This window comes from Sphingobacterium chuzhouense (assembly GCF_014692525.1).
Lineage (GTDB): Bacteria > Bacteroidota > Bacteroidia > Sphingobacteriales > Sphingobacteriaceae > Sphingobacterium > Sphingobacterium chuzhouense.
In genome coordinates, this window is the sequence record NZ_JACNYL010000006.1 from 115344 (window position 1) to 173014 (window position 57671).

At 41.8% G+C, this 57671-nt stretch carries 59 protein-coding genes (2 of these 59 cut by a window edge); 15 read left to right on the top strand and 44 right to left on the bottom strand.

Features of this window, described 5'->3' with window-relative positions; translation table 11 throughout:
• The 8 genes from H8B21_RS19440 to H8B21_RS20780 form a co-directional block, all read right to left on the bottom strand.
• A protein-coding gene (locus H8B21_RS19440) for a hypothetical protein (RefSeq protein ID WP_190315518.1) crosses the window boundary here: on the bottom strand, positions 1-53 show its start. 334 nt of this gene lie to the left of the window's left edge; the window shows 53 of its 387 coding nt (coding positions 1-53); it begins with the start codon at positions 51-53; the stop codon falls past the left edge of the window.
• Positions 54-133: 80 nt separating this feature from the next.
• Positions 134-775, bottom strand: a complete 642-nt coding sequence (locus H8B21_RS19445) for a DUF6266 family protein (protein ID WP_190315519.1) — start codon at positions 773-775, stop codon at positions 134-136.
• A 92-nt stretch (positions 776-867) separates the two neighbouring features.
• On the bottom strand, positions 868-1152 hold the full coding sequence (locus H8B21_RS19450; protein ID WP_190315520.1) for a hypothetical protein: 285 nt from the start codon (positions 1150-1152) through the stop codon (positions 868-870).
• 17 nt (positions 1153-1169) lie between these two features.
• A complete protein-coding gene (locus H8B21_RS19455) occupies positions 1170-1493 on the bottom strand; it encodes a helix-turn-helix domain-containing protein (protein WP_190315521.1) in 324 nt (107 codons plus the stop codon).
• Between the two features lie 11 nt (positions 1494-1504).
• Positions 1505-2299, bottom strand: coding sequence for a LytR/AlgR family response regulator transcription factor (locus H8B21_RS19460; protein WP_190315522.1), 795 nt, complete (start codon positions 2297-2299; stop codon positions 1505-1507).
• 4 nt (positions 2300-2303) lie between these two features.
• The gene (locus H8B21_RS19465; protein ID WP_190315523.1) at positions 2304-3383 is read right to left on the bottom strand and encodes a LytS family sensor histidine kinase; all 1080 of its coding nucleotides are present in this window, start codon (positions 3381-3383) and stop codon (positions 2304-2306) included.
• Between the two features lie 85 nt (positions 3384-3468).
• Positions 3469-4407, bottom strand: a complete 939-nt coding sequence (locus H8B21_RS19470; RefSeq protein ID WP_190315524.1) for a hypothetical protein — start codon at positions 4405-4407, stop codon at positions 3469-3471.
• A 111-nt stretch (positions 4408-4518) separates the two neighbouring features.
• Entirely contained in the window at positions 4519-4647 is a 129-nt protein-coding gene (locus H8B21_RS20780; RefSeq protein ID WP_262891567.1) for a hypothetical protein, read from the bottom strand.
• 293 nt (positions 4648-4940) lie between these two features.
• On the opposite strand from H8B21_RS20780, the gene H8B21_RS19475 reads away from it, so the two are divergent.
• The 3 genes from H8B21_RS19475 (at position 4941) to H8B21_RS19485 (ending at position 7852) form a co-directional block, all read left to right on the top strand.
• A complete protein-coding gene (locus H8B21_RS19475) occupies positions 4941-5933 on the top strand; it encodes an AraC family transcriptional regulator (protein ID WP_190315525.1) in 993 nt (330 codons plus the stop codon).
• 63 nt (positions 5934-5996) lie between these two features.
• Positions 5997-7169, top strand: a complete 1173-nt coding sequence (locus H8B21_RS19480; RefSeq protein WP_190315526.1) for a hypothetical protein — start codon at positions 5997-5999, stop codon at positions 7167-7169.
• Between the two features lie 254 nt (positions 7170-7423).
• Complete coding sequence (locus tag H8B21_RS19485) at positions 7424-7852, top strand: hypothetical protein (RefSeq protein WP_190315527.1); 429 nt, start codon at positions 7424-7426, stop codon at positions 7850-7852.
• 47 nt (positions 7853-7899) lie between these two features.
• Here the strand turns inward: H8B21_RS19485 and H8B21_RS19490 are convergent, their stop codons facing one another.
• The 3 genes from H8B21_RS19490 to H8B21_RS19500 are packed head-to-tail and all read right to left on the bottom strand — an operon-like array spanning position 7900 to position 13029.
• Positions 7900-9243, bottom strand: a complete 1344-nt coding sequence (locus tag H8B21_RS19490; protein ID WP_190315528.1) for a RagB/SusD family nutrient uptake outer membrane protein — start codon at positions 9241-9243, stop codon at positions 7900-7902.
• 31 nt (positions 9244-9274) lie between these two features.
• Positions 9275-12475 (bottom strand): SusC/RagA family TonB-linked outer membrane protein, encoded by a 3201-nt coding sequence (locus tag H8B21_RS19495; RefSeq protein ID WP_190315529.1) that lies wholly within the window; start codon positions 12473-12475, stop codon positions 9275-9277.
• Between the two features lie 8 nt (positions 12476-12483).
• Complete coding sequence (locus tag H8B21_RS19500; protein WP_190315530.1) at positions 12484-13029, bottom strand: TlpA family protein disulfide reductase; 546 nt, start codon at positions 13027-13029, stop codon at positions 12484-12486.
• Positions 13030-13975: 946 nt separating this feature from the next.
• Between H8B21_RS19500 and H8B21_RS19505 the strand changes: the two genes are divergently transcribed.
• On the top strand, positions 13976-14449 hold the full coding sequence (locus H8B21_RS19505; RefSeq protein ID WP_190315531.1) for a helix-turn-helix domain-containing protein: 474 nt from the start codon (positions 13976-13978) through the stop codon (positions 14447-14449).
• Between the two features lie 200 nt (positions 14450-14649).
• On the top strand, positions 14650-14796 hold the full coding sequence (locus H8B21_RS19510) for a hypothetical protein (RefSeq protein WP_190315532.1): 147 nt from the start codon (positions 14650-14652) through the stop codon (positions 14794-14796).
• Between the two features lie 85 nt (positions 14797-14881).
• Here the strand turns inward: H8B21_RS19510 and H8B21_RS19515 are convergent, their stop codons facing one another.
• The 3 genes from H8B21_RS19515 to H8B21_RS19525 form a co-directional block, all read right to left on the bottom strand.
• Positions 14882-15478 (bottom strand): hypothetical protein, encoded by a 597-nt coding sequence (locus H8B21_RS19515; RefSeq protein ID WP_190315533.1) that lies wholly within the window; start codon positions 15476-15478, stop codon positions 14882-14884.
• A 149-nt stretch (positions 15479-15627) separates the two neighbouring features.
• Positions 15628-15825 carry a hypothetical protein gene (locus tag H8B21_RS19520; RefSeq protein WP_190315534.1) on the bottom strand — a complete coding sequence of 66 codons (198 nt, stop codon included), beginning with the start codon at positions 15823-15825 and terminating at the stop codon, positions 15628-15630.
• Between the two features lie 61 nt (positions 15826-15886).
• Entirely contained in the window at positions 15887-16279 is a 393-nt protein-coding gene (locus H8B21_RS19525) for a hypothetical protein (protein WP_190315535.1), read from the bottom strand.
• A gap of 434 nt (positions 16280-16713) precedes the next feature.
• Between H8B21_RS19525 and H8B21_RS19530 the strand changes: the two genes are divergently transcribed.
• The gene (locus tag H8B21_RS19530; RefSeq protein WP_190315536.1) at positions 16714-17508 is read left to right on the top strand and encodes a hypothetical protein; all 795 of its coding nucleotides are present in this window, start codon (positions 16714-16716) and stop codon (positions 17506-17508) included.
• An 8-nt stretch (positions 17509-17516) separates the two neighbouring features.
• Here H8B21_RS19530 and H8B21_RS19535 read toward each other — a convergent pair whose 3' ends face one another.
• Positions 17517-17834: a hypothetical protein gene (locus tag H8B21_RS19535; protein ID WP_190315537.1), complete on the bottom strand. Its 318-nt coding sequence runs from the start codon at positions 17832-17834 to the stop codon at positions 17517-17519.
• An 81-nt stretch (positions 17835-17915) separates the two neighbouring features.
• Between H8B21_RS19535 and H8B21_RS19540 the strand changes: the two genes are divergently transcribed.
• The 3 genes from H8B21_RS19540 to H8B21_RS19550 all read left to right on the top strand — a co-directional run bounded on the left by H8B21_RS19540 (position 17916) and on the right by H8B21_RS19550 (position 20543).
• Positions 17916-18995, top strand: coding sequence for an SDR family oxidoreductase (locus H8B21_RS19540; protein ID WP_223815151.1), 1080 nt, complete (start codon positions 17916-17918; stop codon positions 18993-18995).
• A gap of 267 nt (positions 18996-19262) precedes the next feature.
• Positions 19263-19778, top strand: coding sequence for an RNA polymerase sigma factor (locus H8B21_RS19545; RefSeq protein WP_190315538.1), 516 nt, complete (start codon positions 19263-19265; stop codon positions 19776-19778).
• 180 nt (positions 19779-19958) lie between these two features.
• The gene (locus tag H8B21_RS19550) at positions 19959-20543 is read left to right on the top strand and encodes an ATP-binding protein (protein WP_394366360.1); all 585 of its coding nucleotides are present in this window, start codon (positions 19959-19961) and stop codon (positions 20541-20543) included.
• A 36-nt stretch (positions 20544-20579) separates the two neighbouring features.
• Here H8B21_RS19550 and H8B21_RS19555 read toward each other — a convergent pair whose 3' ends face one another.
• From H8B21_RS19555 to H8B21_RS19640, 18 genes are all read right to left on the bottom strand, one after another.
• Positions 20580-22106: a gliding motility protein RemB gene (locus H8B21_RS19555; protein ID WP_190315539.1), complete on the bottom strand. Its 1527-nt coding sequence runs from the start codon at positions 22104-22106 to the stop codon at positions 20580-20582.
• Positions 22103-22537 carry a WxcM-like domain-containing protein gene (locus tag H8B21_RS19560; RefSeq protein ID WP_190315540.1) on the bottom strand — a complete coding sequence of 145 codons (435 nt, stop codon included), beginning with the start codon at positions 22535-22537 and terminating at the stop codon, positions 22103-22105. Before H8B21_RS19560 ends, H8B21_RS19555 begins: the two co-directional genes overlap by 4 nt.
• Before the next feature lie 2 nt (positions 22538-22539).
• Complete coding sequence (locus H8B21_RS19565; protein WP_190315541.1) at positions 22540-23520, bottom strand: MraY family glycosyltransferase; 981 nt, start codon at positions 23518-23520, stop codon at positions 22540-22542.
• An 18-nt stretch (positions 23521-23538) separates the two neighbouring features.
• A complete protein-coding gene (locus H8B21_RS19570) occupies positions 23539-24444 on the bottom strand; it encodes an NAD-dependent epimerase/dehydratase family protein (protein ID WP_190315542.1) in 906 nt (301 codons plus the stop codon).
• Positions 24432-25577, bottom strand: coding sequence for a glycosyltransferase family 4 protein (locus H8B21_RS19575; RefSeq protein WP_190315543.1), 1146 nt, complete (start codon positions 25575-25577; stop codon positions 24432-24434). Before H8B21_RS19575 ends, H8B21_RS19570 begins: the two co-directional genes overlap by 13 nt.
• Positions 25552-26151, bottom strand: a complete 600-nt coding sequence (locus H8B21_RS19580; RefSeq protein ID WP_190315544.1) for an acyltransferase — start codon at positions 26149-26151, stop codon at positions 25552-25554. The genes H8B21_RS19575 and H8B21_RS19580 overlap by 26 nt, the downstream gene beginning before the upstream one ends.
• Positions 26148-27317: a glycosyltransferase family 4 protein gene (locus H8B21_RS19585; RefSeq protein ID WP_190315545.1), complete on the bottom strand. Its 1170-nt coding sequence runs from the start codon at positions 27315-27317 to the stop codon at positions 26148-26150. The genes H8B21_RS19580 and H8B21_RS19585 overlap by 4 nt, the downstream gene beginning before the upstream one ends.
• A 21-nt stretch (positions 27318-27338) precedes the next feature.
• Positions 27339-28841 (bottom strand): hypothetical protein, encoded by a 1503-nt coding sequence (locus H8B21_RS19590; RefSeq protein ID WP_190315546.1) that lies wholly within the window; start codon positions 28839-28841, stop codon positions 27339-27341.
• Positions 28842-28852: 11 nt separating this feature from the next.
• Positions 28853-29950: a glycosyltransferase gene (locus H8B21_RS19595; RefSeq protein ID WP_190315547.1), complete on the bottom strand. Its 1098-nt coding sequence runs from the start codon at positions 29948-29950 to the stop codon at positions 28853-28855.
• Positions 29947-31335, bottom strand: coding sequence for an O-antigen polymerase (locus H8B21_RS19600; protein ID WP_190315548.1), 1389 nt, complete (start codon positions 31333-31335; stop codon positions 29947-29949). The genes H8B21_RS19595 and H8B21_RS19600 overlap by 4 nt, the downstream gene beginning before the upstream one ends.
• 10 nt (positions 31336-31345) lie before the next feature.
• On the bottom strand, positions 31346-31861 hold the full coding sequence (locus tag H8B21_RS19605; RefSeq protein WP_190315549.1) for an acyltransferase: 516 nt from the start codon (positions 31859-31861) through the stop codon (positions 31346-31348).
• 2 nt (positions 31862-31863) lie between these two features.
• Positions 31864-33309, bottom strand: coding sequence for a lipopolysaccharide biosynthesis protein (locus H8B21_RS19610; protein ID WP_190315550.1), 1446 nt, complete (start codon positions 33307-33309; stop codon positions 31864-31866).
• Between the two features lie 88 nt (positions 33310-33397).
• Positions 33398-34693 carry a nucleotide sugar dehydrogenase gene (locus H8B21_RS19615; protein WP_190315551.1) on the bottom strand — a complete coding sequence of 432 codons (1296 nt, stop codon included), beginning with the start codon at positions 34691-34693 and terminating at the stop codon, positions 33398-33400.
• A 33-nt stretch (positions 34694-34726) separates the two neighbouring features.
• Positions 34727-35695: an SDR family oxidoreductase gene (locus tag H8B21_RS19620; RefSeq protein ID WP_190315552.1), complete on the bottom strand. Its 969-nt coding sequence runs from the start codon at positions 35693-35695 to the stop codon at positions 34727-34729.
• Between the two features lie 46 nt (positions 35696-35741).
• A complete protein-coding gene (locus tag H8B21_RS19625) occupies positions 35742-36224 on the bottom strand; it encodes an adenylyltransferase/cytidyltransferase family protein (RefSeq protein WP_190315553.1) in 483 nt (160 codons plus the stop codon).
• 73 nt (positions 36225-36297) lie between these two features.
• Positions 36298-37680, bottom strand: coding sequence for a nucleotide sugar dehydrogenase (locus H8B21_RS19630; RefSeq protein WP_190315554.1), 1383 nt, complete (start codon positions 37678-37680; stop codon positions 36298-36300).
• A 42-nt stretch (positions 37681-37722) separates the two neighbouring features.
• A complete protein-coding gene (locus H8B21_RS19635) occupies positions 37723-38241 on the bottom strand; it encodes a helix-turn-helix domain-containing protein (RefSeq protein ID WP_190315555.1) in 519 nt (172 codons plus the stop codon).
• A 78-nt stretch (positions 38242-38319) separates the two neighbouring features.
• Complete coding sequence (locus H8B21_RS19640) at positions 38320-38820, bottom strand: hypothetical protein (protein WP_190315556.1); 501 nt, start codon at positions 38818-38820, stop codon at positions 38320-38322.
• A gap of 182 nt (positions 38821-39002) precedes the next feature.
• Here H8B21_RS19640 and H8B21_RS19645 point away from each other — a divergent pair, with 182 nt between their 5' ends.
• From H8B21_RS19645 to H8B21_RS19665, 5 genes are all read left to right on the top strand, one after another.
• Positions 39003-39335 (top strand): hypothetical protein, encoded by a 333-nt coding sequence (locus H8B21_RS19645; protein WP_190315557.1) that lies wholly within the window; start codon positions 39003-39005, stop codon positions 39333-39335.
• Positions 39336-39412: 77 nt separating this feature from the next.
• Positions 39413-39628 (top strand): hypothetical protein, encoded by a 216-nt coding sequence (locus tag H8B21_RS19650; RefSeq protein WP_223815153.1) that lies wholly within the window; start codon positions 39413-39415, stop codon positions 39626-39628.
• A gap of 2 nt (positions 39629-39630) precedes the next feature.
• On the top strand, positions 39631-41262 hold the full coding sequence (locus H8B21_RS19655) for a PepSY-associated TM helix domain-containing protein (RefSeq protein WP_190315559.1): 1632 nt from the start codon (positions 39631-39633) through the stop codon (positions 41260-41262).
• A 212-nt stretch (positions 41263-41474) separates the two neighbouring features.
• Positions 41475-43652 (top strand): TonB-dependent receptor domain-containing protein, encoded by a 2178-nt coding sequence (locus H8B21_RS19660; RefSeq protein WP_190315560.1) that lies wholly within the window; start codon positions 41475-41477, stop codon positions 43650-43652.
• Positions 43653-43669: 17 nt separating this feature from the next.
• Positions 43670-44899 carry a DUF4374 domain-containing protein gene (locus tag H8B21_RS19665; protein WP_190315561.1) on the top strand — a complete coding sequence of 410 codons (1230 nt, stop codon included), beginning with the start codon at positions 43670-43672 and terminating at the stop codon, positions 44897-44899.
• Between the two features lie 52 nt (positions 44900-44951).
• Here the strand turns inward: H8B21_RS19665 and H8B21_RS19670 are convergent, their stop codons facing one another.
• Both H8B21_RS19670 and H8B21_RS19675 read right to left on the bottom strand, forming a co-directional pair.
• A complete protein-coding gene (locus H8B21_RS19670) occupies positions 44952-45410 on the bottom strand; it encodes a hypothetical protein (RefSeq protein WP_223815154.1) in 459 nt (152 codons plus the stop codon).
• Positions 45403-46197: a tyrosine-protein phosphatase gene (locus H8B21_RS19675; RefSeq protein WP_190315563.1), complete on the bottom strand. Its 795-nt coding sequence runs from the start codon at positions 46195-46197 to the stop codon at positions 45403-45405. The genes H8B21_RS19670 and H8B21_RS19675 overlap by 8 nt, the downstream gene beginning before the upstream one ends.
• A gap of 148 nt (positions 46198-46345) precedes the next feature.
• On the opposite strand from H8B21_RS19675, the gene H8B21_RS19680 reads away from it, so the two are divergent.
• Positions 46346-46999: a hypothetical protein gene (locus H8B21_RS19680; protein WP_190315564.1), complete on the top strand. Its 654-nt coding sequence runs from the start codon at positions 46346-46348 to the stop codon at positions 46997-46999.
• Between the two features lie 7 nt (positions 47000-47006).
• On the opposite strand, the gene H8B21_RS19685 is transcribed toward H8B21_RS19680, so the two are convergent.
• The 9 genes in view from H8B21_RS19685 to H8B21_RS19725 are tightly spaced (at most 33 nt apart) and all read right to left on the bottom strand, a layout consistent with a single transcriptional unit that may run on beyond the window.
• The gene (locus tag H8B21_RS19685) at positions 47007-47669 is read right to left on the bottom strand and encodes a response regulator transcription factor (protein WP_190315565.1); all 663 of its coding nucleotides are present in this window, start codon (positions 47667-47669) and stop codon (positions 47007-47009) included.
• 10 nt (positions 47670-47679) lie between these two features.
• A complete protein-coding gene (locus H8B21_RS19690) occupies positions 47680-48492 on the bottom strand; it encodes a hypothetical protein (RefSeq protein ID WP_190315566.1) in 813 nt (270 codons plus the stop codon).
• Positions 48489-51425: a sensor histidine kinase gene (locus H8B21_RS20840; RefSeq protein ID WP_190315567.1), complete on the bottom strand. Its 2937-nt coding sequence runs from the start codon at positions 51423-51425 to the stop codon at positions 48489-48491. The genes H8B21_RS19690 and H8B21_RS20840 overlap by 4 nt, the downstream gene beginning before the upstream one ends.
• The gene (locus H8B21_RS19700; RefSeq protein WP_190315568.1) at positions 51422-51904 is read right to left on the bottom strand and encodes an adenylyltransferase/cytidyltransferase family protein; all 483 of its coding nucleotides are present in this window, start codon (positions 51902-51904) and stop codon (positions 51422-51424) included. Before H8B21_RS19700 ends, H8B21_RS20840 begins: the two co-directional genes overlap by 4 nt.
• Positions 51905-51937: 33 nt before the next feature.
• Entirely contained in the window at positions 51938-53452 is a 1515-nt protein-coding gene (locus H8B21_RS19705; RefSeq protein ID WP_190315569.1) for a capsule assembly Wzi family protein, read from the bottom strand.
• 11 nt (positions 53453-53463) lie between these two features.
• Positions 53464-54216 (bottom strand): WecB/TagA/CpsF family glycosyltransferase, encoded by a 753-nt coding sequence (locus H8B21_RS19710; RefSeq protein WP_190315570.1) that lies wholly within the window; start codon positions 54214-54216, stop codon positions 53464-53466.
• A gap of 4 nt (positions 54217-54220) precedes the next feature.
• On the bottom strand, positions 54221-55420 hold the full coding sequence (gene wecC / locus H8B21_RS19715; RefSeq protein WP_190315571.1) for a UDP-N-acetyl-D-mannosamine dehydrogenase: 1200 nt from the start codon (positions 55418-55420) through the stop codon (positions 54221-54223).
• A gap of 4 nt (positions 55421-55424) precedes the next feature.
• Positions 55425-56537, bottom strand: coding sequence for a non-hydrolyzing UDP-N-acetylglucosamine 2-epimerase (wecB, locus tag H8B21_RS19720; RefSeq protein WP_190315572.1), 1113 nt, complete (start codon positions 56535-56537; stop codon positions 55425-55427).
• A gap of 32 nt (positions 56538-56569) precedes the next feature.
• Positions 56570-57671, bottom strand: partial view of a prenyltransferase/squalene oxidase repeat-containing protein gene (locus H8B21_RS19725; RefSeq protein ID WP_190315573.1) — the 3' portion only. The gene runs 83 nt beyond the window's last position; the window shows 1102 of its 1185 coding nt (coding positions 84-1185); the start codon falls outside the window, past its right edge; it ends in the stop codon at positions 56570-56572.

Below are 57671 nucleotides of genomic sequence, written 5' to 3' on the forward strand. Positions count from 1 at the left end.
TCCATGGCGATATCCTCGATAAGCCAAGACTTTTTTGTGTGTAATGCTTTCATTTTTGTGATCATCATGAGAGCTCGCAAGCTCCGTTATTTAAAAGGAGAGGCACCCAAGCGTGCCTCTCTATCCTATTTAGTTACGATATCTGAAGTTCGCCCAGATAAAAACTACTAGAGGTTTTCACACCATCGCGATGTCCAGTGAATACCCAGCCGACTATATGGTCTCCTTCATAAACATCCGGTAACGTAAATGCCAGACTACCATCTCCACGTATTCCATCTTCGAGGATGCTGAAGAACGACCGTTCGATGTTATAGAACAGTAGAATAACCGAATCATCCACAAACGCATTAAATTTGTTCGTCTCCGGAAGCCAGCTTACTTCCACATTTTTAGGATCCGTTTCCTCCCAAGCTACCCCCATCAAATTCGACAATCCACCCCGGGCGATCACCACACCTTCGTAGTTGATCTCATATTCGGGATAGTCGCCCTTGATACCGTGATTAATCAGGTGCTGGAGCGCCCTGTTATACCCCGTTGATTTGCCCTGTTGCTTATCCGAAAAACCTAACTTTAGCAGATCATTGATGGGTGAGAGAAACGAAACCGCCAGCCCAAATCTTGCCCGTTGTGATAACTGATCCTCCGTTGCAGGTTTCTTACTTGGTTTCGGCAATGAGCGGACATAATCTACTTCGCGCCAATTGCTTCCCACTACGTTTCCTACTTTTCCGTGGTAAGCTCCATGAATTCCTTTTAAAAATTTTGCCATTTTCTTATTTTTTAATTCTATTTAACCATTGGCCGGCATGCTCGACCATCATTCCTGTGATATCGAGAACTAAAGTAGCGCGCCTTCCGTCATTAAAAAATTAAAGGGACAATGTGGGACAATACGGGATAGTTTGGGATAGCGAATGCGTCAATTTCCGGTGTCTCCTGTTCGAGCAGTGTTCGGAATCCGGATTGATCGCCTTCGGGATCGACCCGGCACATGGAAGGGATTTCTTCGAGTCGGCTTCGGGTATTGTTCGGGTGTTGTTCGGCAATGACCCGAACAACACCCGAACAAAAAGCGAACGAGGTACGAGGGGGTCCCGAAGCTGCCCCGAAGCTCGTCCGAACAGCTCCCGAAGGTCGCCCGAACAACGTCCGAAGAAAGTGAGTTACTCCAGGCCACCGCGGGATCGATAACGACGTTTTTCCAGCAAGGCCAGAATATCTTCTTTTTGATAATAATGACGTCCATTTATCAGCGTAGGGTTTAGCCATCCGCCCCCAATCCAGCGGTAGTAGGTACTGTGGGCAATATTAAACAGAGCCTGCACCTCTTTGGCCGAAAAAAGCGGTGTATCTTCTTCCTTAGAAGCGCTCTTCCGCAACAGTGCAAGGATTTCTTTATACACCGATTTTTTAGCCAGCAATATTTTTGCAATTGTCCTGGCCCGCCATTTCATATATTCTTTTCTATTTCTTTTTCTTACATTCATGGTGATTCGTATTAAGATGATAACTTGAAATGCCGACCCTTAATGGCGTTTTCGGCGAGCCAGTCCTTAAAGAGTTCGTAATCCCCTTTTCTCCCCAGTTTTATTTTATTTTTTGGCGCACCTTTTAGCTGTATCTCCATCCCCTTTATCCATTCAAAATGAACCAGCGAGATGGCAAACGCTCGGTGAACCCGTGCAAATCTTGCACGCGGCAATAACAACATGACATTTTTCAGGATATCGTCAATTTCAAAGTATTCACTTTCGCTTACCCATATCCATGTTTTTTCGCCTTTCGCTTCTAAGTAAATGATATCTTCATAGCGCAGTTTATGGAATAGCTTACCACGCGTTGTATACACCATCAGGCAATCGTTATCCGAGGAGAGCATATTTAAGCTCATTCTATGCCATCGCTGCTTTACTTTCTTTACCGCTCTCGTATAGCGCTCAAAAAAAACAGGCTTCACTAAATAATCGACCGCCTCATAGTCAAAGCTATCCGCCGCAAAACGATCAAAGGCACTGCATACCACAACAGAAATATTTGCGATACTTGGATTATCTTCTGCAAGAATCTTTAACTGTGCCAAAAACGCCATACCGCTCATACCTGGCATCTCCATATCCAGAAAAATCAAATGGATTTCATTTTTCTTCAACACGTCCATGCCCTTACGTGGATTCGTTGTTTGGCTGACAAGCTCCAAGCCATCGGTAGCTTTCACATAATCAGCGATAACTTTCAGCGCCAACGGATCATCGTCGATTACCAAAACTTTCAATTTTTTTGTTAATAATTTCATGTGTTCAATCTATTTGTTCCATACTATGTTTATTATTTTCCTCGGTCATCGACCATTGCGAAATGGTCATCGAGACTCGGAATAGTCCATCTTCCTTTTTGTAATGCAAGGTGGCGTCCTCTCCGTAATGCAAATAAAGTATCCGCTCCAGTTGCTCCAACCCTGTTCCGCCTTCGTGGTAGAGCCATGCCGAATGGGCAGCTATCTGATTTTCGGTATGCACCACCAGTTTATCAGCCGTCGCGGTTACTGTAAATATACCCGGTAAAGCATCCCCTCCGAACTCCCCGTGTTTGCACATATTTTTGAACAATCCGAGCAGGAGCATTGGTAAAATTTGGTAACCGTAGGTTTCGTGAGGCAGGCGCAATACGATCGGATTGTCTGCGAACAGATCAGCAAGTCGTCTCAAATCATGAATTTCGTTCTCCAAGGATACCTTCATATTCTTTCGTGCCATTAAACGTATACAACGGCTCGTGAGTGCGACATACGCTTCTATTACTTTTCTTGACGTTCCGCCCGTTATGATAATCTGTGGCATGTGCTGAGCAATATTTCCCATAAAATGATTCAACCACTTTTTCAGTTCCGCTTGCCGTTGGAGCTTTATCGTCTGCGCTCGCTGTTGTTCTACCGTCGATCTCCTCCATTGCAATAGGCTTACCGTTGCCTCCGCCAGTCCGAGCCCGATTCCCTTCCCTGCGAACGAGCCGTAAAAGGCAACAAAATCCAGGATATACAGCCATATACCATGTATCGGCGTTTCCGGCAGGATAAGCTCTGTAAGGCCTGTAGGCCACACATATAGCGCAAGGTACAATACCATACCTAATGCCAGTACCGTTACGAGCATCCAGCCGATTGTTTTTCGGCTTATCCGTTGTAACACGATAAGCTTCCGCAACCCGTACCGGTTTAGATAAATGATACCCAGCATCAACGGTATAACCAACAGCAATACCTTCACGTGGTTGATTCCATGTAGGTTGATATTGCCCCAACTTATCCATCCAAAATAAACGATCCAAATAGCGATATGAACGGCCTTGGGAAAAGGACGTAACAGATAGATACTTCTCATACGTGTCTTTTATAGGTCGATCTGGCTAAGAAACCGGAATTATTCGGGAAAAACAAAAGTTACGGTCGGTCTTTGTCTTTCTTCACTAAAATTTTACGATGAGTGCCTGTACCCTTTCGCAGAAATCCTGATGCGCTGTTTCTGGAACAGCAGTGGTCTGGCCCGACTTAACGTCGATCAATAGCTGTTCCTGCGAGGTCATAACAGGAAGCCACCACGGCTCGTGCTTTACGGTTGTCTCCTTGCCTGCGTGGTCCCGCATAACCACTTCAAAAAATGATGATGCAAATTCCCATTGTACCCATTCCTCTGCCGTGAGGTCATGTAACAGATCATAACAATGCTGCAGTACGGATTGGTATTGATCCGCGTCAACAGGATGAACATCCCCTAAGCTACACAACCGAAGAGCACCTTGGATCAGCGAAAAGACAACGGGTCGAACCGCTGCACCCGTCCAACGGCTGAGCACCGCCATCCCATAGCGCACCGGGATCGGCACATTGCGTAGGTTAACCATCGTCCAACCCTTTCTTTCCGCACTACCCTCCTGCCCGTCTACGAAACAAACGATGTCCAGTCCATCTTCCAAGCTCCGTTTCAATTGCACTAAACAATCGCGGTCACCGCTACGGACAAAACGCAACTCCCCATCCGTGGGTTGGCGGCGGAAGGTTTCCAAGAATTGCGCTACATACCTATGCCGTTGCTCTTCAAACACCTCGTCTTTCAGAAGCACTGCGACACCGCGGTTTTTCAAAAGTAAAGCCCGGGGGATCAATCCGTACGGGCCGATATGGAAACACGCCCATATACGCGGTCTACCGTCGACCTGTGGCCACTGTCTTACCAATTCCTCCAGCAGTAAGCCATCGTCTTTAAATACGGGTTGCTTCAGCCATGCCTGATGCTTGACCAGCAGTTCGACAAGATGGGCATAGTCGCGCACCAATCCCCAGTGATAGAACATGGTAACCAGCCTTACGCTGCTATTCCACGCGGCGGCATTAGCGAGCGTCGCCAATTGATTTTTATTCGTCATGTTAAAAAGAATAATAGGTTTACGATACTAGCCTGCCGTACGACAGGCTAGTTTATGGATATCTAGATTCCGTTTGTTAGTCGTCCTCTACCGCTACACGTAGTAGAGATTGCACTTTCCCGTACCGCCGATCTGGCTCAACAGGCTAAAGCCTTCTCCCAAACTGCACGTTTGGACACCTTTGGCGGCAATGGATTGGATTTCAAAAATAAACTGTTCCATTTCAATACGATTTACAATTTCACTTAGCACCTGCCTTTCCTCGGCAGATCGCTTAGCCCCTTAGCCCTCGGAGCGGCGTGATCACGGTGTGAAATTGGCTGTTTGTTTTCGCCCGTCAAAAAAAAATAGCAGAGAGGTACGGAGTGCCCCATGAAGTGTATTTTATCGGCTATCTAAAACCGTCATATGCTGTGTGGATACCCTCATACCCCAAATCGATACCCTTTATTATTTTTTTCGTTCTTGAAGAAAGTTTTTTGTAGTCTAGCCCCGGATTAACTGACGGATATCGCATGCTGAAAAGCCTACACCTGCACCTATTTACCCATTTTGGCTTGCCGAGGAAAATGACCTCGGCCGATATGCCCGATCCGATGGTTCCCATCCGCCATGCCGATGTGCACTACTACCGCGAAGGCTCTGACTATGCCATCGCACAGGAATTTGACGCCAAAGATGGCTACCTATATAGCTACGACATTGTGCTTCGGGAAAAACTGCGTATTCCTGTCCATGCCACGATGGCCGATCTGCATGCCTGTTACCTGCTCCGCGCTCACCAGGCCGTTACCTTGTGTGCTGATACTGGCGAGCCCCTTGCCACACTTTCGGGCCAACGTGCACGTTTCGTTTATTTGCCCAACGGGCAGTATCAGCTCCATTTAGCGCCCGGAAGCTATTGTCTTTTCGGTTTCTATTTTGATGGCGGCCTATTCCGCGATGGCAATGAGCGTCCGTTTGCATTTTTACAGGATGTCATCGAGGCCTACCGGGCAAACCTTCCCGAACCGGTAGTGAGCATCGACTTCCCTGCCGGTGAGCACACTCTTGGCCAAATCAGGCGCTTTTGCCGGTGCATTAAAAAGGGCGATATCGAAAATGAAAAGTTTGTCGTCCAAGAACTGATCGGCTTACTGAAACTCGCAAAAGAAAAAGTATATGACACGTATGAACGCACCACCGATCCCGAATTGCTTATACAGCGCTGCAGGGACCTGCTGGCGCACCGTATTGCCCTGTTCGGCAATACGGTGCGCATCCGGGACGCCGCCGGGCAGCTGCATGTGCGCCACGAGTACCTCAGCCGGCTGCATCAGCGGTACCATCAGCAAAAACTGAACGACTACCGCGATGGCCTGGTTACGGAGAAAATAAGGCGATTATTGGAAGAGCCTTATACTTTGCTGGAAATCAGTCTGCTGTGTGGCTTTCCGGGCATCCGTGAATTGAACCGTTTCTTTAAACGGAAAACAGGGATGACGCCTGGTCAATATCGACGGCGTTAGAAAGTGGTTTTACATATCCATATAAAATAAATAACTATATTCGTTTTACTAGCTATTACAACTATGCGTCAAAAAATTGTCTACACCTATTATCGTTGGTACATTCTACTCTTCTTTGGTATTGCGTGTGCCTTTTTGTACCTATTTGTCTTTCTCATATCCCTTAGTTATAAAGACCCATTGTCCGAGGATCTTTTTTGGTTTTTTACGGGTATGTTTATCGTTATGTTCATAGTCTTCACCCTGTACTTAACACAAATTATCAGCTATCGTCTTGTCTTAAAGGACGATACCCTGCAGGAATGGCGTAAAACAGTTCCTTTTGGCAAAAGCAAACTACGTTTTACCATCACACTCCCGAATGCAGATCATGTAGGCACAGCGCATTTCGAACCTATAAAAAAAGAATTCCAACCAAACACTGAAATTTCTATATTTTGCAATGGGTTCGCTCCTGTTAGACGGCTGTTGTCTCTTCGAGATTATTTAATTATGCAACGTCAAGGCCGCTCGGATTATCCGCCTGTCCCTTCATTGTCCACCTTTCGTCGGCACCAGCAACAGTGCTTGACCGTATTTTGGTTAGTTCCAATTATCCTGGCCTATATTGTAATGTTGCAGCTCCGGGTGCATCCGATTTTCACTTTTTTCGCCTATATACTATTTTTCTCCGTTATCTCCTATTTATGGTATACGTTCAGTAAACTATCGGAAATATATTTTCTCTACACGCTCGAAATAGTCAAGCACCCGATACCTTTTGTTTTATTTTTTCTGACCATTCTATTTTTGTTTTCTGTGACTTTGGAATTCAGTCTTTCAGCCTATCTTCCGCTCGTTGTTGCCAGCTTTGTCCTGACGGCCATTCTCCATTGGCGCTACGGTCGTTTACTCCATAGCCGAGCTTATTATATTACTTTTTTATGCCTGCCATTTATGCTATTCGGTTTGCTTCACATTATCAACTGTGTGCCTACCGGAAAACCTATGGGGTCCGTTCAGGCACCCATATATGCAAAAAAACACGACGATAGCTTTCCGGCTTTTTTCACTGTTGACGTCGATATATGGGGTGATGGGGAGCCAACAGGTTTTGACTTAAAAAAGTCACTTTATGATCAGGTTGAGGTCGGGGACACGCTTTCCTTTCCCATCTACCGTGGCTTACTGGGTGTACGTTGGATCAAAAATCCGTCGGTCGAAGATAATTCCCATATCCGAAAGGCGAAACCTTAATATCAACTTTTGTCCCTTACTGATGTCAACTTCTGCCTAACACTCGCTTGATTCTACCCTTTACTTTTGACATATAAAACAAAGTAAAGGATAAAATCATGAGCACAACACATTACAGAAGAAAATTTGCAGTATTCCCCGGTAGGCGGGTACAAAAATAAATGCCCAAGGCACTCGCAGGTGTCTGTTCTGGCGGTAGGGCATGCCTTCTAACGGATTGTAAAAACTAAATTGAAAATTTTAAATTATTTGCCATGGCAAGTTTAAAAATAAAATATGCAAAAGGTGTAGTTACACTATTTGCAGTATGTTTGATCGGAACAGCGACTGCTGCTCCTAATGGTAACGGAGATGATAAGGAGAAGAAAGAGGTGAAAGTTGAATCGGAGAAGGCACTTGTAAACCAGACTTGGTATTTTACAGGTAATTTTAGCAACGATGCGACCGATAGTCGTAACTATTCGTCGGATCCCGACGATGCACAACCTTGTGAACTACCTTTTGAAACCATCTGTCAGATAGAGGCTCCTGAAAGTCCCACTACGGATGGACAACCACACATGGAGGCTCCGGTAGACGGTGTGACGGTGCAAGATCAGATTATTGAGGCGCTTAGCTCTTTATCAGGTCCAAATCCTAATCCAACCTTAAATTCTACTGTTACAGGATTTAAAGCCGAATAAAGCTTCCAATTGGAGGGGGAACCCGCCCCTCCAATTGATACTCCCGATTACCTTGGGTTCTGTTCATACCTTCCGATTTCGACTGCCATTGTTGGAATCAAAAAGACATATCTTAAACTATTCGGTTTCAATTCATAAATAATTTGCTCACCATCCCTGTCAAGTTCCCTATAAATGCTCTGGGCAAAATTCTCATCCCTGTTCAATCGCCTTAGATCTAACCAACGAATACCACGGCAAACGAGCTGCCGTCTTCTTTCTTCTATAATTTCTGTAAGGAGTTCCATATCAGTCGTAAATGACAATACCTCAAAATATTCTTTTTCATAGCGGTGTCTTCGGAGTTCATTCAGATAAAAGCTTCCTGTTTCTATATCTCTTCTACGTGCCGCACATTCTGCTTTTATCAGGTACATCTCATCCGTAGCCAACCCAGCAAAATAATCTGCCATTCGACCGTGGTAATAACCCCTAAATTTCATCCCGATATTGCCACTTTCGAAGTAAGCTCTCTTCCGCAAATCGTTTTCATCATATAAACTATACAGCTCAGGATTGGCATGTGTACTCGCATTTGCCACAAAATGGCCCGTAGATATCGATGCGGCATGATAAATAATTTCTGTATTTTTTCCTACTTCCAAGGGATAACGTGCTTCAAAATCCAATGTACTGAAATCCAAAAGATTATTTTTGACTTTTAAAACCTCGTCCACCATACGTTCTGCATGCTCAAAATCATCAATAACAAGATAAATTCTCGCTAGGGCCGCATGAACAACCAGTCTAGAGGGGCGAGTAATAAATTCCCCTTCTTCCGGTAGCAGTTCCAACGCTTTGTGCAGGTCGGTAAATATCCTTATATATGTATCCTCCAAATTGGATCGTCCAATGGTGATTTCCGAATCTGAATCCATTCTCAACACGAGCCCTAACCCATTATTTTGACCTGTTACCGAATAAGAATTACAATAAATCTGGGCCAGGTTAAACAGCATCCAACCCCGTATGAAAAGCGCTTCGCCTTCCAATTGCTTTCTCAACCTAACATCCCCTCCATCTATCCTTTCCAATGCTTCCAGTACTACATTGGCTATGCTGATGGCCTGATAAGGGTTACTCCAACTGGCACCATCCAAGCCTTGATCGTTCCATAGGTAGGTATTCTGGAAAATTTGCGGCATGGATGTGAGCGCTTCGTAGGTCGTCTCCAGATCATCCGACGCTACCTGCAGTGCCATGGGATATATATTATTAATACTCTCCTCCCTGTCCAGTATCGCCCGCAAGTCTTTCAGTGTATGCGGTTGGGCCAATGTACTATATGGCTTGGCATCCAAAAATCGCTCACAGGCAGTCCATATCGAACATCCTGCTATTAATAAAAGCATTGTAATTATTCTATCTTTCATTGCTCCGTAATTAAAGGTTTAAGGTAACTCCAAATGAATACCTCCGCACCGGCGGTAGATCAAAATAATCCGTATCTATATCGTCTTTATTAGCGCGCCACAGCAACCCTAGGTTGTTGACCTTCAAGAAAATTCTGATATCTGTATGTCTTCTATAAGGTCTTACCGTAAAGCGATAATCTAGCCCCACGTCCTGCAAACGGATAAGATCCCCCCGGATAATATTAGGCTCCGAGGCCGCGTAGAATCGATCCCGATTGTTTACGGCAGGGTAAGTCATCGACGGCACCGTTGTCTGTTGTTCATCACCCGGATTTTGCCACCTTTTTGAATAATCCGCATGTCCTCCTCCCCATGTGTTAAAAAGGCTGTTATAGGCTATTGTATTTTTTTGCGTATAGTGACCGAACTTATAGGCAATCAGAAACGATAGCGTGAGGTTTTTCCATGTTAAACTTTGCATCAGTGACCCGTAGTAGGGAGGTAACGCGGTTCCATGATATCTCAAGTTCTGTACGGAATCCCTAAGCATATTGTTATAGTCTTTAGAAATTTCATCGTTCAACCATCCCTGTGGATCACCCGTCTCCGAATCCAATCCTGCAAACCTAAAAGAAAAGACCGGATATAGTTCCCTGTCGAGTACTGGCCTAGCCATCGACCTGCCTGATGATTCAGCATAAAACGATCCCGTAACATTTGAACCAAAGAATTTGGTTACGTGGGTTCGACTCCTGGAAAAATTGAATGTACTCTGTCCCGATAATCCGCCCATTTTATATCTTCCTGTTAATCTGGCATCTATTCCCTTGCCTTTCAACTCCGCTACATTTCTCGTGATTGATGAAAAGCCTGTCGTAATATCCATCATATCTGTCGATAGAAGGTCAGATGATTTTTTATCGTATATTTCAAAAGAGCCACTGATCGCATTTTTTAGCAGTGAAAAGTCCAGTCCCAGATTCATCATGCGCACATCCTCCCACCGTAAATTAGGGTTGGAAAGCGTGGTTACTATAGCGTTCGGCCACTGGTTAATTGATGTCGATGAAGGAGACTGGTACGAGATAATCGGCAGCGTGTTGGCCACTCCACCTGAATTGCCGCTATGTCCATATGTAGCTCTCAGTTTCAAGCTATTGATCCAATCGGAACTCTTCAAAAAAGATTCATTGTGCGCTAACCAACTTGCACCGACGGACCACAGCGGATTCCATTTATCGTTCGTACTTACACCGAACAGGTTGGATGCGTCCCGCCTTGTCGAGAAACTCAGACCATATTTATTATCCAAGGTATACCCCATGTTGAAATAAAACGAAACAAAACGTTGTGTCTGCCCCCCATGGCTACCTTCAAGATTCACCGGAATTCGGCTGTTTGATGCGAGACCGTCGAATATAGGATAGGTACCGATGACATCGACTATCTGGCTGATCATTAAATTTTCATCATATCCCAATACGGTAAATCCTTTTGTATCAACCTGCCTATCCGACACCTCCCCTCCGAGCAACATCGTTATTTCATGTCTATTAGCTATGTTTTTGTGATAGTTAGCCTGTCCCCGAAGGTTATAAGATCGCATTGTCTGTATATTTGACGAACGCATACCGCCCAAGGGAACAATATGTTTTATATTGCCACCGTCTATCTGTGTATATCTGTTGATCAGATTACGCATAAAAAATGAATCCTCCCCTCTTAGGGTACCATATTCAAAGGGTTGGTTTTCAAAATTGTATAGCATATTTAACGAGAGACCGTCCATGGGTTGATACTGAAAGGACAACTGTGCCTGGATATGGTTCCGTAGACTACTTGATTCCGTCTGCGTCATTTCATCCGCCGGGTAATACATCCAATCCAATAACGGTAGGTCCTGCAGTGTTTTTATATATTCCAGGTTATAGTTCCTTGGGATAGGTAATGCCTCCTTGTTCTCGCCCCGAAATTGGACATAAGGATAAATAGTGGATCTACTCCCACCGGGGGAAAATCCGTACTCCATGAGATCCCCATAACTTTCCCTGCGCTGATTAGTATAGTTCAGCCTGCCTTCAACAGAGAGTTTAGGACTCAACTGCAAACTCGTCACTGAACGTATGCTAAGCCTATTACTTTTATCGCCCGGCTGGCTGCCCATGCTTTTGTCATATCCGATGGTAAGCCTATGGCTTCCTCTTTGAAAACGATTACTTAGGGCCATGTGGTGCTGTTCAAGAAAGGGGTTACGATAGAACAGATCCAAAAGCTCATGTCTATAATCGATGTTACGATAACGATCAATCGCCGTCTCCATTCCCTGCAGGCCTATAGCCCCCATCTTTTCTTGGTACATTAACTCCACGACAGGTGAAAATATCGTGTTCTTTTTAGTTCTCTCCGCTCCCAAATATGTGGGGTCATAATGTCCCTTTCCAAATAGGAATCGTTCGATATCTATAAAATCCGAAGTGGACAGGTCAGGATTGTAAAACAAATCCGGTTTGCCGCTGATATTGATATTGCTGCTATAATCTATACTGACGCGTTCTCTTCCGGTTGCACCCTTTGTTGTAATAACGATGACACCGTTTCCGGCCCTTGCCCCCCATATCGATGCAGCTGCGGCGTCTTTTAGCAGGGTTACCGATTCGATATCGTTTGGATTTATATTGGCGATATCGCCCTGATAGGGGAAATTGTCCACGACAATCAATGGCCCTGTCATGGTAGAAGACAGCGTGCTTATTCCACGGATATTGAGTTCTGGCGTACCGGATCTATTGTCGAACTGCAGACCCGGCGTCAGGCCTTCCAACCGCTCCAATATATTACTCCCTGTCCGTGTTTCCAAAGCCTCTCTGTCCATGTGCTCAAAACTGCCCGTTGCCCGCTCTTTCGGAAGGTTCTGATAACCTGTCGAAACGATAACTTCTTCAATCTCGGAGATGGACTGCTTCAAGGTAATAACTATTTCTTGTTTCTTTTTATCAAAGTAACGGACAGCACTTTGATAGCCCACATGCTGAAATGTGAGATAACCATTGTCCCGTATAGTAATGATCTCAAACCGGCCTTCCTTATCTGTAGAAACTGCGCTGGCCTGCCCCTGTTCTGCTACGGTCACTTCGGGTATCCCATTGCCAACGCTATCAAGCACCGATCCTACGATGTGTACCTGTCCATGCGCAATTGCACTCGCCCCCAGTATATATACAAATATCATGATGTACCTCATAGTCCACCTCCTAATAAATGATGAGCGATACGCTGGTCAAATAAATTCCTGAAGGTCATTATCTGGATTATCCCGTTGTTGATCCATACATACAGCGGATAGCCATGATGGGGGAAGAGAGTCTGAAGATACCCATCCTCTATAATGGATGAAAAATTGGACTTGTGCAGGTTATAATTTCGGCCTATTGGCCCATCAAGCAGTTTCTCGATTCTGGATATATTATCTGTCGTTCTTACCGGATTAACTTTGACGTATGCGAACCTCTCGGGATGTTGATCTATGGCTTCCTGTATCAGCGTACCGTTCTTTAGGCATGGCGAACACCAGGTTGCCCAAAAACCCAAGATCAATACTTTGTCTTTATACGTAGATAAATCCTGCCTAACAGTATCTCCGTTTATGTAAAGTAGATGCTTTTCCGTCCAGAACTCGTGCGGTACTTTTTGGCCCACTAACAACGGCCTAATCTCGGTTTGCCCTTTGGCAGCCTCCCCGTTCTCGGGAGACTGCGCCTGGGCTGTTGATAGATTAAACAACATGAAACATACTGGTATCGCAAAGTTGAAAAACGTCCTGCTTCGCTTATATCCGGATTTAAAAAGGCAATACCTCTCCCTATTGCATAATTTCTGCATTCTTTTAAATGTTATGCGAAGCAATGGAAAACTGTATGAGCAAGGTTCTGCAGCTATCTCGCTGTCCTAGCTTTTACCGCTTCGCGTGTCAGTAAATAAGGTGAAAAAGAATACGCTGAGACGGTCTTCATAATCCTTCGATAATCGGTTCTGCATCCGTATTCCTAAGTCGGCTCTACAAAAACCGACCACTCTTTGTTGCTTTACAATAACCAAACGCATCTATCATTAGGTAATTAGGCAAAAAATCTCTACATTTAAAGTGCGAATTTTAAAGATAGACTGACCATTTGCCAAAATCCAGTTAGGTGCTTTTGATGGTGGTCGGTAAAGGTGGGAGGCGTAGATTATAACGGCTTTTGTGCTACCGGGCACCGCTATTTCATCCGCTCCCCCACCGTCTCTTTAAACCGCTATTCCGGCGAGCGGATCACATTTTTGAAAAGCAGTTTTCGTGTAGGGCGAGGTTTATGCTCTCCTACGGAATGTGGTGCTTTGTTTTGAGTTTTAATTCCTGTTCTTTTCATAATCATACTTTATGTGGTTAAGAAAAATTCGGAGTCTGATGGAGAAGAGAGGAGGTTTCTGAAAAAGGAAGAGCTCCTACCTTCATCCGCCCCAGTACGGTACTAGCAAAGACCACGACGCAGAATCCAGTAGGAGCTCACCCCATATGCGCAAATGTACAAAATGGGATTGACAGCTCCTAAAGGTCTCGTGTCCAAAAAATTGCTAGTTCTTACCGGGACGAGACTCTAATCAGAACAAACTGATTACAAAACAAATATAACAAACTTTATAAATAACAGCAAACTTAAATGCTGTTTTATAAAATAAAAATAAAAAAGAATTGATAGACAATAAATTAGAGACCGAGTTTTTTTCGACTTTTATTTTAAAATCTATCTCGAAAAGGTTTTCGGGAAAAGAAAAGCGTGATTTCGAATTGAGAGTAAAAGAATTATTGGGAACTAGGAAAAACATCTTAGCGAGGAACTTCTATGATGTTATCACATTGTTAGGTCTCGACATTGATTTAATTTGTGAAAAACTATTTAAAAAGCACAAGTTCAAGTTGATTCGTCAAGTTGGAGATTCCAGTAATAAGCTACGATTTTTTTTATCCATCTTTCTCCAAGACGTAACACAGATAGCTTTAGCTACGGGTATTGAGAACTCGAGGCTAACGAGACTTTTAAGTGGTGAATTCAAGAACTTATACCCTGACGAGGTCTACGGTTTGGCAAAAGCCTTTGACTTAAAACCCAGTCAGCTTTTCGAGTATTTCTATGGTGATGGTGAGCGTCCGGTAGTCGGAGTATAGAAAAAAACAAATTTTTCACTCCGAGATATTTGCATTTTTGAAAATATTTCACGAGATTGGAAATTCATAATTCAGTAGAAGCCCACTAGCGCGCCCGGCAAAAGTGGGTTTCTTTCATTTTACTGAAACATCAGCTCGAAATTCGTTACGATCATAAAAATTCATTAAATTAGGATATTATAAACTATAAAAAAACAATTATGAGTGATCAAACATTCGCTGGTTTTGCCCAGCAAGCAAAAGCCTTTCATGATAAATGTGACCAACAATATCGGGAGATAATGGATCGGATAGAAGTCAAGCAAAAAGAAGAAGCAGAAAGGACGAAAATTCAAAATTACATGTAGAGGAAGAAGACAATGACGAAGGAGAGATATGTTTTATAGACTTTATATGCATTAAAAATAGACATCAGTTTTACAGCTTTACTGTCTAAAAAAGTAGATCAGCGAATTTTTTACATTCCAGCTCGACATCACACTCTACCCATGCTCTTTCCGTGAAATCATACAATTTAGCCGCTACGCCCACAATAAACGTATCGTCTTCCATAATTTCGACCGATTTGGCAACAGCTAAATCAGTATATTGATATTTATCGGAAACTTCGGTTACCTCTACACCACCTGCCGCATCTATACGAAAAGATAACGACAAAAACTGTAGCACGTATGTGCCTAGCCCTGGTTCTCTATTTCCAATCGGACCAAGCATCTCCTGAAACGGATACGGCGTGATGAGACTTCCTTCGTTCTTGTCTTGATCGTAAGATAATATAGCTGACGTATTAGACAATGGGACGATACGCTCCAGCGCACCATCTTCTTTGACCAGATAGGATGGAACAACTTCCTGAAGAAGATCTTTCGATTTCAAGCCATCGTTATTTAGATCGACCGCAATAGCCGATTGCATCGCAACAACATGATACTTTCCTGACAAGCGCTCCGTAGTAGGTGCATCATCTGTTTTACTGCACGACAGGAAGAAACCTAAAGAAAGAATAATAAAAATGGCTTGCGTGTTCATGATCTAAAGATAGTGAATTATTTCTTAGCCGACGCAACAACGTGCTATTTTTCTGATGGACACATAGCATGTAAATGCTACAACCACAGAACTAGGAATTCATAATTCAATTAGAAGCCTACAGTGCGCCGTAGATGATTCCTGTGAATTTATAAAGTATCCAAAACCTCTACTTTTTCAAACTTTATAAACGTCCAAGCAGTTTTTCCCTTCTCGTACCAAACCTTGTAAGTGTGTTTTGGTGGAACAGTAAAATTGAAAGTCAGTTCTGTCTCTGCATCGTTCTTCGGAATAAAAGTCGGCAGGAGCGAGTCAGCGATCTCTTTAATTTGTTTATCGTTCAGCATACTTTTTACCATTAATTTCAGCGAATTTACGACATTCCATCTATACTTCACATATTACCCACTAAGCGTCCGGCGTTGCTTCACGTTTTTCCCGTGCTTGCAGTTTGAGTTCCAATCGGGCTACTTTGTCCATCAAGAGATTACGATGTGCTTGGATTTGCGCATTTTTCTCTTCAAGCTCCCGCAACTGATCTTGTAGGATGATCACCCTTTTTAATAATTGATTTTCCTTCACAATGTATTCGTTAACAGCAGGGGCTTGTGCAGTCTCTTCACTTATTGTATTCCGACTATATTCATTATCCCGGAATAGGGGCGAAAAAGCCTTCATCCAGCTGACAATTGTGCGTTTATCTTTTACGCCATATTTCTTCATAGCATCTTCCAGGAGCAAGTCTCCGGAAAAAATAGCCTTCACGGCTTCTATCTGCACATCTTTTTTACTCTTTTTCATGTATGTTTTCGCATCTAACATTTCTTTTGAAAGCAATATATGTTGTTTCTCAATAAACGTAGCACAAACAACTTTTATATATCCAGTTTTCAAAACAATGCATACATGTAATCCTAAAACTATGCCAAAAGACAATAAGTTTGTTTAAGCCAAATTATTGTTATTGCAACTAATAAAAAATATTTCCAGATTTTTTGACGACGGAACCCCTTCATAGCACACGCTTGAAAAGCATTTTTTTATGTCTTCCATATTGGTTCGTCCCTATTTATAGTCGTCTATCTTTTCACGAATTTTAACATATAGCGGCATCATCGATTCCTGCCATATTTTCATACAAGTATGGTAATTGTGCCTCCTAGCCAATATAGGGCTACTTGATATAGCTGCATAAAATACCTACATTTACCATTTTATCGCTAGCATTTATTTCAATGAACAAATACCACAAGAAGCTCTTCCTTTTTCTGTTTATTTTTGGTTTAACCGGTGTACAATATCTGTACGCACAATCAGCTATTCAACCTGATGAATCTAAAAACTTTGTATTGTTTGATTCTGATTCAATTTTCTATGCTGATAACATAAGGCTGCGGCCAAATATGTTTAACGAATTGGCTTTAAGAGCAGATTCGAAGCGTATCCCTCTCCACAATGTCAAGTTTTTCAATATAGATGAAGGTTTTTTTGCTACCATGCGCCGCTTACCCGGCCTGGGCAAAGAGCAATTGGCAGAGCGGGTAATAGAAGGCAGGATCAATATCTTTATGGAGCGTCCTGACAGCTATTGGAACTACGCAAGTGGATATCGTTATAGTCGGCACCATCGACATCATGACAACGGTGTCAACATGCGGATGTATTTCAATAAGGGGTATGACGACCTTAAAAAAGTTAATTATACCAACCTAAACATGGCTATGGCAGATGATATGGAAAGTATCGATCTGTTGAAGGGTTATCGCAAAAGTGTACGTAGAAGTCGAAATATGTATATTGCTACGGGTGTTGCGCTTGGCGCTTCGTTAGTATCCTTTTTTGTAAACGCAAACCGGAACAAAGTTGATTTTGATATGCAAAATGGATTTTCCAGCGAGCCCCAGGCACCTAATTTTACGAGCAGCTATATTTTGCTCGGCGCAGGCGTCGGATTCGCGATAGGTGGATACACAATGCAATTATCGGGTCTACGCAAACTAGAAGCTGCAGTGGACCATTATAATCGATAATGTCCTACCTATGCAGAAACCTGTTTGCTCCCTTCAAAATACTCTTTTAAGCCTGCAAAATTTTCGCTAACATGAAGATAAACCTGATTATCGAAATTTATGACTATCCCTTCGTCGAGAAAGATGTAAACGCGCTCTCCACCATAATCACGGCCGTCATCATTCCAAGAAATGTTTAGTATCTTATTCTTGAAATCTGATAAATCGGAAATATGTGACACCTTTTTGTTGTAATTATATCTTTTTGCCAACAAATTGAGCAACACATTAGCTTCGTTAAGCAGTAAACTATTATTTTCCATCATACCATTGTCTAATTGCACCATTTTTTGTTATCCACATTAAATGAACACAGTTATAGCAAAATAGTTTTTAATCAACTAGTACAAGCGAAACAGTACATTCTTTTGAAAACGGAAACCCGAACACGTTGTTCAATTAAAACAGAACAATACAGCGTAAATGAAAAATATATCGTTATGAAAAAGGAAAACAATGTATCGCGGAGAAACGCCATAAAAGGAATCGGGGCTACCATGGCCACCTTAGTAGTAAGTCCCTCTTTCGCTACAGGCGGTAGCGACAAAAGGGAGAACACCAACAATCCCGAACTTGAGAACCCATTAGATAAATATCCCAAGCCCCCTTACCCGAAGCAACAGCAACCGCATCCAGGCCTTGCATCGCAGATGGATCCTGTCCCGGATCACGGCGAAAAGTCATATCAAGGAAGCGGACGCCTGGCCGGCCGAAAGGCTCTTATAACAGGAGGAGATTCTGGTATTGGCCGAGCAGCGGCCATTGCCTACGCCCGGGAAGGCGCAGATGTTGCCATAAACTATCTTCCTGCCGAAGAAGAGGATGCCAAGCACGTTATTGCCCTCATCAAGGCGGCCGGCAGAAAGGCGGTAGCTATTCCCGGTGATATTACCGACGCAGCGTTTTGCAGGAAGCTAGTAGAAGAAGCCGTATCACAGTTGGGCGGACTGGATATATTAGTGAACAATGCAGGTTATCAAAAAAGCAACCTGTCGATAATGGACATCAGCGACGATAGCTTCGATGCCACGATGAAGACGAACATCTACGCATTGTTTTGGATCACGCGGGCTGCACTGCCCCATTTGCCGCCCGGAGCGTCCATTATCGCAACAACATCTGTACAGGCATATGATCCTTCAGAAAATCTATTTGACTATTCACAGACCAAAGCTGCAAACGTTGCTTATGTAAAGTCCCTTTCCAAGCAGCTTGGACCGAAGGGTATCCGCGTGAATGGCGTATCTCCCGGCCCAATTTGGACACCGTTGCAGGTCTGCGGTGGCCAGGAGCAGAAAAACCTTCCGAAGTTCGGCGCAGATACACCGCTGGCACGTGCTGGGCAGCCGGCTGAACTTGCTTCAATTTTTGTACAGTTGGCAGATAATAGTGCCAGCTATTCAACAGGGCAGATATACGGCGCTGCTGGCGGAGGCGGTCAGCCATAACGCAGAAAATACGTTTATAACCAATATTTATACTGAAAATCAATAAATATATCTTACACAAAAAGAAAAGTGCCAGAGGCTAAAAATAGCCTCTGGCACTAAATAATAAGCAAATTAAGCCGGAAAAACGTATAAATACGTATAGACAAGTATTTATCACAACAATCGTTTTTCTACATACGGAACGCCGTAAATCGCTCATTTTTAGCATCAGTTTTGTAATAGTTGTAACATCGTTCATAATTTTCAATTTATAAAAATTTATTTATGACATCTATTCAGTTACAACAGCAGATCGAACAAAGCAAATCTACTCTAACACAGTTTGCCAAAAAGTTTACAAAAGACCCAGATGATATCCAGGATCTGGTCCAGGAAACTCTTGTCAAGTCTATAGCGTATATCGACCAATACGAGAATAACCCAAAGTTTATGTCTTGGCTGTATGTGATCATGAAAAATTTATTTATAAATCAATATCGTCGCGATCAGAAAAGATTGGCCTATGAAAACTCCCATTTATGTGACGTACGCGACATGGGCTGTAGTGAACCATTCAGCCGAAATAACAGCGAAGGGAAGTTTACTATGGATGATATTGAATTGGCAATGAAAAAATTACCAGCTGAAAGCAGTGAAATTTTCAACATGCATATCGAAGGCTATAAATACAAGGAGATTGCCGCGTATTTTAATATGCCAGAAGGTACGGTCAAGACCCGTATACACCATGCACGTAAATTTTTACAAGCGCAGTTGTCCACATATAAAACAGCTGGTTAATAAGATCTGACTGGCATTCGATCCGCAGGGTTTTTAACCCTGCGATCTTCCAATTTAAAACCTAACGCCTATCTTCTCCTGTCTTCAATAAACAGTTATTTTTGTCAAATCAAACATTTGATTTATGCAAATTCATTAAAACACATTATGCATATTCATTAATACATATTATGCAAATTCATCAACAGAGCGGGCCAGTTGCTTAACATTAATGCACTTTCGAATGAAGCAGATATTGCCTATAACACGGCCAAGGAATGGCTTTCTATATTGGAAAGCAGCTATATAACATTTCTCTTACAACCGTATTATGAGAATCGGAATAAAAGGCTCGTTAAGACACCTAAGCTCTATTTTTACGATACTGGCCTGCTGTGCTTTTTATTAGGGATCAGAACGGATGAGCAGCTGCTTACCGATAGATCAAAAGGCAATGTATTCGAAAATATGATCGTAGCAGAACACCAGAAAGCACTCTACCATCAGTACCTGTTCGAGGAATTGTATTTTTGGCAGGACAGCAATGGCGTAGAAATCGATTTACTATGGAAAAACAGGGATACTTATTTTGCGACAGAAATTAAAGCGACCAAAACGGTACAAAATGACCTATTCAAGCAATTAGACAAATTTCAGTCTCATATGAGCCCGCATGCAGTACAAAAGGTATTGCTATATGGCGGAAACGAATCCCAGCGCCGCACCCATTATGACATCGTAAGTTGGAAGCAAGCGTCTAACGGACTCTATTTCACCACCCGATGAAATTCCGGTGGGCTGACATAATGCACCATACGCATCTTAATACTCCCGTTGGAACGTTCTGAAGGACGACCGTAAGCCAAAGGTAAAAATCATTGAATGATGGTAATCGCCGCTAACCGTATTCTTGTTGCGACGATCTATCAGCCCCAACTCCCAGCGCAGATTATATTTCGGGTTCATAACGTACGAAAGGCGGAGCTCGTGGTAAAACAAGTTATTTAGATTCCCTTGCGCTATCTTAAAACCATCCTCTGTCACGTCTTCCTTAAATAGATCTACCCCGACATTACGAGTATCAGTTGGGTCAAGACCATAACGTGCGTACATGGACTGGCCATAAACTTCCCATCGGTTCCAACGGTAGGTAGCAATTCCCAATGCCTCACGGAAATTGGCTCCCCGAGGATGGGCCAATGGTTCCCCGTTACTTGTATAGTTAATCCGGTTGTTAGGATGTTGATAGGTATAGGGGGCCGCTTGATTATACTCTACCGTCACATTCAAGTTCGCAACATCAAACAGGTCATACGTTTTTCCGCCCAGTTGAAACGCTGTACGGTGATTGTCGCCGCTTCCGAAACCAAACTTAGAAATATCATCCGCATACAACTGCCCATAAAAGATATATTTCTGCCAAGGCTGATATTTCACATTTAGCCCTAAACCGCCGTTCGCCTTTCCCCCTGTACCTTGATTGTTCTGCGCCCATATGAGGGAGTGGAAAAGACCCAGTGTTACCTTTTCACCTGCCAGATAATCAACATACTGGAAAGCACCATACTTAACACCATTCCCTAGTCGTTCTGAAAAAGGATTATCGACGTCCGCCATACGTGGGTTTCGCAGATCGTTCATATATGCCCATATCGAATGATATTGCCAGCGGCCAACTGTTCCCGATAAGCGGGCGTGTGTGAAATTGTACGGATTATCAGAGATTAAGACGGATCTATACCCCTCACCGATATGGAGTTTATCATAGGCTACGCTCACGTTAAATGCATCCGAGAAATGGTAACTCATGTTCGCCGTAGCGTTCATCCAATCGTATTTACCTGTGTTTAAGTTTTTAGAAAAACCTTGTCCGGGCAAATTACCAATTCCGCGGGCCGTACTGTCGATATAACTCGCATAGCGCGCCTGATTCTCGTAGAAACTAACAAATAAAGAAAACTTCTTGTTCACCGAAAGACCCGCCTGTGCACCACGTGTATTTGTCCACAAACTCTTGCTATTCGTTCCGCGTTCGCCTCCGATTATAAAATCGGGCATGAAATCCAGATAAAAGGTGTGGTCGTCTTTAGCAACTTCTATCAGATGTTCGTTAAACAGCTTCCGGTACCACCAACTTCTGGTGGTATCTTGCGTGCCTATTTCGTGCCGGGCATCTATATTCGCTCCGATAAACGGCTTTACCACTGTATGAGTTAAGCTATCCGCATGTATCTGTGACATATTCCGCTGATACTGCTCGTATGAATAGGGCTGGTAATGGATTTGGGATATCCCTGCTTTAGTGGCAAGCAGCCCCAGAACTAGAAGTATTAAACGTGCATGTTTCATTTTTTATTTACAAAATAATCTATTGGCCAAGTATAATCGTCATTCTTTGCATTTTCTATGCCATAATCGGCGAACACCAACAATTCACTTTCTGGTTCCATTGCTTGGAATGCTGTACCATAGCCAACCGGAACATGTATCACTCGTTGTTCTTCTGTTTTTAATATACGCTTTTCGACAGGTAGATCCGGCGATGCATTTTCCCAATCATCTATACGCACGAGATCTAACGCAAAAGTGCCAGAAAGCACATAAAACCAACGCTGTTCCATACGATGTGCTCGCCAGCCGCGAATTAACTCCGTATCCGTATTTTTGATAATATAAAAACGTTTGACCGGCGTCATATCAAAATCGTTGACAAACCTAATTTGCCCGCGGTGGTCTTTCGCAATTCCTCCTATTATAGATTTTACTATCTTTTCTTCCATTATTATGCTTTTATGGCTGTTTCTCCGACACGGAAATATTTCCGGATCACCCACATTTTTATAATTAGATATAGCACACTCAATCCACCCAGAAGTACGAGCGCAAATATCCATTGCGTGATAGCATCTTTATTGGCAAAGTGTATTACAGTTAGGCCGATGAGAAACTGGATTGCTCCATATAAAAAAGAGATCAACAGTTTATTGACACCAGCTTCATTACCTAAGAACTGATATAGGTGCGAGCGGTGTGCTTCAAAAATATTTTCTCTTAGATACAATCGACGGATAATCGTCCATACCGCATCAATACCATACACCGTTAGAAAAAGGAAATAAATCAGATTGCCGGTTTTGATAATGAGTGCTCCTAATGCAAAGAGCAAGATGTAAGCAATAGCTACAGAACCAACGTCGCCAGCAAAACATTTTGCTTTCGTGCGGAAATTGAAAAACGTAAATACCAATACGCCCAGCATTGTATATGCCAATAAATCCTGAGCAACAAACCCCACTTCGTTATTCACCAACATCAACAAACCACCAACTGCTAAACTATAACAGGCTGTGATACCATTGATACCATCCATAAAGTTATAGGCGTTAATCACCCCGACTACAACGATAAAGGTAATAAGCAGGTAGTACCAAGGCATTTCAAACACATCTAGTTGATAAGCCATAAGCAATACGGAGGCAAAATGGATTAAGAGACGTATTCTATTAGACAGCGTAAAAACATCATCCAAAAAAGAGACGACCGTCATCAGGGTTAGTCCCAGAAAGAACCAAGGATATTGAAAGCCGGACAGAAAAAAGTAAACTAATGCGCCTAGGTAAAAGATGACGCCCCCTCCCCGCAATGTAATAGTCGTATGGGAGGATCGCTCGTTGGGCTTATCGATAATATTAAAACGATCGGCGACACGAAAGTAAAGCAGTTCTAAAACAAATAGTGCAATGAGTACAAGTATGTATGCCATGTTTGTTATTTGTATTTTTTACAAGTTACGAAAACTCCTAATTGTTTTCTCCAATCCCTCTTTTGCTGTTAGCGGTAGTTTTTCAATGCCCAGTGCTTGTTTAATCTTAACATTTGATACTACGTAAGATTCCGTTAACTTTTTTAGTCGTTCAGAATTTAAGGGTAGCGGTAAGACATCGCCAATTTTGACTGTACCTCTAATTAATCCTGCAGGGATATGCCATAGTTTGGGTTTCTTATCTAACGTTTCGGAAATCAACGACACTAGTTCATTGGTAGATAAAGCTTCGTCATCTGCAAAATTGTACACGCCAGAAGGTAATCCTGTATGTACTAACATCTGCTCTAAAAGATAACTTAGATTATCTATACTTAAAAATGACCGTTGGTTGTGAAATGCTGCCAATGGCCAGGGAATACCTTTTTCTACCACTTTATACAGAAGATTTAAGTTACCTTTATTACCCGGACCATGGATCATGCAAGGACGAATAATAAAAAGGCGCTTACCTTCCGGCAAAGTTTGGTCAAGAAGATACTGCTCTGCTTCCAATTTCGATTTTCCATAAGGTGTATAAGGTTTGCCCTGCACATCTTCTTCTAACACCCCTTCTACGGTATCGGCGACGGCTTTCACTGAACTGAAATAAAAGAAGTCACGGATATTTGATTCCAAGAATGATTTGAACAGCGTTATCGTTAAATCCCGGTTGACATGGAAATATTCCTCATCAGCAGAGGTATTAGCAGTATCATGCGCTTTTCCAGCAAGATGTACAATAGCCGTTGCGTCTAGTTCTAAATGATTTTGCCAATTTTCGTTACGTAGAGAAATTTTTTTAACATTATATTGTCTCTTCCGTAAGTATTGCTGTAAATTTTGTCCGACAAAGCCGGAAGCTCCTGTTATTATGATCTGCATAATGTCACATATAATTCAAGTTGTTTCGACCACACAATCTCATTAGCAAAGTATTCAGCAACACGTAGTTGTCCGTTCTTTCCATAAACTTTAGCCAAATCCCTGTTCTCATATAGTGTTAAGATGGCCTCACTTAATTTAGTTGCGTCTTTCGGTGCGACACGCAACCCAGTTATGCCATCCTCGGTAGTATCTCTCAAGCCAGGTATATCCGCTACAATGGTCGGCAATCCCATACTTGAAGCTTCGATTGCAACATTCCCAAATCCTTCTCGATAAGAATAGAGTATAAGAACATCCCCTAACATATATACTGGTCTAACGTCTATTTGTTTTCCTAGATAGTGAATGTTGGGGTGCTCCTCGATTAACGAATAGTATTCTTCTGGAATAGGATCTTGCCTTTCAATAGGCCCCGCGATAATTAATCGAATGTTTGCGTTGAAGGCTAGACAGAATTTAAATGCTTCCAGTAACTCAATCATTCCTTTGTCTCGCGTAACTCTACCAACAAATATTAACTTAAAAGCTCCAGGAGGTATATTATACTCGTGTTCTAATTCCTTCGACTTTTTATAGATCTCTTCAGACACCGAATAGTGCGTTATATTGATTCCATTGCTACTACCTTTACTTAAAACTACACATTTTTGCTTGGATACAATTCCAATTTGTTCAGCATGGGCTTTCAAGCTAGGGCTGATAGCAATAACTTTATTTGCTAACGCACAAGTAACCTTCTCCGTTAACCGAACAATACCTTTCTTTAATCCAGAAAGAGTGTCTGAGCGTATACCGCGCAGTGTAAAAATCAATGGAGTTCTCCAAAAAAAAATATGGGCTAAGCTAAATAAAAATCCTGTCTTAGGATTGCCGGCATTAATGATATCTGGTTTTTCCCTTTTTACAAGTTTAATTACTCTTATGAGATCTCTCAAATCGCTAAAGGGGGATATCTCTCGAGCAAAAGGTATCTTTATTACTTTTACGGGTTCGCTGTCCTCTAACCTATCTATTTCAATACCAGGTCCGGAAACCACAATCACTTCATGTCCTTGACTTGCGAGATATTTTCCCTGTCCCTTAATAAAGTTTGCACAAAAAGAGTCAGATATCGCTATTAGAATTTTCATTGTCATTTATCGAATCAAGTAACTCTTTTGAACTATAGATAGAAAATTGACTATCTCTATTTTCTTTAATAAATTTTGCGGGTACACCGCCATATATCGCATTATCCTCGGTATCCTTTACCACAAAAGCATTTGCACCTACAATACAGCCTTTCCCAACTGTAACGCCACATTTCACTGCGACATGAGCGGCTAGCCACGTTCCCTTCCCTATAACAATCTTTCCCGGCAAACTCCCACCAAATCGAACAGAGTTGTTTCTGAAAACATGTTGCATTGTACTAATCACCACATAAGGAGCCAGGACAACCTCATCTTCAATAATTAACCCCCCCATACCGTTCAACCATCCCCCTTTTGCAATATATACATCATTACCTATTTCAATATTGTAGGAGTTTAACAAGGTTAGATCTCGTCCAAGCTCTAATCGTTTCCCACATCTCTTAAAGAAAGGACGAGCAAGTGTACCTCGTAACTTAATAGTAAATCTATTATCTGGAAGCCAATTTGTGATTAAGAGAACAAACCACAAAGGAAGCACATATCTAAGTTGTATAGTAATCTGGCTCATAAGTCAATTATTTCTTTAATGAATATAGCTCTCCTATTCTGTAATACGTATTCAGTATATTTTTCGGCAACGTGTAAATTACGACAAGCAATAGCAATTTTTTCGACTGTTCCACATTTTAATATCCCTTCGACTTGCTTTGCCAATAATTCCCAAGACCCTGGTTTATGAATATACTTTTCTTCTAATAATTCTCGTGTCCCTCCAACATCAGAACCAAGACAAATCTTCCCTCTACTCATTGCTTCTATTATCACTCTAGGTAAGCCTTCCGTTTTTGAGGGATGCATATAAATATGCATATCGTCCAAAAACGGCATTATTCCATCTTTGCCTGCATTTAAAGCTCCAATGATATTAACTTGATTCTCTACCTGATAATGTCTTGCTAAATCTTCTACCCAACTTGGGTCTCCTGTACCAACTAAACTTAATTCAATTCCTGAATACCCCTGATCTTTCAAATATTTTAATGCTTTCAGAGCTTCTAAATGTCCTTTATATTGAACATGAAAAGATCCAATCAATCCTATTCTGAATATGTCGCTTTCTCTACCATAGAATTCTCTTACGATACCCTCATTTACAACCTCTTCTAATCTTACATTGGAAATTGCTTCCGTTTTGTTAGGGCAAGGATATCTTTTTTGTAAAACTTCTTGTGTTACATAAATTACATGTTGTGCCTTACTAACTATTTTCTTCAGTTTTATCGCTTCTAAAGGAGCAATAAACTTTCCAATCCAACTACCGTGATGCCAATATGCTTCAAAAGGATCTCCTACTATCTCTACTACATATTTTTTATTAGTTGTATTACAAATATCAAATGCCCAGCTACCTAATGTACTAGGCAATCTAACTATTACGAAATCCGCTACATCAATAATAGTTTTTAATTCCTCTTGTATTTTCTTTTTATTTTTTAAAACGCTCTTAAACCCACTTGCTCCTTCAATCAGTTTAAAATTTACATTCTCTGCAGACGATACGACTAGCTTATTAGGTAGTTTTTCTATTTTTCTCCCCACAACGGTTAAACTATCAAATAATTCTAAATAGCGTCGCCACAGCTTTTCATCAAAAGCCCCTCCCGAACCATCATAATAGAGATCTGTAACTGAATTGTAAACAAAATTGTGATCATGTATAAAAGCCGCTTTCATATTTCGTAAATACTATTATTATTATTTTTGATTAAAAAAATCTGCTACGATATTCCTAGATTCTTTTACATTATTATCTTTAATAATAATCCTGCTGTTACCCCCTTTAACTCTTGAATGTCGAGTAATTCTTATTAAGTTTGCGAAGTTCGTTTTAAGAATTGTATTATTAGTAAATTTTATCTGACTTTCCTCCAGTCCTGTGAAAAGTAAGGCTCCTTCTATTTCATTATTGATAATTTCTGACATTTTCACATTCAAAACGTTCAAAACATAACTATCAAAAAAAGGTGTTTTTATCGCTTCTGACCGCAGCTTATTATTTTTGAATAAAAATTCATCCAATTCACGTGCATAGAATAAATGGTTAAGCTCAATTGACTTTTCCTGACCTATTCTAGAGGTATTGAAACTTATCTCCTTCCTAGAATAAATAAACTCATTATCTAAAACTGATAATCGGGCAGGTGTATTCCCTCCCCTATAATATAAAACTCTAAAATCAAATTTAATTCTATTTCTCGACAAAATTAATTCCCTGTTTACATTAAGCGGAATAGTTGTCTTATCTTCAAAAATTATAGTATGTCCTTTTGCATCAATAATATTATCTGTAAACGTTATTTTACCCGTTCCGTCATACAAATCAAAAAGTTGCTTTCCATTTTTTGAGTTAGCAATGATTGTATTGTTAGCAAAGAATACATCTGTAGTAGGTCGAAGGGAACGCTTTTTGTTTTTCTCATCAGATACATAATCTGTAAATTTAAATCCTCTATTCACATTCATAAATAAGAATTTATTAGAATCAAAATATACGTCATTAATTCCCGACAATCTAATCGCATCATTCTGATTTTTTACACTTTGGGTCGCATGTGAAAAGTCAACGGTTATAGTATTTCTTTCAAATCTATACCCCCCACTTGTCCGGTTGTTACCATTCACAAATCGGATTCCTCCACGGATGTCACAACCGATTAAATTAAAGGCAACGATGGGATTATTGCCAACATTTTTTATGGCATACTGTATATTCTTCTGATAATAGTTGTGAAGTTTACAATTTACAAAAGAGCTATTATTTGCTTCTAGTTGTATTAATGTGCCGTAGTTATGTCCAACTATTTCGCATCCTTCAAAAACGACTCCTGTATTCTGAATGGCTATCATTTTTAATTTCGAGCCAGTAATAGTTAAATTCTTAATTGTAACGTCTTTTTCGGAAATCTTTATCGATATTGAAGCGTTAGTCATAGGTTCAAGAATTGCTCCATTCCCTTCAATTGAACACCGTATGTCCAATTGATTGTATAATCTGTATTTCTTATTCTTCTCCAGAAATACTACCTTCTTCCCATTTTTTAAAGCCTGATCTATTAGCTTTTGCAAATCCTCCTCAGCCCCACTTTGATTATCTAAAAAAACTGGTGATATTGCCATCATATTTCCGACACATACACTACCAGTAATAAAAGAAAAAAGCAATCCCCAAAAAAGAAGTTGTATTTTTAATAAAGTCATAGCATCATTTTTTACAATTGACTATAAAATAAGTCAAATTGCGTGTTCGCATTATATTGTTCTATCGCCCATTCCTGAACAAGAACTTTATCATAGCCCTCCCTATTATCTCTTATCTTAAGTATTTTAGAAACGGCTGAATCAACGTCCTCCGGAGATACCAAATATTCTTTTTCAAGAAATCCCGGCACAGTCTCTTTGATAGGATCAATATTAGATGCTACAAATGGTGTGCCCATAATCATCGCTTCTATTAAAGAATTCGGTTGTCCCTCAGTAATAGAGGGAAAAAAATAACAATCCATAGTCAGCAAAAAACTGGCAATATCTGAACGATTATTAAAAAGAAATATACGCTCACTCCACCTCTTTTCCTGTACTATATTTTGTAGATTATCCCTCACCCCGTTTCCACACATGATAAAATAGATATCTGGATTACTAGTCAAAAGTTTTTCTGCTACTTTAATAATAGTATTATGATTTTTTGCCTCGTTAAATCTACCTGTATGTCCTACAACAAATGCCCGTGTAGGAATTTTAAATTCTTCCCGAAGCGACTTGCTTCCATAAGAAAAAGACAATAGATCAATACCATTATAGACCACAAGAAAACGCTTATCATCACGCCAAATACCTGAAAAATAATTGTTTAATGCAGTTTTTGAATTAGAGAGGATTGATGTCGAGTAAATCAACACCAATCTACGTACAAATTTGTTGTACATATTTTTAAAAAAACTACCCTTGAATCTATCACTTGAACTTCGATAAAAAGCTATCCTTTTTTCGATATTTGCAAATTTTGATATGGCCAAAACGGCTCCGGAAAAATTGCCAGTAAAATCACATACTGTATCAAAATTCTCTCCCTTCAAGTACCTTAGTAGTTGGATATATTTCAACAAATTATAGAATCCAAGGCTGTTAATCTTCACTTCTAGATTAGGGATTTGTTTAAATGCAGTTTCCAATTGGCCACCTTTCCCTCCTTTGCAATAAACAACAATTCGTTTAAAACCACCTCCTTTTATCTGTAAAAATCTTAACAAATAGTTTTCTAGTCCACCACTATCTAAACCAGTAACAAAGAAAATGATATTTTTCATATTCTAATTTTTCTAGCAAATAATGCGTCTAATAATATAGCATACAAAACAAACTTAGCTGGATTAAGAAAGTTTGATCTATTGATGTAGATCGCTCCACCTATTAAAACAATGTATACCAGCAATAAAGTATGGTTTGCCCTGTGAAGAGAGTTATAGGTTAAAAATGAAATAAAGTATCCAAAAAAAAGAAACACGACTAATGTGAGTGCAAATCCAAGGTTAATGTATAAATCTCCAATAATCTCAGACCCCTCTCCACTAGTATAATTAACCCCTTGACCCCATATGGTAAAAAATAAAGTCGAACTTCGATACATTTCAGGAACATTATAAACCATTGCACTCATAGGAATGATATCGATTACATTTGAAATCAATGAAGCACCGTTTAAATACGGATGGGCATCAGGGACGACATCAAGAGCTCTGTATAGAATCCTCACACTTGATGCTAATTCTTCGGTAGGATTAAATGGATTCTCATTGCTTTGTAGATTTGCATAACCCTCTGTGATGACATTTCCTTCTCTAGTAGAAGCATCTCGTGTTCTTCCTAGCTTTAAAATTGTCAAAAATACCGCTCCTACAAAAAGTAACAATACCAGCTGACTTAACGAAATTCGTTTTTGATAGATCGAATATCCCACAAGAACAGTTAATCCTATTTGCATTATAGGTCCCCTATCCCCAACGCTTAAAAACAAAAGACAATAAGCAATTGCAGTAAAGAAAAGCAATTTATTTTCAAATACCGCCTTGGCTATTTTCTCTTTGGTACCTAATCTATCTTTGTAGTTTATAAAAAAATATATAATTAGAATAGTTAATACAGCCCTCAAGATTAGGAAGATATACGACGCTCCTGAAGCCCAATTATCTGCCCCCGCGTGGTTTCCAGACAAAAAAGATTGCCCAACTACTCCTACAAACGCGATAAACGAAATAAAGAGTATAACATATAATACCCTATTTACTTCTACTTTATAATTAAGCGGCTGTATTTGTTTTCTTCCCTTTTTCAACAAAAACATATAAAACCCAATTATCCAAACTAAAATTACTAAGGTACTAAACCATGTCGCATAATTAACCACAAATTTATTTATCCATATATATTGTGGTCTAGATGGTGAAATACCTACTGCTTCTAAATAGGGTATCTGGAAGTGAACAATTAAGAACCCAATAATAAATAACACGTCATATCTTAACCAAGTATTGTAATACTTATGAACGGTATTAAAGAATAAGATTATATTTAATATAACTAGATAGGTGAGCGTAATATTTAAGGCAGAATCAAAAGCTTCAATTCGTTTAGGACCTAAAACCAGTGAAAAGAAAATGGAAAAGATTGCTATTACCAGCGATACTTTAGTCATATTTTAATTATTATTTTTTTATGAACCGGTCTTCATCTAACGATTCCAATAACTCTTTCTTTTCATTATAGTTCATTCCTTTAGTTTTCACATCAAAAGGTAAGATCTTTTTTTCCAACTCTGACAAAGCACAGATAATTTTTGCGGGATTACCTCCAACTACAGAATCATCAGGTATTGATTTAGTAACAACGCTCCCTGCACCAATTAGAACATTGTTCCCGATCGTGACTCCTGGCAAAATTAGAGCATTATTCCCTATATATACATTATCTCCGATTTTTACCTTGCCGAAAAAGTCAAAGCTAGGGTATTTTTTCCTTAACACTCTTGCTCCTCCGTGAGTAAAAATTTTCACTCCCGCGGTAATTCTAACATCATCCCCGATTTCAATTAAATAAGGTTCTGATCCAAAATTTTTAATAGATATAATTGAATTTTTTCCAACTTTGACCCCAACATATCTTGCGTATTTTGCTCCGGACCAAAACCTTTTCCTATACACATTTAATATTCTGTTTATCATATTTATCCCCTTTTAAGCATCGTGAGCAATATTTTGGTATCTTTTACAACATTTGTTACCTTAAACATCCGTAAGAAAATAATATATAACAAAGTTACTAATGGAAATAACAGTAACATAGCGTATACATCCAATGAAAAAAAGTTTTTTATTGACTCTATTATGAGTGTTATTGCTGTACCAATACATATTACCTTCAAAGTCAAAAATACCTCCATCCACGAAAAACCATTATATACCGTCCGCGAGTGATAATAGTTGATAAAATAACTAAGAACAGATGTAGCTAAAAAGCCGTATAATAATAGTTCAATATCTTTCTCCCGTATTCCAACCAGGATTGATACTGCCATTATAAGAACTTTTATAATCTCAAGCAAAAGAATCTTATCTGTCCTATCAAAAATTTTAAAAAGTACTCTATTGAACATTTCTTGCATATAAAAATAAGATGCGATTACTAACACTTTCATATAAAAAACTGCTCCTAACCATTTCTCGCCATAGAGTATTAGAACTACCTGTTCTGCGTATAAAAAAATAATAAGGCAAATAAAACCAACAAGAACCGTAAATGACGTCACGATATTCGAGTAAAGCCCGTCGAATTTCTTTTTGTCATCTTGCAACCCCGAAAGTGTCGAGAAAACCACCCCAAGTGTAGAGGATTTTATAACACCTACAGGAATTTCCTGAAGTTTTTTTGCTTGATAATATAAACCTGTTTGTTGAATTGCAAAATATTTACCTAAAATTAAACTGTAAATATTATCAAAAGCTGTATTTATTATTGACGCAATAGTAGTATTTAATCCAAATTTATATACTGTTTTAAAAGAATCGATTTTAAAAACAAATTTCCCTGCTGATCCCTCAAATATCCTATAGATTATCGTTAATACAAAAGCATTTGTTAATTGCATAATTATTAATGACCACACTCCTAATCCCCAGTAAGCAAGACTAACTCCTAATAAGGATCCAAAACAAACAGAACAAAAAGTGTATAAAGCTTGTTTTTTGAATTTCAATGCCTTAACAATCTTGGCATTCTGTGTAAACTGGAATGCGTTTATTACCAATACAAAAGATAACGCGATAAGAATATTCTGTAAAGCTATATCATCATAAAAGCTTGCGATGAATCCCGAACTCATAATTAGGGTTAACATAAGAACTACACTAACCAGCAAATTAAATACAAACACTGTCGAAAAATCATCTTCATTAGCATCTTTCTTCCTTATTAACGCTCCCGATAATCCAGATTCTGTTAGTACTTTGGAAATTGTAATAAAAAACATAACAATACCAACTTGTCCAAACTCGTATGGCGTCAACAACCTTGCTAATGCAATACTAGTAAGGAGGTTAATAGATAAATAACCTCCTTGTCCCAATAAAGACCATAAGAACCCACTTACAAAACTACGTTTTACAGAGCTCATGTGCGATATAATAAAAAGCTTTTATTAAAATATAAAACAGCCCGCCGTCCGAGATTAATTATCGATAGATCTAAATCTAGGAATAAAGTTACAATCTCGAATCCGCTTGGCCAGTAATAATACCTTTCACATCATACACCACGGCATTCTCTTTCTTCAAGGCATCCAAATCCAAATCCAAGAACTCTTTATGCGCTACGCCCAACACGACACCATCATATTTAGAACCTTCGGCAAGCTCGCATTGACAAGAAAGTTTATACTCATGCTCCACCTCTGCTGGATTTGCCCAAGGATCGAACGTCGTAACCTTAACGCCATAGTCTTCCAATGCCCTGATCACGTCGACAATCTTCGTATTCCGTACATCTGGGCAGTTTTCTTTAAACGTTACACCCAACATCAACACTTCTGCACCGCTTACATTGATTCCCTTCTTGATCATACACTTCACGACCTGTGATGCGACGTATTCACCCATCGAGTCATTTAGACGACGACCTGCCAAGATGATTTCCGGATGGTAACCGTGCTCCTGTGCTTTTTGCGCTAAATAGTAAGGGTCAACGCCGATGCAATGCCCACCTACTAATCCTGGTTTAAACGGCAAGAAATTCCATTTCGTACCGGCCGCTTCCAATACGGCGTGTGTATCAATATCCAGGATATTGAAGATCTTTGCTAGTTCATTAACAAATGCGATATTGATATCCCGTTGCGAGTTCTCGATAACCTTTGCTGCCTCTGCAACCTTGATCGCCGGAGCTAAATGTGTTCCTGCCGTAATTACAGATTTATATACTTCATCCACCTCTTTTCCGATTTCTAGCGTAGAGCCAGACGTTACCTTAAGGATCTTTTCTACCGTATGTTGTTTGTCTCCCGGATTGATACGTTCCGGTGAATAGCCTGCAAAGAAATCCACATTGAACTTCAGTCCCGAGACCTTTTCTAATACTGGAATGCACTCTTCTTCCGTTACACCAGGATATACCGTAGATTCATATACTACAATATCTCCTTTTTTCAATACCTTACCTACCGTCTCAGATGCCTTATAAAGCGGAGTAAGATCCGGCCGGTTATGCTTATCCACCGGTGTAGGTACCGTTACCACATAAAAATTGGCGTCTTCGATATCGCTCAACTGGTTGGAACAATATAAACCCAAATTTCCATTTCCGAATGGGTTTTCGCGCACAAGGACAGCCTGCAGCACATCGTCTTCGACCTCAAGCGTTAAATCCTTTCCCGAACGGAGTTCGTCTATACGTTTCTGGTTGATGTCAAAGCCCAATGTCGGATATTTTGTAGCGAACAAGCGTGCTAAAGGCAATCCCACGTACCCTAGACCTATAACGGCTATTTTTTTCTCGGTATTCATAGATTTGTGTGTAATATTTTTTCGATTTTATATTTATTTCAAGTTATCCCAGTACCATTTCACGGCTTCTTGTAAGCCTTCGCGGATAACATGTGTAGGTTCGTATCCCAATAGTCGGCGTGCTTTGTCCACGGATGCCAAAGAATGAGGAATATCACCTTGACGATTTGGTCCATGAATCACCTCCACTTTGGCTATTTCCGCATCATATTCCGTTAAAAACTCCTTCAGATAACCTACCAATTCATTCAACGTGGTACGGTCGCCCACCGCAGTATTGTACACGGTATTTACCGCTTCGGGATTATTTGTCAACATTGCCCGCTCGTTCATCTGGATAACGTTGTCTATATAGGTAAAATCACGGGAATAATCGCCTGTACCATTGATTACGGGACTTTCATGGTTCATAAATTTCTTGACGAACAACGGGATCACCGCAGCATACGCACCGTTCGGATCTTGACGGCGTCCGAAAACATTAAAATAACGTAGTCCGATGGTTTCCAGTCCATAAGTCTTCGAAAATATCTCTGCGTAAAGCTCGTTTACATATTTCGTAATGGCGTAAGGCGACAAAGGCTTACCGATCACATCCTCTACTTTCGGAAGGTTTTCAGAATCTCCGTACGTAGAAGAGGAAGCTGCGTAAATAAAACGTTTTACGTCGGCATCACGTGCGGCAACCAGCATATTCAAAAAGCCGGAGACGTTCACCTCGTTGGATGTCTGCGGATCCTTGATCGAACGTGGCACAGACCCCAGCGCCGCTTGATGGAGCACATAGTCTACGCCGTCGACAGCCTTTTCACAAGCTGCCATATCACGGATATCGCCTTCTATCAGTTCAAAGTTTGGATTGCCCTCATGTTGTGCGATATTATAGCGATGTCCGGTCGCAAAATTATCTAGCACGACAACTTGATGGCCTTGATTTAGAAAATGTTCGGTTAAATTGGAGCCGATAAATCCAGCCCCACCAGTGATCAGTATCTTACTCATGTATATGTATTTGCTTAACTATTTATGTGTTTGATCGATTTAACGATTATTTATTTCCGTTTCCATTTTTTTCGCTTTCCTTATCATATACTATCTTACGCAGACCGGAACTCGAAAAGCGGTGGTCGCGGCTGTTGAAGTACAGCTCGATGCCTTTTTCTTCACAGTACTTACGCCCCGTAAAATCTTTATCGCGATATTCATCGCCTACAATACGAACATCCAGTTTAAAAGAACGCAAGATGTCTTCCAGATCCTGCTCGGTGGAGTAGGGTACAATTTCGTCTACATACTGGCATCCGCGCAACTGGATATAGCGCTCTACTACGGTTTGCGTAGGTGCATTTTTCTCTGGTCTGTCCAGCGTTGGATCCATCTGCAAACCACAGATAAGGTAGTCGCACTGACGTTTTGCCTCGGCAAGCATCATGATATGCCCCGCATGCAATAAATCAAAAGTGGAAAAGGTAATGCCAACACGTGGTCCTGGATTATAGTCTTCTCTTTTTTTCACTACTCTTTCTTCCATATCGTTGTCTTTTTAATGCTTAATTGCTCGATAGTGTAGACTTTGCACCGCTATGAGCAATAAAAGTGCCAAGCTATTCACCTATAGCGTAATATTTAAATCCTAAAGTCTCTAATTGTGACCGATCCAATAACTTCCGACCGTCAAAAACAAATGCTGGTTTTTTCATAGCCTCTTTAATCTTCGCCCAGTCATATGTTTTAAATGCGTCCCACTCGGTCAGGACAGCGATGGCGTGTGCGCCGTCCAACGCCTGATAAGGATCATTGACCACTTTCACCAATCGGCGGTTTGCCTCTGGCGTGCGCGTGCCAAGCGCATCTAAATCTTTATATATTTGTTCTACTGATACTTTCGGATCGTAAACAACAATCTGTGCTTCTTCATCCAGCAGGTGGTCAGCGACATAGATAGCGGCAGATTCACGCGTATCATTGGTATCTTTTTTAAATGACCATCCCAAAAAAGCAATATGTTTGCCGTTTACAGTGTTATACATCGTCTGTATAATTTTTTCGGCAAAACGCGTTTTCTGGTGGTCGTTCATGACAATAACCTGTTCCCAATAATCTGCTACGGCGTGTAAATTATAAGAGCGCGCGATATACACGAGGTTCAATATATCTTTTTGGAAACACGAACCTCCGAAACCTACGGAAGCCTTTAAGAATTTCGATCCGATACGGGAATCCATTCCCACGGCTCTCGCAACTTCGTCGACATTCGCACCGGTCACCTCGCAAAGTTCAGAAACGGCGTTGATGGAGGAAACACGTTGTGCAAGGAATGCATTGGCGACCAGTTTCGACAATTCGGACGACCATAGGTTCGTTGTTAAAATCCGTTCCCGGGGTACCCAACTGGCATATATATTTACTAATGCCTCAATCGCTTCGGTATTTTCACCTCCAATCAACACCCGATCTGGATTGTGTAAATCCGCAATAGCGGTTCCTTCCGCCAAAAACTCCGGATTGGAAAGAACATGGAAGTTTACGCCGTTACTCGTATTATCTAAAATACTTTTTAGCGCTTCTGCAGTCCGTACCGGAAGCGTTGATTTTTCAACGACTATCTTATCATCTTTAGCAACGGTGGCGATCTGACGGGCACAGAGTTCGATAAATTTCAAATCTGCGGCTTGTCCTTTTCCTTTTCCATACGTTTTGGTTGGGGTATTCACCGAAATGAAAATCATATCCGCTTCATCGATCGCCTTATCGACATCGGTATCAAAAAATAAGTTACGACCACGCGCTTCAGCCACAACCGCATCCAATCCCTTCTCATAAATAGGAAGCCGTGATAAGTCGTTATCGTTCCATGCAGCAATACGCTCCTTATTGACGTCGACTACCGTAATCTGAATATCGGGATTCTTCTGGGCAATAACAGACATCGTCGGCCCACCGACATAACCCGCTCCGATACACGTAATCTTTTTTATTTGCTTCATATTTGCTGCTTAACAAATTCCTCGGTGAGCTCGAAAGCTCCGTTAAACCTTTTCTCCCTCTTTCTGATACACGACGATGTAGCTACCGCTATCCGGCTTTTCGAAATGCAATTCGATTTCTTTATCGATTAGTTTCTCTGTTTTTTCCGCTATATGCTGTAGATATTCTTTATCTAGCGATTCACCTAAAACAACCACCTCGAGCTGTTTAGATTCCTTTCCTTTCGCATAGGCACCTACCAACATAACTTCGTGCACATCGCCCGAACGCTCCAGCACTTGATCGACTACCTTATCGACGCCCAGAAAAGAATGAACCAATCGTTGGACAGGACTGAACAACGGATGTTGGGTATTCGCCTGATACAGAACCTTCTTCTGATCCTGCTTACGTTCTAAGAAACCCGCTTCGGTAAGTTGGTTCAGTTCTTTGCGAATAGCATTGGTTGATTCATCAAACTCTTCCGCAATACCACGTAAATAGCCGGTATTACCTGCCGATACAAAAAATTTGATCAGTAACTTTAATCTTGTCTTTGAAGTGATTAACGCACCTAACATAGATTTCGGATAGATTGAGCAACAAAGGTACTCGATACTTTTTTAAAATCCAAGTTATTATTTTGTTAAGCGTTGTACCTAAGTTAATGCAGTCATATTGATAGCGGTTTCATTATCCGAGAAACATGCTACCGTATAGGGTACACGCGCTTTAAACGGTTTTGCATTCCCTTCGTTGTCGCTCACCCAACCCGATAAGTTGACATACACTTGCTTACCAACCAATTGACGTAAAGCGTGGCGACGGATTCGGAAACTCGCCGATAATAATTGATTTTCAGTTCCTTTTCCTTTAAAATATAGCTTATTGTCAAGAGAGGGTACGTAAAATGCCCGATGGTTAAAAGACATGTCTTTAATCACGATAGCTTTGACATGCTCTTCACAGCCATGAAGACGTAGCATCACGCTCCCTCGGCGCATATGATCATACGGATCGGCAGATTCTTGGAATTGCACCTCCACGTCCATGTCGATTAAGCGTTTGTAACGTTGATACTTCTGTTGCTCATTTCGCACAAGAAAAAAGATGAATACGAGACCAAGTCCCATAAGCATAGCATAGGTTAATACCTCCATAGTGTAATTTCGTAGATTGTAGATTAAAGACACAAAGGACGAAAAACAGTTGAAAAACAACAAGAAACAAGCGGGGACAAATAGGGGACATTTGGGTGCGGTCAAAAAATAAACACGAACAGTTGCTCATATTCTGAAAAAAACTATCTTTGCCTTTATTTAAATCAAATCTAAATAAGCAAATGTATAGTTTACTCTTTCTGGTACTCTTCTTCGGCTGTTACTTACTCTACATTACTTCCAAAAAGGCAAAACTGGGCAAAGTTCCACCGAGGTTGCGCGCGTTAGCGCAACCGGCTAAAAATGCCAAGCTGATCGCTTCGATACTTTTTGTGTTTTCGTGGCTCGTCATTATCATCGACCAAGGAGTCGGCTCGGGAACTTTCGCTTTTGGCGGCTACATCATGACGATACTCTGCATTGTCGTACTGCTCAATCCTTTGAACTATATCCACTGGAAGCACCTTTTAGGTCTCTTTGTTTTATCTATCCTAATCGAAATCTTTATTTTTTAGTTTATTTTCTCATGCCTGCAAATAAAAAATACTTAAGCAGCCCGTTCCAACGCTTCCTAAAAATCACCGGTGGCTTCGTGGGTGGCTATGTCGTGATGGTCAGCTTCCACTTGATGCTCACCTGCATATTCACTGACCAAGATATTGTCATTACCGCTTATCTATCGGGTTATGTCCTCTGGGCGATCCTCCTTCTATATGCCTTCCTCGTAAAGAATGGCTGGTGGATATGGGTACTTTATCCTGCCTTAACCACCGTTTTTTATCTCCTATTCTATTTTCTACACGCCTAACAATGAACATTCGTAACTACAATATCTATTTCAATACGCATACGATCAGCGGTATTATCATCTGCGCTTTATTATATGTAATCTTTTTCGCCGGTTCGTTCTCTTTCTTCAAGCATGAGATACGCGCTTGGCAACACGGCGCTTCCTACGAGGCGAATAAGGGAACGGAGAAGGACTTTGACTTCTTGTTGGATTCCCTTCGTCAGACGCATGATTTAAAAGGACGTGATATCACGTTTTACATGCAGCCCAACTCTTTCTATGCTTCGGTTAACATGAGCGTATCTAAAGATACGACGGTAAGCAAACCGCAACAAGCTCCTCCAGAAGGGAAAGGACGCGGACGTCGGGGTAGCGGTGACTCTATGTTTTTTTCCTACGATTTCCAGCAGGGAAAGGCAAGCACCTATGCAGAGAGCTATGATATGGGTGAATTTTTATATCGGTTGCATTTTTTAGCCCAATTGAACCAAGTTCCGATACGTGTAGGTTACCCGTTTGGTTACGCGTTGGCCGGACTGGTATCTTTCCTGTTCCTCTTTGCGCTTATCACTGGGCTGCTTCTGCATTGGGATAAAATCGTGTCCAATTTCTTTATCTTCCGTCCTTGGAGTAAATGGAAGACGGTGTGGACGGATATGCACACCGCATTGGGCGTGATCGGCTTCCCCTTTCAATTTATTTTTGCTTTGACAGGCATCATCCTTATCGTGAATACCGTATTGGTCATGCCGTTGAGCAAATACTTATACGACGGAAAACAGGAAGAACTTTATCAGGATTTAGGTTTTTCGGATGGTACCACATACGAATACCGCTATAAACCCATCGATCAGCGTTTTAGTATGAAACCTTATCTCGCAGAATTGGAGGAAAAATGGAAAGGCAGCGAATTTAGCCGTATTTTCATCAAAAACTATGGGGATGAGAGTATGCACTTGATCGTGCATGCCAAGCCAAACTCGAAGTTCAACTTTTCCGGTGAAGGAAAAGCGATATACCGCATTCACGACAATACATTGGTCTACGAGAAGGATCCGCACACCGCGTCCTCCTATAAAGACAAGGTGTCAAGTATTATCTATCACCTGCACTTTGGAGACTTCGGCGGTTATCCGGTAAAAATTACCTTTTTTATACTGGGTATCATGGGTTGTATCGTCATTATCTCGGGGATTCTGATCTGGCTGGTGGCTCGAGACAAGAAGAATATTCCTAAACGTAAAAGGGTTTTCAACTTCTGGGCGAGCAATATCTTTGTGGCGATATGCCTCACTATGCTACCGGTGACGGCACTGACGTTTATTGCCGTTAAAGTCTATCCGGAGGTGAACCAAGATTTTATATATTCGATGTATTTCTACAGCTGGCTGGCTTTGTCGGTATTCTATATCATCCGACGGAATCTGCGCGCAACCAATAAAGAGACCCTTCTATTAGGGGCAATATTAGGGCTGTGCATTCCTATTGTGAACGGTATATACAGCGGTAATTGGATATGGAAAACGTTTGCTCGCGGCGAAACGGATATTTTGTTCTTCGATCTGCTGTGGATTGCCATTGCAGTTGTTGCTATTATTGCGTTTGTGAAGATACAACGGGATGGTAATCACCAGAAAAGCGGCAATCGTTAAAAAAGCATTTTCTTTTTGGAATTATCATCTCAAGTTTTACCTTTGTCTCGTTGTTTATATTTAATCTAAATAACATTGTGAAAAAAAGATAATGATCCGATCATAGACGGCAATCTACTTCGGAAAATTATATAGAAGAAAAAGAGGCCTGGCGGCAACCAGACCTCTAACGGTAGACGAGTCTACCAAACTTTAATCGTCAAACTAAAGTAATGCAATATAATAAAATTTATACAGCCGTGCTATGGGCTATGGTGATTTCTGTGGGTTCCCTGAAAGCACAGGTGGTGCGGCGCGACACAACCGATAACGACAAACTAGACCAGCGGCTGATTGACAGTGTGGTGGTTCATGGACGCACAAAGGTACAGGAAATAAACCGGCAGGCGTATAACGTAACGGCGCTGGACGCGAAATCCCTACACAATACGACGCTGGATCTTTCCCATGCACTGGATCGTGTGTCCGGTGTTCGTGTACGGGAAACCGGAGGTGTAGGTTCCAATATCAATTTCTCCTTAAACGGTTTTTCGGGTAACCACGTCCGTTTTTTTCTAGATGGTGTACCGATCGATAACATGGGCACCTCCTTCCAGATCAATAATATTCCCATCAACTTTGCGGATCGCGTAGAAGTCTATAAAGGTGTGGTGCCGATCTGGTTGGGCTCCGATGCTTTAGGCGGTGCCGTCAATATTATTTCGTCCCGCAATACCGGTAATTACGTGGATGTATCCTATTCCTACGGATCATTCAATACCCATCGCACAGCCATTAATGCGGGAGCGACGAATAAGAAAGGATTCACACTACAGCTAAGTGCCTTTCAAAATTATTCCGATAACAACTATTGGGTAACACTGGACGAGGCCTCCGACGCGTCCGGTCAGTATTTTCGCAATCAGCGTTTGAGACGGTTCCACGACCAATACCATAACGAAACACTCGTTGCAAAAGCCGGGGTCGTCAATAAGCCCTATGCCGATAGGCTCTTGCTAGGTATGACCGTTGGCCAGAATTATAAGGAGATGCAAACGGGCGCCCGTATGGCTTCGGTGTTTGGAAACTGGCATCGCAGGGGTAATCTTCTGATGCCCTCACTGACGTATCAGAAAGAAGACCTGCTGTTGGAAGGGCTGGACGTAACGCTCAACGCCAATTACAACTTCGGAGAAGAAAAGAGTATCGATACCGTTGCACTGCGCTATTATTGGATAGGCGAACCAACCGAGACTGGCCGAGGTGGGGGTGAACGCGATGGCGGACTCTATCGGTACCGCAACAATAACGGACTGGCAACGGCAACGATAAACTATAAAATAGCCGAAAACCAAACGATTACGCTCAATAATGTATTTAACACCTTTGATAGGAAGGGAAGAAATGAATTGAATCCCAACCAAGAACAGTCTCGCGTGCCAAAGAAAACAAATAAGAATGTGCTTGGAGCCGGGTATATATACGATTTAGCAGACAGATGGAATATATCTGTATTCGGTAAATACTACCATCAGACGGCCGTGACCGACACCCTTGGCACCGATCCCGGAACAAACCAAGAGTACTATCGGAAAGCGCGGAAAAACCACGATTTTTTTGGCTATGGCATGGCGGGCAGCTATTTTCTCCGTCCGCAATTACAACTTAAGGCTTCGTACGAGAAAAGTATACGGTTGCCCGAAAGTGATGAGCTATATGGTGATGTCGAGAATCTGGAAGGAAATTACCGTTTAAAACCCGAGTCGAGCCATAATGCGAATCTCGGGCTAGCCTATATGTTCTCGCTCCATGACGCCCACCATTTCTCAATCTCAGGAAGCGCGATCTATCGTTATTCTACCGATTATATCTATCGGATTTTGAATAAGAACCAATCGAAGTACGTGCCCTCCAACTTGGATGGTGTCTCCAATATCGGAGGCGACGTGGAGGTGCGGTATTCATTCCGCGATCTGCTTGTTGCCGGAGCCAACTTCACGTATCAGAATGTGCGGAATGAACAGAAATATGAGCCCGGCTACACCAGTATCAGTCCGGTATATCAGGATCGCATGCCCAACCTGCCTTATGCTTTCGGGAATGCGGACGCTTCACTCTTTATCAAAGAACTAGGTGGAAAGGGAAATCGTCTAAGTGTAGGCTACAACCTGCTATATGTCCACCAATTCTATCTGTACTGGCCTAGCCGGGGAGGCGACAAGAAGTTTGTACCGCAACAACTGGCACACGACGCGAATATCACCTATACAATGCAGAACGGGCGCTATAATATTGCCCTAGAGTGTAAAAACCTAACAGATGCCTTATTATACGACAATTTCAGTCTTCAGAAACCCAGTCGCGGCTTCTATGTCAAATTACGGTATTTTTTAAGTAAACAAAACAATTAAACTTACATATCAATACAATGAAAGCAATTAAAAATGTAGCATTAGCACTAGGCGTATTAGCACTAGGGCTCAGTTCTTGCGACAAGGATGACGACGTTGACAGACGAACCAGAGGAAATTTCGTACTGGCCGTGACACCGGTTGCGCAGACCGGGGTAGCCGATTATCTGATCAATGCGCCCTCGTTGGAAACTGGAACGATTAGCACCGAAGGAAATGGTGCTGAACAAGACGGGACTTACCGCTACTACCTTACGCACAATAATCGGTTCTATAGCATGCTGTACGGACAAGGGAACCCCGGCGCGGTAACTGCTTATGATTTGCAGGACGGGCTGTTGAACAAAGTGACCAACTTCCAGACAGAGACGGTACAGGCTTTCGCGCCGGTAAACAATGATATCCTGTTGATGAAAATATCACGTAGCCTGACCAGCCCGGAATCGCAATGGTATAGCGTAGACACCGATGCACTCAGTATCGCGCGAAGTGGCAAGATCAATACCCATAGGGAACTCACGGAAAATAGTGAAATTGCGCATTTCTCGTGGATAAAACAAGTGGGAAATAAGGTGTTCGCGCCTTTCTTCAGTATCAAAGCCACAGAGGAAGGCGGCTGGGGAACGGAGTATCCGGATAATGCCTGGATAGCCGTATACTCCTACCCTGACATGCAATTGGAAAAAGTCATCAAAGACAACCGCACCAGTTATATTGGCCGCTACTTTGTTGATGGGCTGGCAAAAGTGGAAAATGGCGATGTCTATGCCTTTTCTCCCGCTACGGCGATCAACAATGGCAAGGATAATGTTTTCAACTCGAGCAAGCCCTCGGCGATTACACGTATCAAGGCGGGCACAACGGCATTCGATGATTACTACTTTGATCTGGAAGCGCAAACGGGCGGTCACAATATTACTAACTGGACCTATATCGGAAACGGCAAAGCGGTTGGCCATTTTACATCAAAGGCTGAAAAAGGCGTTTATAGTGTGGGCGCGCACATCGGTATCATTGACTTCAATGCGAAAACGGTAAAATTTGTAACGGGTTTTCCAGAAGTTGGAGATATTGCAAATGTGACGACCAATAATTATACCCCGCTAGACGGAAAAACTGCAGCTATCGGTGTCACGTTAAAAAGTGGCATCAGCTATGTATACAATATCAATGCGGAAACCGCAACGGCTACGCAAGGGCTAAAAGTGGAAGGTGGAACGATTACGGCAATCAGCCGTTTGGATTAAAGATCTTCTGGCGATGTTAGATATAGAGAACGGGCTGTCTCAGCCCGTTCTCTTATTTTTTATATGACGCTACCGAGTGTCTACGTGACAAGGCAGCATATATATAAGCTAGGAGAAAACGGGATAATACCACGTATGCGATGACCATGCCAGCCAAAGCACCCAAAAAATACCCTACTCCAGGAAACCGATGTTCTATCAGCGTGCATCCCGTAAATACAAGCAATAGCGTTATGACTGATTTCCATGTGGCGTGCAAGACATTTTCTAGCCGCTCAACGGTACTATTGGCATATAAGCGCAGATGCAATGCGGAAACAATGGCAACGAGGTTGAACAGTACCCATATCGAATAAACGTCTGACGACACCGCTTCCTGCATATTTGTTGCCCAGTACGACCTAGACAATAAGAACGCCGCGACAAATGCCATATTTGAGCATATGGCATCCATCAAAACAAGCGACGTTTTCATATAGGTTAATATACGATTTTGGGTGTCTCTATACATGACTTCCCAATTTATCTTTCCACCTTTCGTCCGGACGTACGTCCATCCCTACATCGAGAAGAAATTCCGCATTACGGAGTTTCTCCTGGAAAAAAACAGATATATCCTCTTTCTTCACATAATGTTCAATGGCCTTAACATGTCGCAGATCATGTACATTCGTCCCGACGAGGTCTACCATACTTTTCTGTGCCAGGTATTTCACTACATTTCTTTCCCTTGGCCCATAATAGCCGTAGCAAGAAAGTAAGTTGACTTGAATCAGACATCCCATATCTTTAAACGTCTTCAACATACTCGGCGAATGTTGATAGTATATATAACGTTCGGGATGAGCTAATATGGGCGTTATGCCGCGCCCGATTAATTTTTGGACAACATCCTTAATGAGCGGACTTTCATTGGTAAGCGGCATCTCGATCAAAAGATACCCCCCCGCAAGACAGAGCAGCGGTACAAGCGGATTGTCCAGGTCTTCCAGCAGCTGTTCGCTTACCATATACTCGGCGGCATAGCGGAGTTGGTTTCGGGGAAGATCCGCATGTTGATGCAACTCCTCCCAAGCCCGCTGTATACTCTCTTTGTTATTGGGATAAATGCCATCCCAAATATGGGGCGTAGCTATAAATTGCTGTATCCCTTGATTGGTCAGTGCAGCCAGTAAGTCCAAGCTTTGCGATACCGAGGCACTACCATCGTCCACGCGCGGTAATAAGTGGTTATGCACATCGACCAGCAGCCAGCTGAGGTCGTTGTATTTTCGTTTACGGCTAAAGATAGATAGCATAAAAAATGTTCTTCATAAGTAGATGGTACAAACATAGACAAACCTACCCACCGCTTTCCCACCCAAAAGGGCGGTTTTGCCTAAACTACCCACATGGGTAGGAAATATGCCTCTATGATTATCTTAATTTGCAACAAAATAATACTTTATGAAGAATCGATTATTAACCTTATTCGTAACCATGGCTACATTAATAGGATGCGGCAAAAATGAAGATGGCCCGTTAACCATCAATCAAACGGAAGTTAAACTCCGCTATGATGGTGACTTTACTTTCTCCACCAACAACACCAACAACGTGGAATGGTCTTCCAGTGATGAGTTTGTTGGGATAATTGGAAGTGATGGTAAATTCGAGGCCCGCCATATCGGAGAAACCACCATTACAGGGAAAATCCGAGGACAATCTATCACCGCAAAAGTTATCGTAGAGCCGACTGTTATAGGCGTTATCGAGCCCTATATACAGTTTGGGAAACGAAAATCAGATGTGAAAAATTTTGAAAAAAGACAATTGGGTAATGAAGCATCAACCGTACTATTTTATACGGAGACTTCCACCTACACATGGGGCGCAAGATATCTTTTCGAGGATAACCTGTTTACTTCTGCCAGTTTGTTATGGAATGATTCCCGGATAGAAGAGGGAGCCGCCTTTTATGCAGAGCGCTATCAACTTATTGGTAGGAGTAATAATATATATTATTATACGGATAAGACCAATAGTGTCGTTATCAGCGTAACTAGCGATTACTCTTTAGGCTTTACGGCGACATATTCAAAAAATACAACCACCAATTAGGAAGGCTTTATTTATATTTTAAGATAAGCTCGGCACGGCTCGTCACCTGCAGTTTCTGGTAGATGTTTCGGATATGGTATTTAACGGTGTCTACGCTGACAAATAACTTCGATGCAACTTCTTTGTAAGATGCTCCCTGCTGTAACATGGTCATAATCTCAATTTCGCGCGGTGTCAGCTGGGCTGTCTTTTCATACTGGCTTTTCCCAACCACCGGATTAAAATGATCAAAAACCAATCGGGCTACCTGTGGGCTCATCACCGATCCTCCGGAGAGAACTTCCATCAAGTGCGCTTCCATCTGTGGTAACGGTGTACTTTTCAATAAATATCCCGATGCTCCGGCGCGAAGTGCCTGAAAAACAGCCTCTTTATTTTCAAAAACCGTAAACATTACCACTTGCACTTCCGGCATACGCCTTTTGATGTACCAGGTCGTTTCGATACCCGATTTACCGGGTAGGCCAATATCGCTTAGCACAACATCCAGCGCTTCGTTTTTCCACGCCTCGGTGAACTCTTCAAACGAGCGGGCAGCGATGCGCAGATCGAAATAAGAGCTTGACCCAAAAAAAACTTTTAATGTATCCAACACCGGTTTGCGATCTTCGACGATGGCCAAACGGTATTTCTTTTGAGGAATATCTTCTCTGTTGTTATGTTCAATCATTTAAATATTTTTAGAGTTGATCGTTAGCGTTTTCCGCACGTAAGCGGAAAGCATTCTGCAATAGCCAACAGCTGAATAATAGGAAAAAAAAGCTAATCCAGCTTAGCTGATCTAGATTTTGCAAAATAAAGCTGCGTTGGGTTTGGTTAAATACTAAACTCAGCACCATCCCGCCTTGAAGTAGTAACTGCAACGTATATATTATCGTAAACGCAAAAACATTCTGCTTTGTTGAGGCGGAAATAGGAGACAGCTCCAAATCGTGCATATACAGTAGTCGCCATTGCGCTACAATATAAACAAACGCCAATAGAAACTTATTAATATAATGCCACTTTTGATCTATAAACCCGTACTCATGCCGTACGGTCATTTGCATATCATGCACAATGACGTCCATCAGTGCTTTTTTCTCCTCTACAGAGGCTATAGCATACGGTATGATATCGATCATACCCAGTATAAATGGAAGAAGATGTACCCACCAATGGCCCGGCCAATTCAGTTTAGGAAATAAGCTAAACAACACAAAAAAATACGCACAAGGAGCTACCAAATAATGAAAGGGGATGCCCTTGTTGTAGATATCAGGGACAAGCCGGACAAGCCCCGTAAAAATGAGAAAGTAGATAAAAACGTTCCAAAAGGACGCCGCTCCCATAATGCCCAGAAGCATTTCACATCTTCTTTTGTGACGGAAAGCAAACCAGAAATGCCATAAGGTAGCAAAGAACGAAAGCACCAGCCCTACCACAGCGAAAAACACTCCCCAACTATAGCATTCCTCTTCACGGATCCAGAATTCCTTGAGCAAATCCATCATATCGTCCATTTTATATTTCGCAGATTTACCGTTAACAATACGCGGTACTCCCCATTCTCCTGTACACTCGACAAGTTTCCGTTCATTTGCCGCGCCCTTGTTTCCATATTCCGCGTTCCATGCCCTTTCCTCCGTGTATTTTCCCGAGGTAGGTTTTGCGCCCCATTGTTACGCACTTCCATAACTAAGCTTTTCGTATCGATGTGTATGCTGATAGACACCCATTCTGCACGGGCATGCTTGCTGATGTTATGCAATATTTCCTTAAACAGTAAATAGGTGTTTTGCCGTACAACTTGCGGAATCTTGCGATCCGTTTTGGTACTCGTATCAAAAAGCAAACGGATCCCCTGTGGTTCGAGCATCTGCGACGCGAGGTATTCCATCCGCTCCTGAAGGTTACCCTGGTCGTTATTCCGCGCATCTATAGCCCAGATGATGTCATCCATCATCTGCACAGCCTCCCGGCTATACTGCCCTATCGATGTGGCACTCGATTGTTTGTCTCGAGCGCTGTCCAATAATAGGAGATCCGCCTGCATCGATATACCGGTTAAAAGTCCACCTACCTCGTCATGTAGGTCGCGAGAAATTTGCTTACGCAATAGCTTCTCATCTTTTATCCTCTTCGCACGTTGTAGGACGATAAGGGTGATAATCCCCGTTATACTCAGCAATACGAGGGCATAGAAGCCCTGTGTTTCAAAAAATGTGGGCTGTTTTTTCAATAGCCATGTCCATGTTTTTTCAACACCTCCATTATTCGGCAATATACGGACATGCACCTTATACTCTCCCGGACGCAAGCCGACCAACGTAATCTGGCCTGAGGACGCCATCTGCTGAAATCCATCCATTAATGGATCGATTTTATAAAGCACGTCATAGCCGTGTCTATAAAAGTCGGGACGCGCAAAATCCATATTAAATGTCAATGCATCTTCGGTAAGGACAATCGTATCGCGTAACAGATCTGCCGCATAATAGTGCTTATACCTGTTCCCTTTCAAACCGACGTGCAATGCCGCAATCCGAGGTTCCGGTATCGCATCTTTTTGCGTCGCTGCTTTTAACAGATCACTCGGGTTGAAAAAAACATACCCACCTATTCCGCCCATAAACAATCGGTTGGCTGCCGTATCGTAGAAGATCGCTTGGTGATTAAACTCTTCAAACGGAAGCCCATCATTTGTCCGGTAATTAAATATGCGACTATCAGTTATTAGAGACAACCCCCGATGGGTTCCGGCAAATAAAGTACCTTGCACAGCAAAGAGCTGGTAGATCGTATTGCTACCCAGCCCCTCTTGCATACTGATGGTGCGACTTCCAGAATCTGTTAACATAACAATACCGCGCCCTTTTGTGGCAAGATATTCGACCCCCTGATCGGTAAGATGATCGTAGATCATTAACTGTTGCTTCCCCTCGGGATAACGCTTTTTATGGCGCGACCCATCGAATAGGTAATATCCATCTTCGGTAGAGTACGTTAGCTTTCCGCCCAGATAACGGATAGAGAGAATCCGTTTCCCACCACTGAAAAAAACGCCGGCGATATCTAGCAACGGCATGACTTGGTTTGTCTTTATATCATATTGCCATATTCCATTCGATGTGCCGACCAGTAGGGTAGTTCCCTTATACGGTGACAGGCAATAACCCAAATCGGAGAACTTATGTGCATACTGTGGTGAAACTATCGGCTGCAAAATTGAAAGCCTACCTTTGACCATCTGTCCTAGAAAGCCACTTTCCAGCGCCACGTAGGCGGTATCCCTATGTTGCGTATACGCAGCATAATAGTTTTTCTCGGGAGCTTTTCTATATTCCGCCACACTTCCCTGCAAGGGCATGCGGTGTAAAAAACCATATCCTCCAAAATAATAGCTATCGTTTTGTCGAAACATCCCCCTTGCCGTTCCATATTCGACATAATCAAAAGAAAAGGACGAAGGGAATACAGCGTACAAGCCCTGATCGGTCGCCAATAACCATTCATCTCCAAACTGTCTCCAAGCATTCAGTCGCTTATACAACACATGTTCCGCCAGGCGATGGTAACCTTTTTTCAGAACGGTGAGCGTTGTATCTCTAGCGAGTTCCATATATTGACCATGGTTGTTAAATAGCATCACCCGATTTCCTTCTACAAAGCCCCAATGGTTCCAGTTTGTAAAATCATGTTCTTTCGCACTCCGTATGGAAGTCAGCCGGAAACTCCCATCATATATATAATATCCGTCCCTGTAATTTCGGATAAGCACACCACCTTTCAGCGGTAGCAGATCCTCTATACAATCGTCTATTTCCAGTGGAATATGGACAACTTGATGCTTTTTTTGATGGCGGTCGTAACCGTATAGATTACCACTAACAGCTAACCACAGACCATCATTATCTGCGGTAAACAAGTTGCCCACCGTATGCCTTCCCTTACGCTTATCCACGGTAAAGGAGAACAACAATGTCTTCCTATACTCATCAATCTGCCAGACCTCACCACTCTGGGTCGCCACAAAAAAACCATTTTCGGCTTGGCAGAATTCTAGGGCTTTTTTCTCCGTTAATCCCTCTACAAAATGTTCATTGAAACAAAAACGCCAGGTAGTTAAATCAAACACCAACATTCCATTTCTGGTATTTAACCAGATACGCCCCCAGGGATCGATCGCTATCGTCTGCACTTCGTCAAAGGGCAGTTTCTCCTCATACAATTTGGCAAAAGGAACTACATGCACACCATCGTAACGGTAGAGTTCGCCTCCCGACACCAGCCATATCAATCCAAAAGGATCCTTTTCTGCCACCGTGAACATCACGTGGTGATCGTCTACTCCTTTAAGGACCTGCACATGTCGATACGGTAGTTCCCCACGGACGTGTGCAAATCCGCACAGCAATAGGCATAGCCATAAGATGATGTGTTTCACCCTACCTTCTTTCCATTTTTTTCGTTCTCCTTTTCGTACACGATCTTGCGCAGTCCCGAACTGGAAAAACGATGATCGCGGCTATTGAAATACAACTCAATACCTTTTTCTTCGCAATATTTTCTGCCCGTAAAATCCTTGTTGGCGTACTCATCGCCGACGATACGCACATCCAGTTTAAAGGAACGAAGGATATCCTCCAGATCTTGCTCGGTTGAATAGGGTACAATTTCGTCTACATAGTGACAACCGCGCAGTTGGATATAGCGTTCCACTACCGTTTGGGTGGGGGCATTTTTCTCTGGGCGGTCTAACGTAGGATCCATCTGCAAACCGCAGATCAGGTAATCACACTGACGCTTTGCCTCTGCAAGCATCATAATATGTCCAGCGTGTAGTAGGTCAAATGTCGAAAACGTGATCCCGACACGCGGGCCGGGGTTATAGTCTTCTCTTTTTTTTAACCCTTTATTTTTCATAACGATAGTTTTAAGGTTAATTACTGTACTTGGTTACCATTGTTTAGCAATCGCTACATAGCTTCCGACACTGTTATTCAACATATTTCCGTAATCTGCTGATAGCACCAGTCCCATTGAAAATCCTCGTGTTAGGTTTCGGTGTGCTTTCAGATAAGTAGAAAACTGACTCACGGGAACGAAAAGACCGTAAGGCTCTCTAAATTTCCTACCCAACGACGAGCCCCACGGACTTGTCGTAAAATTACCAAAATGTCGAGCATAGGTCGCTTTCAAAAGCAGATCAGTCTCAAATATCTGCAAATCTACTCCTATGTGCAACGCCGAAACGCGGTTACTAATAAAAAAACGATATGGATTTGACACCTGTCCTTCTTTCGCGTCGGATGCTGCAATGATCAGAGGACTGCCTACGCCTACGTCTTTATAAGACCAACCTTCTCGATAATAGGAATTATTATAATAATCTTCATCTCCGGATTTCGTAGGTTTCGACCAAGGATAACCTGCTTGATCCTTACTATAGAAAAATTCAAAAATGAATTTTCTCCAAATCCAACCATTGGATGCTCTTTCCATATTGTTCAAATTTTCAATAGTTAAACCAGTTAGACCATCAACTATGTTTGCCAATCTAGATATTGCTCCTACGTCATAAAAAAATTGACGGTAACCAAAGAGTCGTATATTATTAAAATCATAAGATAACCCCATATCAATAGAGCCTAGCTGGTTACCCAACTTGGAACTCCCTATTCCAGGTTCGTAGTACTTTCGCCCTAAGAACACATAGAGAAAAGATTCTATTTCGGAAAGTTTAAATTTATCTCCATATACATCCTTTTCATTACCCCAATAGGCTTGATGGTTTATCCCTCCATACAAATTTAGTTTCCAGTCATGTTTACCGATCCGGCCATATAACGATTTCTGATGATAAAAACTATTGATCCGATAATCTTCCGAAGGTATTCGAAATGCGCTTCGATCTACCACACGTCTGCCTACCCATCCATATACAAAGTTTCCTTTTAATGAAATCACTCCATCCCAAAAGGGCAAACGATAGTAATCAGGAATACGAATTTCTAGTTTCGGGATGCCCAACGCATTACCAGACACCGCAAAATTGCCGGAGCTTAACGTAGTATCCCCATTTAACCCTATAATATCTTTGGCTCGCCCTGCTCGGCCTTCAAATATCCACCATTTTCCTTTGAGCGCACCTTCTATGAGTTGAGCGGAGGTCTTCTCAGCTAAATTAATTCTCGTTTGGATATCCAAACCCCAATCCACACTTGAAAAATCATTAGGATCATACGGCTTTCTATAGGTTTTATAGAAACTTCCTATCCAGCTATTGGATAGTCCAGCAGATGGAACAGAACCAAACTGATTTGCTCTCATCCATAGTGGAACCGCATCATTGCTCGTATATCCCAATTGCGTTTCAACCCGGCCAACCAATCGAGAAGAAACTTCCTGTTGTGCGGAAACGAGTATAAAAAACATATTAAAAACAACAACGAGAAAGCGGGTTCTATTCATAACGCTTAGGTTTATTTTTTCAAAAATTTTTCTCGAAACAACAGTCCGATAAACTTCGTATTTGTCACTGCGTAACGCTTCCACATCCTTCCGGGTTCCTGATAGACACGGTAAAGCCATTCCAAGCCGTTCCGTTGCATCCACAATGGGGCACGCTTCGTTTTTCCGGATACTACGTCAAACGTACCACCAACACCCATGATAAAAGGTGTTTTAATGATATCTTTATATTTGTTCAGAAAAATTTCCTTTTTGGGAGAAGTGATCGCCACGAAAAGAAAATCTGCACCACTCTCTGCTATATCCTGCGCGATGGTATCTTCTTCCGCAACGGTATAATAGCCGTTGCGATATCCCGCAATCACTTGTTCGCCAAACTTCTGTGTATAGATATCAACAACCTTTTGAACCACTTCTTCTTTTGCACCAAAAAAATACGCTTTATATCCTTTTTGCCCGGCAAGATCCATTAGATTCACCATTAAATCGGCACCCGCAACCCGTTCCGGTAGTGGCTTTTTCAGCCAACGACTGGCCCAGACGACACTTTGCCCGTCTGCATTAATAATATCACAATTTACAACAGAATCGTATAGATCTTTGTTGGTCTGCATATTCACCAGTTTCGCGGCATTGACGACTACATGGTGGATCTGTCTTCCTTGTTTTATATTCCTTTCAATTTCCGCTATTGTCTGCTCCATCGTTAATACATGGACGGGACAATTCATCAATTCTATAGTAGGTATTTCTGTAGGTGTCATTTTATTACTTTCTTACACCGCAAAAATCAAGTTCAATCTTTTCTTGACCGACGGATACATTTACAAATTCTTTATGTCTTACCAACCACACGACAATATCTGCTTGATTATAGGCGTCCTGATAATTTGTCAAATTAAACGCTCTGTGTGTCTCGACGTTTGGTTCGACCACCAGTACTTCTGCACGTGCTTCGCTGATAATCCGCGACGCGATATATTTTGCAGGTGATTCCCGTAAATCGTCTATATCCGGTTTAAAAGCCAATCCCATACAAGCAACCACCGGTTCGCGGTTATGCTTATTTTCAAATTCGATGCATGCTTCCATTACTTTATTGGCGCACCAGTCAGCCTTGTAATCGTTTGTTTCACGGACACGCTTAATTAATTGTGCCTGTTCTGGAAAATCCGATACGATAAACCAAGGATCAACGGCTATACAATGTCCTCCGACACCGCAGCCGGGTTGTAAAATATTCACGCGTGGATGCTTATTGGCCAATTCGATGAGATCCCAAATCCTGACACCAACCCGATCACAGATCATCGATAACTCATTTGCAAAAGCGATCTGCGCATCCCGAGATGAATTTTCCGTTAGTTTGCACATTTCCGCCGTGCGTGCATTTGTAGCATGCAGATGCCCTTTTACGAAATGCGCATAAAACGCCATGGCCTTTGCCGTACTTTCCTGATTAATACCGCCTATCACACGATCGTTTTCCACCAGTTCATATAAGACATTTCCGGGTAAGACCCGTTCGGGACAATATGCAATGTAAATTTGACCTTCCAGCTCGGGGCGCTCTTTAAAAATAATCCGGCTCATCTTTTCCGTGGTTAAAACTGGAGACGTACTTTCGATCACATATAGATCTCCCGATTTCAATAAAGGAATAATCGCGCGCGTGGCCGCTTCTACATAAGAAGTATCGGCTCGACGATTTTGTTTGAAGGGGGTAGGGACGACGATAAAATAAGCGTCAGCTTCTTCCGGCTCCAAACGTGCCATCAGTTTACCTTCTTCCACGACCTGTTTAACTACGTCACCTAAGCCCGGTTCCACAATATGAATCTTTCCTTTATTTATGGTGTCTACGACTTCCGGGTTAATATCTACGCCAATAACATCTATACCGTATTTCGCCGCTACGGCGGCGGTTGGGAGGCCGATATAGCCCAGACCCATAAAAACTGCTTTCATTTGTTTATATATTCTTTAGGTAATTCACAATTTTTGTTGATGCGTTTCCATCTCCATATGGATTATTCAGTTTTGACATCGCTTCGTAACGTTGTGCATTTTGCAATAAATCTTCTGCCGTACCGACGATTTTTTCCACATCGGTACCAACCAATAGCACAGTTCCCGTTTCAACAGCTTCTGGTCTTTCGGTGGTGTCCCGCATTACGAGCACGGGTTTGCCTAATGATGGCGCTTCTTCTTGGACTCCCCCACTATCGGTAATAATAAGATGAGATTTATGGAGTAGCCATACAAAAGCTGGATAGCTCTGAGGCTCTATAAGATGGATATTCGAGACATCCGAAAGAAGATCATAAACCGGCTTTTGCACGTTGGGATTCAAGTGAACTGGATATACAATCTCGATGTCGTTATGCTCTGCTAACGTCTTTAACGCCCTACAGATGTTCATAAAGCCTTCTCCATGGTTTTCGCGTCGATGACCTGTCACTAAAACCATTTTTTTGCGTTCATCTAATTTCTCGGCAAGTTCACGAACACTTTCCGGTATCTGGCTTTCAACGCGATCCACAGCACTGAACAATGCATCAATCACTGTATTTCCTGTTACGACTATATTTTCTGCCGCTATACCTTCCGATAACAGATTCGCTTTTGACGTGTCTGTTGGAGAAAAGTGAATATCCGTGAGCCGTCCCGTTAACGAGCGATTCATTTCTTCCGGAAAGGGTGACCATTTATTCCACGTCCGTAAACCTGCTTCTACGTGTGCAACTTTTGCACCTGAATAGAACGCAGCGAGTGCGGCGGCCGTAGAAGTCGTTGTATCCCCGTGAACAAAGACATAATCAGGTTTGTACTCATCTAATACCGGCTTCATACCTTCAATGATGGCTGAAGTCAAACCGTGCAGGGTTTGATTGGGTTTCATCAGATTCAAATCGAAGTCTGCTTCAATTTCGAAAAAATCCAGCACTTGGTCTAACATCTCCCGATGCTGCGCGGTTAAGCAGACTTTTACATCAAAACTGTGTTTTTCTTTTTTTAATGCCAAGACAAGAGGTGCCATTTTTATAGCTTCCGGTCTCGTACCAAAGGTTAATAATATCTTCATGTTAATTGGTGTTTTTAGGTTATATTTTGATCCTACATATTTGTTAAGTTTATATCTCTCTCCTGTAGAAAATACTCCGAAAAAGCATAGAACATCCATGCCTGCGCCCAGCGCATATAGGGAATTTTTGAATTCCCTGTTTTTTTCAATTGGTAATAAAAGAATCCGCGTTTGTCTTGCATATTAGCAATTGTCCATGATAAAACTTTTTCTATCTGCTCCTTGTTTTCCGTCCATTTACCCAAGCGAGAGAGCGTAATAATCAGTTGTGATGTAGTATGCACATCAACGGGATAAGTTTGGTTATTATAATATTTCGGAATCCCCTCGTTCGTGAAAAAATTCTCCAAATAATAAGCAAGCCCCTTATCTACCGCTTCATTGAAACAATCATCACCAGAATGACATTGATAAGCAGCGATGCATTCTAGATTATATCCTGTATGAAAATTATCGATCCACTGATGGAAAGGCAATGTACCATATGCCCAAGCTCCATTTTTCTGTTGATGCTTGCAGGCAAAGGACACAGACTTTTTCGCCGCCTCTAGCAGCTCAGTGATACCGGTATACGTATAAATCTGACTTAATAATCTACTTCCTAATAGAGAGGCGTTATATACCTGGGTGTGATCCAATGGTGAATAGGAAAAGGAAAAATCACCATCGTCATCATATGTGCGATTAAGATCCTTTAAGATAAAATGCTGTGTATCGATTGCTACTTCTAGATAATCCAATTTTTTTGTCACCAGATACGCTTCCATTAACGCCGAAGCGACAAATGTTGTTGCCACCACCGTAGGCGTTCCTTTCGGCTGAAAAAATGCCCGAGCCTGCCAATCAAAATTATAGCCCCAACATGCCCCTGAATAACCTTTACTTTGTAGTTCCAGAACAATATCCGCTAGTTCTTTAATCCGATTCAAATACTCCTCCCGTGGTTCTTTTTTATACAGGTTACAATAACCGTGTAAGAACAATCCGATACCTTTCGCATTGTATTCTTTCGATACACCTACGAATTGACGTAGATTAATAGGACTTCTTTTGAATAGTTGAATCCAAGCTAAACGCGGAAACCTATATCCCGAAAAAGGCATCGCTTGAAAGAGTCGACTATTTAGACCGTCA

Coding starts and splice junctions, on each gene's coding strand:
- H8B21_RS19445 (WP_190315519.1), bottom strand. CDS start 775: ATGGCAAAATTTTTAAAAGGAATTCATGGAGCTTACCACGGAAAAGTA.
- H8B21_RS19455 (WP_190315521.1), bottom strand. CDS start 1,493: ATGAATGTAAGAAAAAGAAATAGAAAAGAATATATGAAATGGCGGGCC.
- H8B21_RS19460 (WP_190315522.1), bottom strand. CDS start 2,299: ATGAAATTATTAACAAAAAAATTGAAAGTTTTGGTAATCGACGATGAT.
- H8B21_RS19465 (WP_190315523.1), bottom strand. CDS start 3,383: ATGAGAAGTATCTATCTGTTACGTCCTTTTCCCAAGGCCGTTCATATC.
- H8B21_RS20780 (WP_262891567.1), bottom strand. CDS start 4,647: ATGGAACAGTTTATTTTTGAAATCCAATCCATTGCCGCCAAAGGTGTC.
- H8B21_RS19475 (WP_190315525.1), top strand. CDS start 4,941: ATGCTGAAAAGCCTACACCTGCACCTATTTACCCATTTTGGCTTGCCG.
- H8B21_RS19480 (WP_190315526.1), top strand. CDS start 5,997: ATGCGTCAAAAAATTGTCTACACCTATTATCGTTGGTACATTCTACTC.
- H8B21_RS19485 (WP_190315527.1), top strand. CDS start 7,424: ATGGCAAGTTTAAAAATAAAATATGCAAAAGGTGTAGTTACACTATTT.
- H8B21_RS19490 (WP_190315528.1), bottom strand. CDS start 9,243: ATGCTTTTATTAATAGCAGGATGTTCGATATGGACTGCCTGTGAGCGA.
- H8B21_RS19495 (WP_190315529.1), bottom strand. CDS start 12,475: ATGATATTTGTATATATACTGGGGGCGAGTGCAATTGCGCATGGACAG.
- H8B21_RS19500 (WP_190315530.1), bottom strand. CDS start 13,029: ATGTTGTTTAATCTATCAACAGCCCAGGCGCAGTCTCCCGAGAACGGG.
- H8B21_RS19510 (WP_190315532.1), top strand. CDS start 14,650: ATGAGTGATCAAACATTCGCTGGTTTTGCCCAGCAAGCAAAAGCCTTT.
- H8B21_RS19515 (WP_190315533.1), bottom strand. CDS start 15,478: ATGAACACGCAAGCCATTTTTATTATTCTTTCTTTAGGTTTCTTCCTG.
- H8B21_RS19520 (WP_190315534.1), bottom strand. CDS start 15,825: ATGCTGAACGATAAACAAATTAAAGAGATCGCTGACTCGCTCCTGCCG.
- H8B21_RS19525 (WP_190315535.1), bottom strand. CDS start 16,279: ATGAAAAAGAGTAAAAAAGATGTGCAGATAGAAGCCGTGAAGGCTATT.
- H8B21_RS19530 (WP_190315536.1), top strand. CDS start 16,714: ATGAACAAATACCACAAGAAGCTCTTCCTTTTTCTGTTTATTTTTGGT.
- H8B21_RS19535 (WP_190315537.1), bottom strand. CDS start 17,834: ATGGTGCAATTAGACAATGGTATGATGGAAAATAATAGTTTACTGCTT.
- H8B21_RS19545 (WP_190315538.1), top strand. CDS start 19,263: ATGACATCTATTCAGTTACAACAGCAGATCGAACAAAGCAAATCTACT.
- H8B21_RS19555 (WP_190315539.1), bottom strand. CDS start 22,106: ATGAAACATGCACGTTTAATACTTCTAGTTCTGGGGCTGCTTGCCACT.
- H8B21_RS19560 (WP_190315540.1), bottom strand. CDS start 22,537: ATGGAAGAAAAGATAGTAAAATCTATAATAGGAGGAATTGCGAAAGAC.
- H8B21_RS19565 (WP_190315541.1), bottom strand. CDS start 23,520: ATGGCATACATACTTGTACTCATTGCACTATTTGTTTTAGAACTGCTT.
- H8B21_RS19570 (WP_190315542.1), bottom strand. CDS start 24,444: ATGCAGATCATAATAACAGGAGCTTCCGGCTTTGTCGGACAAAATTTA.
- H8B21_RS19575 (WP_190315543.1), bottom strand. CDS start 25,577: ATGAAAATTCTAATAGCGATATCTGACTCTTTTTGTGCAAACTTTATT.
- H8B21_RS19580 (WP_190315544.1), bottom strand. CDS start 26,151: ATGAGCCAGATTACTATACAACTTAGATATGTGCTTCCTTTGTGGTTT.
- H8B21_RS19585 (WP_190315545.1), bottom strand. CDS start 27,317: ATGAAAGCGGCTTTTATACATGATCACAATTTTGTTTACAATTCAGTT.
- H8B21_RS19590 (WP_190315546.1), bottom strand. CDS start 28,841: ATGACTTTATTAAAAATACAACTTCTTTTTTGGGGATTGCTTTTTTCT.
- H8B21_RS19595 (WP_190315547.1), bottom strand. CDS start 29,950: ATGAAAAATATCATTTTCTTTGTTACTGGTTTAGATAGTGGTGGACTA.
- H8B21_RS19600 (WP_190315548.1), bottom strand. CDS start 31,335: ATGACTAAAGTATCGCTGGTAATAGCAATCTTTTCCATTTTCTTTTCA.
- H8B21_RS19605 (WP_190315549.1), bottom strand. CDS start 31,861: ATGATAAACAGAATATTAAATGTGTATAGGAAAAGGTTTTGGTCCGGA.
- H8B21_RS19610 (WP_190315550.1), bottom strand. CDS start 33,309: ATGAGCTCTGTAAAACGTAGTTTTGTAAGTGGGTTCTTATGGTCTTTA.
- H8B21_RS19615 (WP_190315551.1), bottom strand. CDS start 34,693: ATGAATACCGAGAAAAAAATAGCCGTTATAGGTCTAGGGTACGTGGGA.
- H8B21_RS19620 (WP_190315552.1), bottom strand. CDS start 35,695: ATGAGTAAGATACTGATCACTGGTGGGGCTGGATTTATCGGCTCCAAT.
- H8B21_RS19625 (WP_190315553.1), bottom strand. CDS start 36,224: ATGGAAGAAAGAGTAGTGAAAAAAAGAGAAGACTATAATCCAGGACCA.
- H8B21_RS19630 (WP_190315554.1), bottom strand. CDS start 37,680: ATGAAGCAAATAAAAAAGATTACGTGTATCGGAGCGGGTTATGTCGGT.
- H8B21_RS19635 (WP_190315555.1), bottom strand. CDS start 38,241: ATGTTAGGTGCGTTAATCACTTCAAAGACAAGATTAAAGTTACTGATC.
- H8B21_RS19640 (WP_190315556.1), bottom strand. CDS start 38,820: ATGGAGGTATTAACCTATGCTATGCTTATGGGACTTGGTCTCGTATTC.
- H8B21_RS19645 (WP_190315557.1), top strand. CDS start 39,003: ATGTATAGTTTACTCTTTCTGGTACTCTTCTTCGGCTGTTACTTACTC.
- H8B21_RS19655 (WP_190315559.1), top strand. CDS start 39,631: ATGAACATTCGTAACTACAATATCTATTTCAATACGCATACGATCAGC.
- H8B21_RS19660 (WP_190315560.1), top strand. CDS start 41,475: ATGCAATATAATAAAATTTATACAGCCGTGCTATGGGCTATGGTGATT.
- H8B21_RS19665 (WP_190315561.1), top strand. CDS start 43,670: ATGAAAGCAATTAAAAATGTAGCATTAGCACTAGGCGTATTAGCACTA.
- H8B21_RS19670 (WP_223815154.1), bottom strand. CDS start 45,410: ATGTATAGAGACACCCAAAATCGTATATTAACCTATATGAAAACGTCG.
- H8B21_RS19675 (WP_190315563.1), bottom strand. CDS start 46,197: ATGCTATCTATCTTTAGCCGTAAACGAAAATACAACGACCTCAGCTGG.
- H8B21_RS19680 (WP_190315564.1), top strand. CDS start 46,346: ATGAAGAATCGATTATTAACCTTATTCGTAACCATGGCTACATTAATA.
- H8B21_RS19685 (WP_190315565.1), bottom strand. CDS start 47,669: ATGATTGAACATAACAACAGAGAAGATATTCCTCAAAAGAAATACCGT.
- H8B21_RS19690 (WP_190315566.1), bottom strand. CDS start 48,492: ATGATGGATTTGCTCAAGGAATTCTGGATCCGTGAAGAGGAATGCTAT.
- H8B21_RS19700 (WP_190315568.1), bottom strand. CDS start 51,904: ATGAAAAATAAAGGGTTAAAAAAAAGAGAAGACTATAACCCCGGCCCG.
- H8B21_RS19705 (WP_190315569.1), bottom strand. CDS start 53,452: ATGAATAGAACCCGCTTTCTCGTTGTTGTTTTTAATATGTTTTTTATA.
- H8B21_RS19710 (WP_190315570.1), bottom strand. CDS start 54,216: ATGACACCTACAGAAATACCTACTATAGAATTGATGAATTGTCCCGTC.
- wecC (WP_190315571.1), bottom strand. CDS start 55,420: ATGAAAGCAGTTTTTATGGGTCTGGGCTATATCGGCCTCCCAACCGCC.
- wecB (WP_190315572.1), bottom strand. CDS start 56,537: ATGAAGATATTATTAACCTTTGGTACGAGACCGGAAGCTATAAAAATG.